The organism is Acinetobacter sp. 789_lipA, assembly GCF_058242845.1.
Genome location: NZ_JBZAYS010000001.1, coordinates 461,157 through 518,827, shown reverse-complemented (window position 1 = coordinate 518,827; position 57,671 = coordinate 461,157). Strand labels below are relative to the sequence as shown.

Below are 57,671 nucleotides of genomic sequence, written 5' to 3'. Positions count from 1 at the left end.
TAGACCCCAACACCGATAAGACGAAATTGTTGATCCGGTGTGATTTGCATTTCTTTGAGTAAGATATCTAAGGTCATTTGTAGTTCAGTTTGATGCTTTAATGGCGTTTTGAAGCTTTTACTGTGCTGTAGGGTTTGAAAGTTTTTCAGTTTCAGTTTGACGGTGACACCGCGGGCATACAGTTGCTTTTTCTCTAAGCTTTGCCAGACTTGTGCAATCAACTTGGGCCAAAATGGGAGACACTGTTCAATAGTTAAATCATCATCAAAAGTGGTTTCTTTTGAAATTTGCTGACGTTCTCGTTCCGCTTGTACAGGACGCTCATCAATCCCTTGTGCATATAGATAGAGCTGTTTGCCATACTTGCCAAAATGATGAATCAGGATATTTTCATCCACATGCTGTAAATCACCTAAAGTTTCAAGTTTGAGCGCATGTAATTTTTCTTGCATGACTTTACCTACTCCAGGAATTTTTTTAAGCGGCAAGTGCTGAATAAACTGCTGAACTTGTGAGGGTTTAATTACACAGATACCATTGGGTTTATTCCAGTCCGAAGCAACTTTGGCTAGAAACTTATTCGGTGCAACACCCGCAGAGGCGGTCAGTCTTGTACTCTGAAAAATATCAGCGCGGATGCGTTCAGCAACTTCTGTGGCGCTGGCCAGTTGTTGTAAATTTCCCGTCACATCTAAATAAGCTTCATCTAAGGAAAGCGGTTCAATGAGTGTGGTATAACGCTGAAAAATTGTATGAATTTGCGCTGAGACCGCACGATATTTAGAGAAACTAGGTTCAATCACCACCACTTGAGGACAGCGTTTTTTGGCTTGAGTCATCGACATTGCAGAGCGGAGCCCGTAGCGACGTGCAGGGTAGGATGCAGCTGCAATGACGGCACGAGGGTGGTGTGAAGAAATCACCACAGGTAAATGCTTTAAGTCGGGACGATCAAGTAACTCCACCGAGGCATAGAAGGCATCCATGTCGATGTGAATGATTTTTCGCATGCTGAATTTTAATATTGAAACCTAAGCCAGTATCGCACTATTCAGATCGATTGCGTAGTTCTACATGCGGCATAAGCGACATAGTTTGACTTGGTATTTTAGTATTTGAATTTCAATGCTGAGCTTGGAACTGCTTACTTGATTGGTAAGTTTTGTGGCAGTTGATAAAGTCCTTGGCGCTCTAAAAAGCTGATCCAATCTTGCTCTGAGCCTTGAAATACATTGAGATCTACCAAGGTTGGTATGCCTTTAATTTGACCTTGGCTGGTGTGTTGCCAAAAGGTCCATTTCGGATTGCCTTTGAGCTCAGGTTGGCCTTGATATTCACGAATCCAAAGGGGAGTTTGTTTAAATTCATCGACCAAAACAATATTATAAAATGCTTTAGAGGTATAAAAAATGGGTTGCAAGCCATAGTGTTGATACAGTTGGTCGTGCATGATCTGAATTTCTTTGAGCAGTTGTTCTCTGGTATAGGTATTGATACAGTTGCTGTCATATTCCAAATCAATCACAGGCGGCAAACTATCGGTTTTCTTCGGCACAGTTTCGATAAAGTTCTGCGCCTGAATCTGGCCATCACGGCATAAACGATAAAAATGATAAGCCCCGACCAAAAAGCCTTGTTCACGAGCTTTGAGCCAATTGTCCTGAAATTTACGGTCTTTGAAATCGCCGCCTTCGGTGGCTTTTAAATAGACGAATTTAAACTCTTGGGGAGAAATGGATTGCCATTGGATGTCGCCCTGATGATGAGATACATCAAAGCCTTTTACTGGATACTCTTGGGCAGATGCGACATTGTTCTGCAAGAAAAAATAGGTGATCCCCAGTCCGACACATAGCATCACTACACAGGCAAGTATGTAATAGGGATATGAGGTTTTTGACGGCGTGGAAACTTTTTTTCTTGCGGACATGCTTTTGCAGGTATTGGTTTTTAGCTCATCATCATAGCTCGAATTTGTGGAACTGACCATGATGATTATGGTCAGTGAATGGCAGCACTTTGTATCTGTTATGAATCCACGGTATCTTTGGGGATGTGCCAGAAGATGGCTGCGGTAATCAGGTTAATACAGCCCAAAACAATTAAGGTGTTATGGAATGCCATGACGATGTGATCTGTACCCAAATATGCCGTAAAGACATTAACCAAAGTACCTGCCAGAGCCACACCAATACTCATCGACACCATCATGATCATCGACAAGAAACTGTTGCCACTACTGGCATCTTGTTGCGGTAAATCTTTCAGCGTGAGGGTATTCATAGACACAAATTGCAATGAGTTCAGCATGCCAAAAACAAAGAAATGCAGCGCGCGCAGCCAAGTTGGGGTGTCTGCGGTATTGAGGGCAAAACTGGCGATACATGCACCGACCAACAAGGTGTTAACCAAAAGCACGTGGCGATAACCGAAGCGCTGAATCAAGTGACGAATGATGGGTTTGGAGGCCAGTGAGCCCAGCACTGTTGGAATCATCAAGAGGCCCGTCACAAAGGGTTCAAAACCGAAAGCTACTTGGAGCATGAGTGGCATTAAAAAGGGCATAGCATTGCCACCGAGGCGAGCAAAGAAGTTACCTAAAATACCCACGGCATAAATGCGGTTACGAAATAGTTTACTGCGAAATAGCGCATTTTGATGTGTATGTGCATGATAGGCATACCAAAGCGCAGTCACCAAGCTCAGTACAATCAGTCCCATACTCCACCATAAAGTCAGGTGCGGACTGGCAAAATTTTCAATCCCTAAAGATAGTCCTGCCATGGTGATCACCAACAGGATAAAACCCCAAAAGTCAAAACGCGGCACATTCTGCTCGGTGACATTCGGCATGGCTTTAAAGCTAATCAGGACCCCTAACAGCCCCATGGGGAGGTTAATCAGGAAAATCCAATGCCATGTACTGACTTCGACCAACCAGCCCCCGAGTGTTGGACCGATCAGTGGGCCAATCAGTCCCGCGAGACTCATCAAACTCATGGCCGATAAGAACTGCGTCCGCGGAATGACCTTGAGCATAGCTAAACGGCCAACAGGGAGCAATAATGCACCACCGATGCCTTGCAATACGCGATAGAACAATAACTCATTTAAGCTTTCAGAAAAGCCACAGCCCAGTGAGGCAAGAGTAAAAATGATAATGGCACTGAAATAGGTATTGCGCACCCCAAAACGGTCGGCGAGCCAGCCACTCAAGGGGATACAGGCAGCAACGGCAAGCACATAGGCCACCACCACGCTATGCATTTGCAGCGGGTCTTCATTCAAACTGGCTGCCATAGCCGGTAGGGCGGTATTCACAATGGTGGTATCTAAGCCTTGCATAAAAAAGCCAATCGAAACCAGAAGTACCAAAAGACGGTACTCAGGAGCGAGTGCTTGATGGGTCGGCGTTTGGTTCATAGATACAACAAAGTGAAATTTTTAAACAGTTTAGCTTAATTTAAGTTGGACTGTTGTTGCGAATGTGCATTTATCACATGCCATCAAATTGACATCTCTACGTCATGTGTTTGCAACGCATGCGTCATACATTGGTTAAATTTGAACCGATATTTAGATCATGATGAATAAAACATATAGTGCTGTCTTTTTAGCATGCATGGGGTTGGGCTTAGCGGGGTGTAATGACAGTGATGATGCGCAAACCATCACATCACCGCCTGTGGTAGAGGAAGCCACGCCGAATAGTATTGAACTGGTTCATCTTGCAAGTTATGAGTCGGGGATATTTGGACAGAGTGCAGCTGAAATCCCTGCCTATGATGCTGCGAGTAAGCGTCTGTTCGTGGTGAATGCACAAAAAGGCATGGTCGATGTTTTAGATTTTTCCCAACCAGCGCAGCCGACATATATCCAATCTTTGGATGCCAAAACTTATTTAGCCAACTCCGAAGTGAATAGTGTCGCGGTGCATAATGGCATCGTGGCGCTTGCGGTTCAGGCTGAGGATAAAACCCAAACGGGTATTGTGGCTTTCTTTAAAGCACAGGATCTCTCTTTTATCAGCCAAGTCAACGTGGGGGCTTTGCCAGATATGTTGACCTTCACGCCTGATGGTCGAAAAGTACTGGTAGCGAATGAAGCGGAACCGAATGAAGGGTATCAAGTCGATCCCGAAGGTTCGGTCAGTATTATTGATATTTCAGATATTCAAAAACCAACAGCAACCATTGCGGGCTTCCAAGCATGGAATGATCGTAAACAAGACTTATTAGATGTAGGCATTCGTATTTTTGGCCCAGACATCAGTCAATACCCAAATGTTGCTAACGTAGGTATTCAAACGACCACCGTTGCACAAGACCTAGAGCCTGAGTACATCGCAGTCAGTGCTGATGGTAAAAAAGCATGGGTTAGTTTGCAGGAAAACAATGCGATTGGGGTTTTAGACCTAGAAAAAAATCAATTTGTTGATCTTTTCCCGATGGGCTACAAGGACCATAGTTTGCCTGAAAATGCCTTGGATGGAAGTGACCGTGACTGTGCTATTGGTCAAGACTCTTTGGGACGTAGTATTACAGAATGTGCAAAAGATGCAGGCATGATTAATATTCGCTCTTGGCCGGGGCTATATGGCATGTATATGCCCGATGCCATTGCATCATACCAAGCCAACGGTAAAACCTATTTGGTCACGGCCAATGAGGGGGATGCCCGTGAATGGCTAAGGGATGAAGCCAAATACTTTGAAGGCGGGGACTTAAATGCTGGTTATGCTGAAGAGATACGCATCAAACATTTGTTTAAAAAAGCAGGTTTTGACGCTAAAGGTGATTATGCAGCGCATTTACGTCAGCTTGCACCAGGCGTAAAAGGGGCGAAATTAAACCCCGAGGTGTTTAAACCTTGTCAAACGGCTGACGCAACAGAAGTCTGCGCGGATAATTTAATTAAAGATTCACAAATTGGACGTTTGACCATTAGTTGGACGCAAGGTTATCAAAAAGATCCACTAACAGGTCTACCGAAGCTAGATGAAAATGGTCGTCTGACTTATGACAAATTATACGCCTATGGTGGCCGTTCGGTGAGTATTGTCGACCCTGAAACCAAGCAGATTGTGTGGGACTCGGGGAGTGAGTTTGAGCGAAAAATTGCGGAGTTGTTTCCACATCAATTTAATAGCAATCATGAAGCATTTAAATTTGATGACCGTAGTGATAATAAAGGCCCTGAACCTGAAGGCGTGACTTTGGGTAAAATTGGTGAAAAGACCTTTGCCTTTATTGGACTTGAGCGTGCCAGTGGCATCATGGTGTATGACATTAGCAACCCGAATCAGGCTAAATTTGTTCAGTATCTGAACCATCGCAATACCAATGAAACAGAAGTCACGAAGCAAGGTGACTTAGGCCCAGAAGGTTTGATCTTCATCGCGGCGAAGAATTCACCCAATGGTCACCCGCTGCTGGTGGTGGGAAATGAAGTTAGTGGTAGTACGGCAGTTTATGAAGTCAAACTCAATTAAAAAACTGAGTTTTGAATTTGAAAAAAGAGCACTACGGTGCTCTTTTTTATGGCGCTACAAAAAATATATGACAGGGATGTCATGAAAATGAAATAAAACCGTCATAATCTTTGGCAAACGTCCAAGGGCACTGTCTTGGAATAAATTATTCAAAAGGTTGGTTTTATGACAATCGAAATTTTGATGGTGATAGGCTTCTGTTTAGCCGCTTATTCTATCGTCGGAAATGATGTGCCACAGACATTAGGTACGTTTATTTCATCCAATGCACATCGTCCATGGTGGGTGCTTTGGCTCTTTATCAGTACCATTTTGGTGGTGGTGTTGATTTATGGTTGGTATGCATCCGGTGTGGGTGATGCATCATATGGCCGTTTAGAAACGATTCCTTTTCCTGAGGGTGGGGTCACGTGGCTCTATATTGTGCCACCGATTTTACTGTTATTTTTAACCAAATACGGAATTCCCGTCAGTACCACTTTCTTGGTTTTAACCATTTTCTCGCCTGCAAGTTTAGGCTCGATGATGGTGAAATCGATGATGGGCTATGCGGTGGCCTTTGTGGTTGCGATTATTGTCTATCGTTTTGTGATGCGACAAGTCGCAAAGTATTTTGCAAAAACCCGTAATCAAGAACCGTCGCATATTTGGATCGGACTACAGTGGGTCTCTACGGCTTTTCTGTGGAGTCAGTGGCTGATTCAAGATTTGGCCAATATTTTTGTCTATGTACCCCGTCAAGTGCCGTTTTCATTTCTACTGTTTGCCATCACGGTCTTTGTGGTGTTGTTGGCGGTGATTTTGTACCAACGCGGCGGTGCGATTCAGAAGATTGTCGATACCAAAACAGGTGTCACCGATATTCGTGCAGCGACTATTATTGACTTTATGTATGCCCTGATTTTGTTGGTCTTCAAAGAGTGGAGCAATATTCCAATGAGTACCACATGGGTATTCTTAGGTTTACTTGCAGGTCGTGAGTTTGCAATGTCGATGATTTTTGATGAAGTGAACAAACACCGCACTTCGCGTAACGTCAGTAAAGATGCGATGAAATTGATGTTTGGCTTAGCCATGTCGGTGATTTTGGCGACCACACTGCCGTGGTTCTATAATTTTGTCACCCATTATGGGCAATAACCGCACATGTTAAAAAAGCGAGCTCTAGGCCATTGCTGTCCCACAATTTTTCACAAGAGGAAGCTCAAATGAGCTTCCTCTTGTTTTATGGGTATTTTATCGGGTGAAAATAAAGCTTTTAAAGTTCTTCTTTCAAACAAATTCACTTGAATTATTCTGAGTAAACGTTGAACTGTCCAACCTGTTTTTCCTAAATGTTGAGCGAAACTCACCAATAAATAGGCGAACATCGCAATCCAGATTTGTGTCTGAATTGCGTTCCTGCTGCGGCCTAGAAACGCTTTTAATTTGAGATTCTGCTTAATCGCCTTAAAGAACAGCTCAACTTTCCAACGATCTTTATAAATCGCCGCAATGGTGGAGGCGGCTAAATGAAAGTTATTGCTGAGAAAGCTAAAGTGCTTGCCACTTTGCTGATCTCTATATTCAATTCTTCTTAACACTGGGGCTTTTCTTTTTAGGGCATGTGCGCTATTCAGCTGAATGGTTTCATCTTTTAGAATACCTTTGGATTCAAGCACTGGATGTTGCTGGATCACCTGATACACAGATTTAGGCCTAAAACGTGTGACAAATCCAATGTTTTGAGCAGTCAGATTTGCATACCACTGGTAATCGACATAGCCTTTATCAAAAACTACAATGCTGCCAGCAGGAAACTGGAATTTGCGGCCTTGTACCATGTCATTTTCTTTGCCATTTTCAACTGCAACAAACTCAGGAATATCATTGCTGTGATTCAATCCTATACTGAGTTTCATGCTGGCTTTTGAGTCGTGAACTTTGGCCCATTCACATAGGGAAAGCGACAGGTCAATATGACTGGCATCCAAGGAATACAAGGGATTCTTAAAGCGAAATTTATGAGCTACTTTTGAGTGTTCATAGTATTTAAGCAACTTGTAAAATAGCTGTTGATACAAGGCAGCAGGCTGCTGCTCATTGATTCGTGCCAGCGTGCTTCGGGGAATAGACTTTGCTCCGAGATGACTTAGCTTTTCCTGTTGGCACTCCAAATTGGATTGAATATCTCTCAGACTTTGCCTACAAGAGAATTGAGACATCAATATGGCAATAAACTGATCCCACCGGGAAGCGGCTCTAAATTTCTGTCCAACATGGTGTACTTTAGCAAGTTGTTCAAAATCCTGTCGCACAACAGGTTTAATTAGCTCATGAAATACGGTATTCTGATGTGACAAAACCTGAATCCTGGTCGTTAAAGTGTTTGTTTGCACTCATATTTTAACTGTTAGGACTCAGGTTTTTTTATTTAAAGCAAACTATGGGACAGCAGTGAGCTCTAGGCTCGCTTTTTTTATAGCATTAAGAACGGGATTTAAATGGCAAAGTGTGCTGGACTGCCGAGGTTGGCAATGGCTGAATAAATCTGTTCAGCATGGTTGCATACAATTACTTTTGCGCGGTGTTGTGGCGGTAGAAAACCTTCTTCTACTGCATGATCCAATTGTGTAATCAGTGCGTCATAAAAACCATTGACGTTATAAATCATCATCGGTTTTTGGTGTTGGTTCAGTTGTCCCCAGGTTGCCACTTCTAAAATTTCTTCAAAAGTGCCTAAACCACCGGGTAGTGCGACAAAGGCGCTTGCACGTTCGGCCATTAAGGCTTTGCGCTCATGCATGGTTTGTACAACATGTAATTCGGTCAGTTGGTGATGCGCAATTTCATAATCCAGCATAAATTCTGGAATGACGCCGACTGCTTCACCGCCGTGGCTAATCATGGCATCGGCCACTTGTCCCATGAGGCCAATGCTGGCCCCCCCATAAACCAGACCAAAACCCTGTTTAGCTAAACCTTGTGCCAGTGCAATCGCTTTTTCTTGATAAATCGGTTTATTGCCTGAACGAGAACCGCAGTAAAGTGCGATCAGAGGTTGAGTGGTTTGAACGTTTACTTCAGTGTTGAGAGAGGATATTTTTAATTCACTATTCATGGCGTATGTTTTTACCTTTTGCTTTATCTACTTTTTCTTTCTTAGTTTAAGCAAGAAATGTGACGGCAAGCTGTATTTAATCTAACAATCGGGTAATAATTTGTTAAATCTTTTAAAACAGTGCGCTTTTGAAAAAAAGATGAATTTCATGTAGATCTTGCCTATACTTATTTCCTGTTTTACAACACAAGAACGAACATGGGTAGTGGTAGTTGTCGCTCAAGACATCTTCAGTTTTCCGAAAAAAAATTACAGCCATTGGTGCTGAATCTTCCTTTTCATCCGCTTAAGTTGCGTTATGCACCGTATATTTCCCCTCGACAGGAGCAGATCACATGATATTTGAATGGATGTCTGATCCTTCTGCGTGGGTGGGGTTACTCACTTTAGTGGTGCTGGAAATTGTGCTGGGGATTGATAACTTGGTTTTTATTGCGATTTTGGCGGAGAAACTTCCACCAGAACAACGCAATACGGCTCGAGTTGTTGGTTTGATCCTTGCACTCTTAATGCGTTTGGTGCTGTTGGCCTCAATTGCTTGGGTGGTGACACTGACCGAGCCGCTGTTCCATATCTTCGATCATCCTTTCTCAGGACGGGATTTGATTCTTCTGTTTGGTGGGGTGTTCTTACTATTTAAAGGCACCATGGAACTGCATGAACGTATTGACGCCAAAGTGGTTCAGAAAGAAGAAAGTCCAGCCAATGCTGTGTTTTGGATGGTGATCGTTCAGATTGTAGTTTTGGATGCTGTGTTTTCCTTAGATTCGGTGATTACCGCAGTCGGTATGGTTAAACACCTGTCTGTGATGATGATTGCGGTGATTATCGCCGTGGGCATTATGCTGTGGGCATCGAAAGCCTTGATGGAATTTGTCAACAAACATCCGACCGTGGTGATTTTGTGTCTCGGCTTCTTGATGATGATCGGTTTCTCATTGATTGTAGAAGGTTTTGGTTTCCATATTCCAAAAGGCTATTTATATGCCGCGATTGGTTTCTCGGTAATTGTTGAATTCATCAACCAAACCATGCGCCGGAATCAAGAAAAAATGGTCACTACCACAGACCTTCGCTATAAAACTGCATCTGCGGTGCTGCGAATGTTGGGCGGTAAAAGTAGTGATCATGCCTCTGAGCCTGAAGATGTCCTGGCAACTCGCGCTTATGCGGATGAAGTGTTTGATCCTGAAAATGGGGTCTATCATAGTGTCTTGGTACAAGGGGTGCTGGGTTTGTCTGAACGTCCAGTGAAGTCCGTGATGACCCCACGTCCAGAGTTGGAGTGGATTGATTTAGAGGATGAAGAAGCCTCAATCAAGTCACAACTACTCAGTATTACGCATTCACGTTTAATTGTGGCACGGGGCGAGTTAGACAACATCGCAGGTGTGGTGCTGACCCATAAAGTTTTGAATGAATATATTGAAACGGGTGTACTCGATTTTGATAAACATTTACGTGAGCCTGTGATTGTGCATGAAAATGCACAAGTCCTGATGGTAATGGAACAACTGCGTCAAGCACCGTTACAAATGGCTTTGGTCTTGAATGAATACGGCTCGATTGAAGGGATTGCCACGCCGATTGATGTATTAGAGGCGATTGCAGGGGAGTTCCCTGATGAAGATGCTGAAGACAATGTGGCTGAAAGCTTAGAAGATGGCAGCTTGATGCTCGATGGCTCTACTGATATTCGTCATGTGTCGTTATTGTTGGATCGTGATTTGGTCGACGAGTCTGATCAGTACTCAACCTTGTCAGGCTATATCCTCTTTCATTTAGGTCGTTTACCTGAAAATGGCTCTAGCCTTGAAGCAGATGGCTGTATTTTTGAAGTGGTGACGATGGATGGGCACAAAATTGAAAAAGTGCATGTGATTCCAAAGTCGGATCTGCACAAGGAATCATCTTAAAACAAACCTTAATCTGGTTTGAACAGGTTAAAATAGCTCGCAATGTCGAGCTATTTTTTATGGAAAAATCATGAGTAATGTTGAGTGTCCGTGTGGGCAGGGTGAATATAAGCAGTGCTGTCAGCCTTTGCACTTGGGACAAAGCCGTGCACAGAGTGCTGCTCAACTTATGCGCTCACGTTATAGTGCTTTTGCCAAACAGCAAATTGATTACATTGTGCAAACCACAGCTTTGGGGCAGCAACAGGCTCTAGATGTTGCAGCAATTGCAGAGTGGAGTCGAAGCAACAAATGGTTGAAGTTAGACGTCGTACAGGCCAATGAAAAACTCGATAAAAACCATGCCATGGTCGAGTTCAAAGCCCATTATCATGATGGCACATCGCCACAGATACATCATGAAATTTCACATTTTGTGAAACATGCAGAAGCATGGTATTTTTTAGATCCAACCACTGAAATGCAAATCACAATGAAACAAGCGTGCGTCTGCGGTTCAGGGAAAAAATTTAAACAATGTTGTGCACAATTTTTATAATTTTAAGCAAATTTGGCTTAGAATAGCGCGCATCAATTAGCCTATATGGAATCCAGGCGATGTTACTCACTATTATTTATATTATAGCGATCACAGCAGAGGCAATGACAGGTGCACTGTCGGCGGGTCGGCGTAGTATGGATTGGTTTGGTGTGGTGATTATTGCCTGTGTCACAGCACTGGGCGGAGGTTCTGTCCGCGATGTGTTATTGGGACATTATCCGCTGACTTGGGTCAAGCATCCTGAATATCTGATGCTGACGTGTTTTGCCGCTTTTATGACGATTTTGATTGCTAAGTGGATGCGCCATTTACGCAACATTTTCTTGGTCCTCGATGCTCTGGGCCTGATCGGTTTTACCATCATCGGCTGTCAAATTGCCTTAGAAATGGGACATGGTTTTGTGGTATCTGCAGTTGCAGGGGTTCTGACAGGAGTCTCAGGCGGTATCTTGCGTGATATTTTGTGTAATGACGTCCCTTTGGTGTTCCGCCGTGAGCTGTATGCCAGTATTTCTTTTGTCGCGGTGATTTTCTATTGGGGCTGCATTCAGCTCGGTTTATCACTTGAGCTGACTGTGATTTCGACTTTGATCTTTGGTTTTAGCTTACGTCTAATCGCGATTTACTTTGGCTTAGAAATGCCGAAATTCATTTATCAAGATGATGATGAGCAATCGGCTTCCTCGAAAGATGCGAGCTAAAATAACGGCGATTTGACCGCCTTGTTTATATAAAAAAGCACATAATGATAAAGCCTGTTGAGAAAGCAGCCCGCTATCTTTTCCCGCTTTAGAGGCCGAGCTATGGATTTAGTTTCTCGCATACAACGCTTACCGATCGGTAAATTTCACTACACCCTGTTGTGGGTCATTGGTTTGGGCTGGATGTTCGATGCCATGGACACGGGGCTGATTTCTTTTATTTTGGCAAAAATGGCTGAAGACTGGCACATGAGCCCAACCGAAAAAGGTTGGGTGGTCTCCATTGGTTTTGTCGGAATGGCGATTGGTGCTGTGTGCTCAGGTGGTCTGGCCGATCGTATTGGGCGCAAAACAGTTTTTGCCGCGACCCTAGTGATTTACAGTTTAGCGACGGCAGCCTGTGCTTTTGCCCCGAACTTAACGTGGTTGTTGGCGTTTCGTTTTATTGTGGGTTTAGGCTTAGGTGGACAGTTGCCAGTAGCGGTGACCTTGGTCAGTGAATACATTCCTGCGCAGGTGCGTGGGCGTTTTATCGTGCTGCTAGAAAGTTTTTGGGGTCTAGGTTGGCTTTGCGCTGCATTGGTGGCGTATTTTGTGATTCCAAAATTTGACTGGCATATGGCTTTCTTAATCGGTGGGATTCCTGCACTGTACGCCATTGTGATTTGGTTCAAGGTGCCTGAGTCAATTCCTTATCTCATCAACCGTGGTCGCATTGTGGAAGCGCATGCTTTGGTGCAGCAGATTGAACGTCAATGCGGTGTGGAAGTCGTTGAACATATCATCGTTAAACCGGTGGCAGAGAAAAAGACCGTGTCTTTTACCCAGCTCTGGTCGGGGGCATTTGCGCGTAGAACCTTGATGTTATGGTTGATTTGGTTTGGTATTGTCTACTCGTATTATGGCATTTTTACATGGTTACCGAGTTTGCTAGTGAAGCAGGGGTATAGCATTGTTCAGTCTTTTGAATATGTCTTGGTGATGATTTTGGCACAGCTGCCAGGCTATGTGGCCGCAGCATGGCTGGTCGAAAAGCTGGGACGTAAAGCAACCTTGGCTGGTTTTATTGGCATGTGTGCAGTTTCCGCGTATTTCTTTGGTCAAGCTGATACTGTGAGCATGATCATGTTCTGGGGTTGTTTGATGTCATTCTTTAACCTCGGTGCATGGGGCGTGTTGTATACCTATACCCCAGAGCAATATCCAACCAATATCCGGGCTTTTGGTTCGGGCTGGGCATCGGCCATTGGTCGTATGGGCGGCATTGTCGCACCGATGGTGGTGACGCATATGATGGTACAGAGCAATGGATTTAGTGCGATTTTCATGATGTTTACCGCGGTATTGCTTGCGGTGGCAGCGGTAATTTTGATTTTGGGTGAAGAGACCAAAGGCAAAACATTGGAAGAAATTGGACTGTAATTTAGTCCATGCTGAAGATTGAGCGTCAGATGTGCTGAGACTCTCAGTCTTCAATACACTTCCAGATAAAATCTAGATGATAGATTTAAAATAACCGATAACCAGATCCAACTCAGCAATAAGAATTCAATCTGCTTGGCCAAAGTGTGGCTTCTCAACGTTGTATTTTGATAGCTGAAGATCTTATTAATGATGAGACCTTTTTAATACTCACTGCTTGATTGATACAATATACCCGATTCGTTGTGTCGGATTTTGGATGAGGATGGGCAAATTTTTTGTCGATCGTATCGATCAAGTTGAAAAGACTGAAGTTGCTTAACTATTTTCATTGATGAGCAGAGATGAACACAGGAACTGAACTTCAAAATAATTAGTTGCTCATTTTAAAAAAAATGGATAATTTTACGACACTAGGAACATCTAAAGACGCAATTTGTCGTAGTGGTGTACGCTTTCACTTGTATAGGCAGAGCCTGCGACATAGCATAAGAACTTAAACAAAAAACGATTAATTAGGATGACAGGTTGTTATGACGAACCTTGCGCATCAAGCGACAGAAAACCGTTCCGTAGCAGAATTTACTGAACAAGCATATCTCAATTACGCCATGTACGTGATCATGGATCGTGCCTTACCGCATATCAGCGATGGCTTAAAACCTGTACAACGCCGTATTGTGTATGCCATGAGTGAATTGGGGCTGAAACACAGCGGTAAACCCAAAAAATCTGCGCGTACCGTTGGCGATGTACTCGGTAAGTATCACCCGCATGGTGATTCGGCCTGCTATGAAGCGATGGTGCTGATGGCGCAGCCTTTTAGTTATCGTTATCCGTTTATTGAAGGTCAAGGTAACTGGGGTTCTCCCGATGATCCGAAATCATTCGCTGCGATGCGTTATACCGAAGCCAAATTATCTCAGTATAGTGAAGTACTTTTGTCTGAACTGGGACAGGGAACTTGTGACTGGCAGGATAACTTTGATGGTTCGATGAAAGAGCCTGTGACTTTACCTGCACGTATTCCGAATATTTTGTTAAATGGCACTACGGGCATTGCGGTTGGTATGGCTACGGACATTCCACCACACAACCTGCGTGAAGTCGTGAAAGGCACCATTGCCTTAATTCGTAATCCAAATCTAGGCGATGAAAAAGTTGCAGAATATATTCCTGCACCCGATTTGCCGACCAGAGCAGAAATTATTACGCCGTCTGAAGAGCTGTTAAAAATACAAAGCACAGGTCGGGGCAGTTACCGTATGCGTTCGGTGTATCGCATCGAAAAAAATGAAATTGTGATCACGGACTTGCCTTATCAAGTGTCAGGCTCCAAAGTTATTTCGCAAATTGCAGATCAAATGCAGGCGAAAAAACTGCCTTTGGTGAGCGATGTACGAGATGAATCGGATCATCAAAACCCAACCCGTTTGGTAATTGTACTGCGTTCAAATCGGATTGATGCTGAAGCAGTGATGAGTCACCTTTTTGCCACCACCGATCTTGAGTCGAGCTATCGGGTCAATATGAACATGATTGGTGCGGATGGCCGTCCACAAGTGAAATCGATTCGTCGTATTTTGCTGGAGTGGATTGAAATTCGAAAGGAAACCGTCACCCGTCGTCTGCAATATCACCTGAATAAAATTGAAAAACGCTTACATATTTTGGGCGGTTTGATTATTGCCTATTTAAATATTGATGAAGTGATTCGTATTATTCGTGAAGAAGAACAGCCCAAAGCGGAGTTGATGTCACGTTTTAATATTGATGACATTCAGGCCGAAGCCATTTTAGAACTCAAGTTACGTCATTTGGCTCGACTTGAAGAAATGGAAATGCGCCGTGAGCAAGAAGAGTTAGAAGCCAAAGCTGCACTGATTCGTGAACAGTTGGCTAATCCAGAGTCTTTAAAAGCTTTAATCATCAATGAACTCAAAGATGATGCGAAAAAATACGGCGATGACCGTCGTTCACCAATCGTGCATCGTGCAGAAGCGACGGCGATGAGTGAGCAAGATTTCATGCCTGCTGATCCTGTGACCGTGGTCTTGTCTGAAGCGGGGTGGATTCGCTCAGCCAAAGGTAATGAAGTTGATGCCGAAAACCTGAACTTCCGTGCAGGCGATCAATACCTCAGTCATGCACAAGGTAAATCGAATCAGCGCGTGTATGTGCTGGATGAGTCAGGACGTAGTTATGCACTAGCCATTAATAGCCTACCGTCCGCACGTGGTCTGGGAGAACCGTTGAGTTCAAAATTATCCCCAGCCAGTGGTGTTGGTTTTAAACAAGTCTTCATTGCTGATGATGAAACCGAAGTCATAGCGCTAAGTAGTAAAGGATATGGTTTTAAAACACAGGCAAAACAGTTAGATACCAATGCAAAAGCAGGTAAAGCCTTCCTGACTTTACCTGAAAATGCCACAGTTATGCCGTTAACCAGTGTTGATCAGGCCACCCATTTGGCGTTATTGACCTCAACGGGTCGTTTGTTGATTTTAGAGTTGTCAGAGTTGCCTGTTTTAAATAAAGGTAAAGGTAATAAATTGATACAACTTGAAGAGAAAGATCAAATTGTATTCATGACAAGATTAACGCTAGATGAAATACTGCAAGTCGTTGCAGGACAGCAGCAATTAAAATTGAAGGGTGATGACTTGCAAAAATACATAGGCAAAAGAGCATCAAAAGGGCAGTTATTACCACGTGGTTATCAAAAAGCAAATAAACTGTTAGTTCAGAGATAAAACTAGCATCCATTGATCAAAATACGTTATATATGGTATGTATGCGGGAAATGGATGCAGTATTAAGCAACAGAAGTTAAATAAAGAGCGCTTAATATTGAGAACAATAGTTGAAATTTAAGGATTACTGATAGGAGAATCGGGCGATATGGAAAAAATTTGGTTCGCAGAATACCAAAAAACGGGGATTCCAGAGACTGTAGAATTGCCACCAGAAAACACGTCATTAGTAGATGTTTTTGAACGAAATTTCCAAAAATTTGGCTCTCGTGATGCTTTTATCTTTATGGATAAAGTGCTCACTTTTAATGAGTTAGAAGAAGCAAGCCGTAAATTTGCAACGTATTTACAAAGTTTGGGTCTAGCAAAAGGCTCACGTGTCGCTGTAATGATGCCGAACGTTCTTCAGTATCCTATTGTTGCTTTGGGTGTATTCCGTGCAGGTTTAGTATTGGTTAACGTCAATCCACTGTATACCGCGCGTGAACTTGAACATCAGTTAAATGACTCGGGCTCAGAAGTTTTGGTGATCATCGAAAACTTTGCCTCTGTTTATCAAGCGATTAATGGTAAAACCCCAGTTAAACATGTTGTGATTGCTTCTGTAGGGGACATGTTGGGTGCATTAAAAGGCACACTGGTGAACTTTGTATTACGTTCTGTGCGTAAGCAAATTCCAGCATGGAATATTCCTGGCCATATTCGCTTTAATGCGGCAATGTCGAAAGTTAGTGCGAGTAACTATAAGCGCCCGAACTTAACATTAAGTGACACAGCCGTGCTTCAGTATACTGGCGGCACTACAGGGGTATCTAAAGGTGCAGAACTGACGCATCGCAACCTTGTGGCGAACATGTTGCAGTGTGACGGTATTTTCCAAAGTAAATTTGGTGCACAAGATGGTCAGCCTGATGACCGCATTTTCTGTGCACTACCGCTATATCATATTTTTGCGTTCATGGTTTGTGCGATGTACGGTATGTACAAAGGCCAAGCCAACGTTTTGATTCCAAACCCGCGTGATTTACCTGCGGTGATGAAAGAATTACGTAAATATCAACCGTCATTCTTCCCAGCAGTGAATACACTATTCAATGCTTTAGTGAACAATGAAGAGTTTAAGCAACTCGACCACAGCAAATTGAAAATGGCGATGGGTGGTGGTATGGCTGTCCTTCCTTCTACAGCAGAAGCGTGGAAGCGAATTACTGGAACCAACATCATTGAAGGTTATGGTCTATCTGAAACTTCACCTGTGGCAACGGCAAATCCGCCAGCGTCAGAAGAATTTAGCGGCACAATTGGTATTCCATTGCCATTAACTGAAGTTGCAATTTTGGATGATGATGGGAAGGAAGTTGCACTGGGTGAACAAGGTGAGATTTCAATCCGTGGTCCACAAGTGATGCGTGGCTATTGGAACCGTCCAGATGAAACGGCTAAAGTGATGACTGAAGATGGTTTCTTCCGTACGGGTGACATTGGTGTCATGGACCCTCGCGGCTATGTGAAAATTGTAGACCGTAAGAAAGACATGATTTTGGTGTCAGGCTTTAACGTTTACCCTTCAGAAATTGAAGAAGTGGTTTCAAAGCATCCGAAAGTATTGGAAGTAGCTGCCATTGGTGTACCTGATGAAAAATCAGGTGAAGTACCAAAACTCTTTGTGGTGAAGAAAGATCCATCTTTAACCACAGAAGAAGTATTGGCATTCGCGAAAGAGAACTTAACGGGTTACAAACGTCCGCGTTATGTTGAATTCTTGGATGAGTTACCGAAATCAAACGTAGGTAAAATCCTACGTAAAGATTTACGTAAAACAGCTTAAGTTCAAATAAAAAAAAGCGCCATCAGGCGCTTTTTTTTCATGTTCGCATTTAATTTTTCATTAACCAGCGGTCGATATAGGGACGGCCAATGCCCAAGATGCCAACAAAGGTCAGCATCGTACCGCACTGACGACTAAAGGCTGGGAAAGCAAAACTACCAAAGCTCAGGACATTATCGATCAGACAATAGACGGTCACTGCAAGCAACCAAGACCATAGGTTTTGACGTTTAATCCCGACCATCCAAAATGCAATGATCAGCATGACCAGTGTGCCAAGAGTCGAACCAATATTCATATTGGCACAAATGACCGCCAATAAAAAAGCCGTAACGGGAAGCACAATCTTTAAAACACGATCCACTTGGCGTTGATGTTGGCGCTGAATTTCGAGCACGTCGAACATTTCTTTTTGATCAGGGCTAGCCATGCTGGAGTCTCATCGGGAAATTATAAAAACACTCTCTGTACACGACAAAAATAGATAACTCATTGAAATAATGTCATAATAATTGTTTTCTAACGACGAATACTATGACACATCTCAATGAGTTATATCTTATCTTAAACAAATATCTAAAATGGAACAAGTCACATTTAAAGTGCTTTGCGCTCATCATGCTTGTGATTATTTTAAAGCAAACATGTAATCTTTCTTCTGCATCTAAAGCCTTGCCCATCAAGTGCTTACCACAATCATTTTATCGACGTATGCAGCGCTTCTTTGCAGGTCAGTATTTTGATTATCGTCAAATTTCTCAGTTGATTTTCAATATGTTTTCATTCGACCAAGTGCAACTGACTTTAGATAGAACCAATTGGAAATGGGGAAAACGAAATATTAATATCCTGATGCTCGCAATCGTTTATCGTGGAATAGCGATACCTATCCTTTGGACATTGCTTAATAAACGTGGAAATTCAGATACGAAAGAGCGTATTGCTTTGATTCAACGCTTTATAGCCATTTTTGGTAAAGACCGTATTGTGAATGTGTTCGCAGACAGAGAGTTTATCGGTGAGCAGTGGTTTACATGGTTAATTGAACAAGACATCAACTTCTGCATTCGTGTTAAAAAAACTTCATTGTCACCAATCATTTAGGAAAGAATCATAAAATTAGTGATTTATTTCGCCATCTTAAAGTTGGTCAAATTGAATGTCGTAAACGACGGATTTTGGTTGGTCGGGTGAAACTATATATAAGTGCACTACAGTTAGAAAATGGAGAGCTTTTACTCGTCGTTTCTCCTCAGTTTAATGCCAATGCTATTCAGGATTATGCATTACGCTGGGAAATTGAAACCTTATTCAGTTGTCTCAAAGGACGCGGGTTTAATCTTGAAAATACGCGCTTGACAGACCCTAGACGAGTGAAAAAATTGATTGCGGTGTTAGCTATAAGCTTCTGTTGGTGTTACTTAACGGGTGAATGGCAACATGATCAAAAAAAAGTGATAAAAATAAAGAAGCATGGACGACTCTCAATGAGTTTATTTCGCTATGGTTTAGACTATGTTCAAATGGCGATTCAGCGTTTAATTGGTTTTGGGAAAAAAGAAGAGTTTAAGGAAATTTTGGCAATTTTAAGAAGGCAGAACCCTGATAGGATAAGGGTTCTGTGAAATTTGTCGTGTACAGAGAAAAACACTATAATTTAACCAAATTTATCCTCGGAATGCCATGCTATGATAGCCTTCGAAATGATCTTGATGAGAAAAAACCAATGCAAAGCATTAGCGGGATTATTTATCTCATTTTAATTGCTTGTTTACTGCCTTACGTATTTACAATCATTGCTAAAAAAACAGCAGGATTTCGCGCCAAAGATAATCAACATCCGCGCGAATTTCTCGCCAAAACGACTGGTCTGGCAGCACGTGCCAATGCGGCACAGCAAAATAGCTTTGAGAGTTTACCGTTATTTATTGCCGCCATCTTAATGGCTGAATATATGGTGATTCCGCAAGTGGTCACCATGACCTTTGGTATTGCCTATCTTGTCTTTCGAGTGGTGTATGGTATTTGCTATTTGGCCAACTGGTCGACACTCCGTACGATCGTTTGGCTGTTGTCACTATTGTGTCCTATTTGTTTATTATTGTTGGTCATTCGACTGACGATGGGCTAAGTGCGAAACATACATATTTTCACCCAGTGGATGTATAATCGCAGAAATATTTTTTTCTCAAAAACCGTTATAATCGATGCGGTTTTTTAAAAGATTTAACTTGTTAAAGAGTGATGTTATGAGCTACAGCAATATCCCTGCGGGTAAAGATGCACCGAACGATATCTACGTGATCATCGAAATTCCTGCAAATGCAGCACCAATCAAATATGAAATTGATAAAGATTCGGATGCACTTTTTGTAGATCGTTTCATGGGTACAGCAATGTTCTACCCAGCGAACTATGGTTATGTACCAAACACCTTGTCTGAAGATGGTGACCCATTAGATGTACTTGTTGTAACGCCGCATCCAGTTGAACCAGGCTCAGTAATTCGTTGCCGTCCTGTGGGTAAATTGAACATGGAAGATGACGGTGGTATCGATGCGAAATTAATCGCAGTTCCACACGACAAGTTAACGCCAATTTATAAAGATATTAAAGAGTACACGGATCTTCCTCCGTTACTGATCCAACAAGTTGAACACTTCTTCGCGCACTATAAAGACTTAGAGCCAGGGAAGTGGGTTAAATTAACAGGTTGGGAAGGTTCTGAAGTTGCTAAGCAAGAAGTGCTTAAAGCAATTGAAGCAGCAAAATAAGCCTGTCTATGAAGCCTCGATTGAACTGTGTTTGATTGAAGGCTTCAATAAAAAACCTGCACAATGTGCAGGTTTTTTATTAGATTAGCTTTTCCGTAGAAATTAGAAGAATTTCACAGGAATGTCTAACCAAACACGCCATTCGTTGGTGTCACCAATGTATGCATTTGTTTGATATTCATCACTTGCACGGTAGTACGAATGACGTAAACGTAAGCTCGCATCTTTAGCAAAACCAGATTGAACTGTATATTTCACTTGGTTAAAGAATTCATGCTCTTGCGCATCATTCGTCATATCTTTGACTTTGATATCCCAACCGTATACAAATGCAGTTGTCCAGTTTAGACCTGGTAATATACCTAATTTACCAAAATCAAGACTGTACTGGATTTGGGCAGATTTTTCATCGTTACCAATAAAGTCAGAAAGGTATGAGTTTGGAAGGTATATACTTTGGAAGCCATCAGCATTTTGACCATAGTCATAACCAACATTACCACTGTTTTGTTGGTATGCAACCATGATGTTATGTGCGCCAGTATTATAAGCTGTAGAAAGAGCCCAAATATCATTCTTACGATCTGATAAGTTATCAGTGGTTTGTGAATAAGTATTTGCTGCTTCATCAAACTTAGTATGATAAGCACTTAAATCGTAAGTTAATGAACTGTCATTCGCTAAAGGCTGTTTAAAGTTCACATTTACATAATGACGTTCAAGAGCATTTTTGCTGTCTAAGCCATAATAAGATGCATTTAAATTGTCATCAAATTTGTACTTAGCTCCCCAAACAATTGCACGATCAAGACCATTGCCATTGACGTCAGCATCGGTTTTGATTTGATCAGACATTTGGTTCTTAGTAAATTTACCAGCAACAATTTCAAGATTCTTGATTTCGTGGCTAGTTAATAAAGTACCTGTAAAATATTCAGGAACCATACGTCCAGTATTACTTGCAAGAACAGGTAAATCGAGTACTTGAGTACCATAACGCACTTCAGTATTTGAAATACGCGCTTTGACGATACCGCCACCACGAGCCCAGTGGTCATAAGCATCAACATGGCCATTTGAATCTTTTGCACCATTGTTGTGCAATGGAATCATTTGGTTGCCAGCATGGTTATTTTCGCCTAATTTGAACGAACCATCACCAACTACGCCTAAACCAAACCCAACGATACCTTTGGTATAACCAGACTCAATTTTAACTATTGCGCTTTGAGCTGCTGAACTTGTATCAGCTACACCATTTTTCTTGTCACGACTTAAATAACCAGTACGAAATAACACTGATCCTTCAGCGTCCTCAACGAAACCTTTAGATTCGCTTTGCTCACTCGCAAAAGCTGTTGATATAAGTGCAGTTTGTACTAAAACTGCTAATGCTAATTTTTTTGTGTTTTGCATTGGGGAGCGAACCTTATACAAATTGGATGGAAAGAGAACAGCAATTGTATAAGTAATCGCTGAAAAATTGTCATTTTTATTTAACATATTCAACTAAAGTAATGCATTTTTTTGTAAGTGATATGTTTGAAATATTTTAATTTTGGTTAAAATATTCAGTTTACTAAAATAAATCTTTATAAAACATCGAATTATTTTTCTCTTCTTAATTCTGTTTTTTGCTATGTATCGCAGAATATAATATATAGACTGTTAGGTCATTTTAGCTTATGAATCAAAGTGTTCAGTCATTTCTAGTCGTCTGGAATCGGTTCAGAATAACCCATACCCAGATTGGCAAATGATGAATTACACAGCAGTTGCCTAGATAAAATGGACCCATTGTTAAAAAATAGCTTTAAAATTTATAGGTATGGAATCAGTAAATGATTCATGTCTAAAGAGATTTTGAGAGCTTAAATGCATAAAAATTCACATAAAATTGCACTATTTTTAATTTTTTCCACTGGCAGTATGTTGGTCAACGCAAGTGAGCCACAGCAACAAAGTTCAGAAGGTGGACTCAGTGGAAGCCTTGCTGTGCTCAGTCAGTATATTTATCGTGGGGGTATTGAAAATGATCAGCCTACCCTACAAGCAGGGCTTGAATATGAACATGCATCTGGTCTATATGCTGGTTATTGGGCTTCAACACTGAATTATGATGCAGCAGATGTCAGCAAAGATCACGGTGTTGAGCATGACTTTTATATGGGTTATGCAGGCACACTCAGTCCAGATTTAAGCTATCGCTCACATATTGTGACTTATTTATATAATGATGGCGGCTCGGTCTATAATGAAGATCGCACAGAACGCCGAAGTACGACTGGAGCGGAATTTGTAAATAGTTTGAGCTATAAAGACTTTGATGTAGGCGTCACAGTGGCTTTAGCCGATGTGAGCTATGCCAATGCGGGCGATACCTATTTAAGCCTTGCACATCACTATGCTCTTCCACAAAACTTTCAATTCAATAGTTCGATTGGTGCATCGATTTATCGTCAGCATGATGATGCCATACTCACTACAGAGAAGAACTTTACTGTTAATGAAGTTCGCTTAGGCTTGAGTAGACCCTTTGCAGAGACAGGGATCGAAATGTCTGCGGATTATATTTATGGTGTACATAATCGTATGGGCGAGGATTTAGAAGACCATTTGGTGCTGGGTTTAACTTACAACTTTTAAATGTTAAAGATATGAAGAGTGCATCCAGATCGGTTGGGGATGCACTTTTTTTATGCACTTAAAAACGTACGTTCCAGAAATGAGTCTCAAAATAGCGCATATTGTAAACAATTATGTTTGTTTGATGAGCTTGGCTTCAATTCACCGCGAAGAGGTTTAACGATCAAGCTGAGGATGAGCTCAATTTCTTATATTTTATATAATTTTAACAAAAACAATTATTTATAATAATTTTTTAAAAGGTGTATCTGATGTTGAATTGAATGTGGCATAGCTATTGCTACTACCTACATGAGTTTATCGAAATAACCAAAATACGTCGTAGCACGATGTGGGGGAATCCATAATGAAATTTGCATTTAAAGCTTTATCTCTTGCTGTACTAGGCGCAGCTTCAACGTTCACATTCGCTGAAGCACCTGCTTCGGAACATACGATTTCTGGAAATATCGGGGTATTATCTAGCTATAACTTACGTGGTATTACCAATGTTCCTGAAAATAGCGGTGCAACAATTCAAGGGGGCTTAGATTATAGTCATGCATCAGGTTTCTATGCAGGTTATTGGGGTTCTACACTAGATTATGCTTTGGGTGAAGAAGGTCGCGACTCTTTTGAGCATGATTTCTATGCAGGTTACAACGGCCAAATCACTGAAGATTTAGGTTATACCGTTGGTGGTACATATTATTACTATTATGAATCTGATGTGGATTCAGATGGTTTTGAAACACTTTTAGGTTTGAATTACAAAGATTTTAGCGTTACAGCACAAACGTTGACTCAAAATACTACGTGGGGTAATAAGGGCGATACTTACATCTTAGGTAGCTATAGCTATGGTTTACCACAAGACTTTACCCTGAACACTTCTCTGGGTTTATATGCTTATGGCGATGACGACGAATTCGTGACAACCACAGAAGATTTTGGTTTCCGTCATTTCACTGCAGGTCTGAGCCATCCACTGGGTGACACTGGTGCAAGTGTGAGCATGGATTACATTGTTGGCGGATATGATCGCGTTGATGAAAAACAAAAGAACAAAGTAGTATTTGGTTTGAAATACGAATTCTAAAATTTGCATCCTAAACAAAGGCGACCTGATGGTCGCCTTTGTTTTATTTAAGGAGCCATATTATTTCGATAAGACAATGCTTCAGAAATGTGCTGTGCATTAATCTGCTCGTGTTGGGCTAGATCGGCAATAGTACGTGCAACACGAAGTACGCGGTGATATGCGCGCGCCGATAAATTCATGCGCTGCTGTGCCATTTGCATGATATTTTGCGCCGTTGTGTCTAAAGCTGAATATTGTTCAAGCTGTGTTGGTGAGAGCGCCATATTGGGCTGTTGTTGACGTTGTATCTGTACATCATACGCAGCGATGACCCGTTCACGTACGGATGATGAACTTTCAGCAGCCTGTACTGTTTGTAATTCATGCGCCGCAAGGGGTGGAACATCAATATGCAAATCTATACGATCGAGTAAAGGTCCAGAAATTCGATTTTGATAACGTTTAATACTTTCGCTACTACATTGGCAGCGGCTATCTTGATTAAATGCATAACCACAGGGGCAGGGGTTCATCGCCGCAATCAGTTGAAAATTGGCTGGAAAGGTGATTTGCCTTGAAGCTCTAGAAATGACAATTTCTTTAGATTCCAATGGTTGTCTTAATACTTCCAAAACTTTTCGGTCAAACTCAGGTATTTCCCTAAATTGATAATTATGTAATCAAAAAGATCAAATAAGTTTTCATAAGAAATCTCTTCGAACTTCATAGAATTTCCAAAACTTTCAAGATAAATATTGTGAAGCTACTGCATAAAATATAATTTCTTGAAATTTCCTCCCAATTAACTTGATGTGTGCTGAAAAAACAGGAGGTTTTAACTTGGTAAACTAAACACACTCATCAGGAGTTTACCATGAGCAAGAAACACAAGACTTACACCACAGAATTTAAAGCTGAAGCCATCAAATTAATTGAAGCCAATCAAGGCAATGTCTCGGAAACAGCCAGACAACTTAGCATTTCAATGCAAACTCTTTCAAATTGGAATACCAAAGCAAAGGCTGGAACTTTAGCAGGTACAAAACAGTATTCACCTGATCTAAACGCTCTACTCGAAGAAAATAAAAAACTCAAACAACAGCTCAAAATAGCTGAAATGGAACGTGAATTTTTAAAAAAGGCAGCAGCGTACTTTGCCAAAGAAAGTCAGTAAGGTACGCCTATATGAAACAAAAAAGATATTCTTTTCCAATTACCTTAATGGCTCGATTACTTCATGTTTCAGTTTCATGTTTTTATGATTGGCTCAAGAGAGGCGTGAGCAAAAGAACGATTCAACGAAATCAACAGACGATATTGGTGAAAATAGCCCATGAGGAGACAAAGCAGAACTATGGTTATATTCGATTAACCAAATACTTACAAGCTCAGGGCATAAAAATGAGTATGTACGCTGTACGTCAGATAAAAGCGCTGAACTACCTGTATTGTAAGCGACACAAGCGTTTTAAAAGGACTACGAATAGTGACCATAATCGAGCGATCTATGAAAACCTGCTGGAGCAACAATTCTCAATGACTAGACCAAATCAAGCATGGTCAAGTGATATTACGTACATATGGACTGTTGAAGGATGGCTGTACTTAGCAGCGGTAAAAGACCTTTACACGAAGCAAGTGGTTGGCTATAGCTTAAATGAGCGCATGACAGCACAGCTTGTTTGTAATGCGCTAAATATGGCTATTCACAATCAAAAACCAACCAAAGAACTGATTGTGCATTCAGACAGAGGAAGTCAATATTGCAGCCATGAATATCGAAATATACTTGAGCAATATGGTTTTCAAGGTTCAATGAGCAAGCGCGGAGACTGTTACGATAATGCACCGATTGAAAGCTTTTGGGGAATACTGAAAAATGAGTTAGTGCATCATTACAACTATCAAACCAGAGAAGAAGCCAAAGCAGATATTATAAAATACCTTTGTACACGACAAAAAAAGATAACTCATTGAAATAATGGCATAATACTTGTTTTCTGACGACGAATATGATGACACATTTCAATGAGTTACATCTCATCTTAAACAAATATCTAAAGTGGAACAAGTCACATGCAAAATGTTTTACACTGATTATGCTTGCATTAATTGTAAAACAGACATGTAATCTTTCTTCTGCATCTAAAGCCTTACCCATCAAGTGCTTACCACAATCATTTTATCGACGTATACAACGCTTCTTTGCAGGTCAGTATTTCGATTATCGTCAAATTTCTCAGTTAATTTTCAATATATTTTCATTTGATAAAGTCCAATTAACTTTGGATAGAACTAATTGGAAATGGGGAAAACGAGATATCAATATCTTGATGTTAGCCATCGTCTATCGTGGAATAGCGATACCTATTGTTTGGACATTGCTCAATAAACGTGGAAATTCAGATACAAAAGAGCGTATTGCTTTGATTCAACGCTTTATCTCCATTTTTGGTAAAGATCGTATTGTGAATGTGTTTGCAGACAGAGAATTTATCGGTGAGAAATGGTTTACATGGTTAATTGAAAATGACATTAACTTCTGTATACGTGTTAAAAAAACTTTATTGTGACCAATCACTTAGCCAAGAATCATAAAATTAGTGATTTATTTCGTCATCTTCAAGTTGGTCAAACTGAATGTCGTAAACGACGTATTTGGGTTGGTCGAGTGAAACTGTATATTAGTGCGCTACGATTAGAAGATGGAGAACTTTTACTTGTTGTTTCTCCTATGTTTAATGCTTCTGCTATTCGTGATTATGCATTACGCTGGGAAATCGAAACGTTATTTAGTTGTCTCAAAGGACGTGGATTCAATCTTGAAAATACTCGTTTAACAGACCCTAGACGAGTCAAAAAATTGATAGCAGTGCTAGCTATCGGTTTCTGTTGGTGCTATTTAACAGGTGAATGGCAACATGATCGAAAAAAAGCGATAAAAATAAAGAAGCATGGACGACTTTCAGTAAGTTTATTTCGCTACGGTTTGGACTATGTTCAAATGGCTATTCTACGTTTGATTGGTTTTGGAAAAAAAGAAGAATTTAAGAAAGTGCTAGCAATTTTAAGAAAGAAAAAGCCTGATAGGACAAGGGTCCTATGAAATTTGTCGTGTACAGAGATAAAATACATTGAATTATTTTATAATCATCGAAGAATTCAAAAGGGTTTGGGTTTTAAGACACCAAATCAAATGGCCGAAGACTTTTATAAGTTGGCTGCCTAGAATCTCCCAAGGGAAAGTCTCCTGATAATTCAGCGTATATCAAATTCGTCTACGACCAATCTCTCTATTTAACTTTTTTAATTCAGAATCTAATTTTTCAGTTTTCTTTGCTTTAGATGGCATGAGGCATCCAAAACCCAATTTTTTTATCCCTAAATACCCCTTATCAACGATAAAAAAGGGCTTAAATTTTAATTTCCTCATACTTTTTTTAAATATTTTAAAATCATGCATGCTTCCATGACTTCCACATACACTCAGTATTTCACCTGTTGTATAGTGCATAGATAGCTGAAATTTAAAGGTATGTCGCTTTTTTTTACCGCTATACCATTTCTTCTGTTTTTTTTGGACGTTGAACTAATATTTCAGTTGCATCAATCACAACAACTTCCCAATCCACTTCATCTCGATTAGGAAGTTGTTTTGGCAAGTTAAATTTTCCAGAACGGATTAAGGTATCTTCAATAACACGTGTGATACGAATTGCACTCGTTTCAGATACACCGTAACTCATACCAAGATGGAAAAATGTTCGATATTCTCTCCAATATTCTATACATAAGAGCAAACGATCTTCCAACGGTAATTTATGCGGTCGTCCTTTACCAATATGACGAGGTAAATGCTTATTTAGCTCGGCCAACATGAGGTTAAATGTAGCCCAACTAACACCGGTAAGCCTACGAAACTTAACGTCTGATAATTTTTGAATATCTTTGAATTTCATCCAAGGATTATCTCTTGAATTAAATAATTTTGCTGATTAATTTAAGATCAAATAAATTGTACGTTTTTTGATTTATGACGGAAGTTTAATATATGAAGTTATCCATTTAGCTAACAAATTAAAGTAATATTATTCTGCTTTTTTGATTACTTAAATCTAAAAATAAAGTACAACAGAGATTAAATCGTAGGAAGCAGGCAAGATGAGCTAGCATTTTGCCTCCGCCAGACCGAAGTCAAAGTTAGATCATGAACTATACTCATCTTATCCAAGAAGAAAGATATAAGATTCAAAACTTTTGTAAGTCTTTAATAAATCGTAGAACTTCTAACCTCTGCTCATTACTTAAAGTATGACTAACTTGTATTATTTCTGCCAATAAATCGTTTTCTACATAAAAATATGCTGTTGGTAAATCTAAAATTTCTGCAATCTTGGAAGCCATTAAAAAATCAGGAACATGTTTTCCACGTTCATACTGATTCATACGTGCACTAGCAGAAGATTCATCAATTCCAGCCAAGATCCCTAAGCGCTCTTGTGAAAGTTTTTTTGCTTTGCGCGCTATACGAAGACGTAAGGCAAAAACATTTAAATTATGTGTTGGCATTAAACATAAGCACCCACCTTAAAACTAAGATTTTCTTAGTTTCAACTTGAGTTATTACTAAGGATTCCTTAGTATTGTGAAATCAAGAAGTCTACCTTGCATTGCTCGATGGTAACTTTTGAACAAGCTTGCCAGATCTGCATTGATCTCAAGCGCCTATTTTTGATCCTCTACCAATTGTTACAGTTATGATTCTATATACAGTTCAACACTAAGGTCATCAACTCTCTTTTGCTTTAATTGTGCTTATCCATGTCAAAATATACTCTACCTTTTTATAGTGATTTTTTTCACATTTTACTGAATCATGAAATCATCGAATGGCGAGCGAATGACTTTATAAAGGCTATTTTTAATGATAGACAATTTGTTAAACCCTCTGAAAAGCAAAGTATTTATAGAGGATTAAATATACTAGTAAAATGCAATTTTCTTTTAACAGTGAGAGACGAGGATAACCGTAATATTTTTAGATACAGCGAAACCTCTTATTTAAAATCCTATCGAAATGTTGAGAAAGTAAAAAAGGTCAAAGATGCATTAATTGAGGAAAAAAAGAGTTTGGAAAATGTACTCGAACGACGTAAAACCGAGAAAGTTTTCATTGAAAATATCATTACTAAAAACCCAGATCTACAAAGTTTTTTTGACAAATATGAAAATGTTATATCTAAAGAGTTAAAGGAATTAGAAGACAAGAATAGTTTTATAGTGAATATTTTCAATGATATTGAAAATGATCAACTTGAATCATTTTAAAGAGGGAGAACTACAAGTTATAAATTGTGTGATTCACTGCTGCATAAACCCAACCAGAATTGGTTTGAATATATGTTAAGTCAGCAACCCACAAGAGATTAGGCTGATCTGGAGGGTGTAAATAATAGTTATGCCTTTATTGTAATGTCACTTCATGTTTTATTTTTATTGAAATGATGATTTTATGATCAATTTTTTATCTAACTTAATATATCTTCCATTAATTTGATATTAGAATTTATTTTTTTCTCAATCTCATGTTTATGGGTAATGAAATATTTTTCTAGCGTCGCATCATTAGATAATAAAGTATTTAAGAATTCGATATTATTCTCTTTTTCCTCCAGTTCTATCAATAAATCACTTTTTTTTGACATAAAAATATCTTGAAGCTTTTGTTTTTTATACTGATTTCTTAAATTATTCAGTCTAGGTGTTTCTTTATAACGAAAGCATTTTTTTGAAGATGTAGTGGGACTGACTTCCAAATATTCAAAATTTAAAAGGATTTTTAGGCCTGAGTACATACGTCTTTTAGCAGTTTTTGGCATGTTTGGTCTAGATGTCAGCATTTTCTCCCAGAAATCTTTAGCTTGCCAATTATTGACTTCGTGATTTATGAATAAGTCTAAAAAATCATCATACAGTGGTAAATGAGTATTTCTTGCCATAACTGATCAATTTTCACTTGTTAAAAAGAGGATTATAATCCGTGGATGTTTAATCCGTAAATGATGATAGTTCTGTTTTTTGAGCATTTAAATCAAATGACAGAATTAGCAAGTTTACTAGGTCAAAAAATACGTAAGGCTAGAAAAGAAAAAGGCCTTTCTCAAGAAAAGTTAGCCCTTATGTGTGGTTTAGATCGTAGTTATATGGGGCGGATAGAGAGAGGTGAGGTTAACATTACTGTGCTCAAGCTTTATGAAATATCAAAAGCCTTAGATATTCAAATCATTAATTTTTTTGAATAGAAATATATTTAGCTTAGTTTTAATAAAAATTATGTTTAGAAACAATATTTTGCATTGAAAATGGCAGTATTTGTTTAGGGGGTTTTTAGTTTAGTAGACATGCTACTGCAAAAAAAATAATTGACATTGAATAAAAAGCACCCCATTATCCTGATGTAACAGGAGTTGCATAGTCTACCTACTGTATTAAATTTGTGATGACAGGTGGCCGCCTGTCATCAAATTCAAAACCAATAACGCGACTAAACATTAGGAGTTAAGAACAAATGAAAGTATATCAGATCAATTATGACCTGCGTAAACAACGTAACTATGAAGAGCTTTATAAAAAAATTAAAGCTTATGGAACTTGGCGAAGACCTTTAAAATCTTGCTGGCTAATTGTTTCAAAAAAAACGGCAGCACAGATTCGGGATGACTTGAGTCAAGTCATGGACAATGATGATGGTCTGTTAGTAACTAGGCTGAATCCAGAAGCGGCTTGGCGAAAATTAGATGACGATAAAGATAAGGTTACAACGGACTGGCTAAAGAAATATATTGGTAATGCATCTTAATGGGATTGAGCCAAGGATGACTCACTTTCTTTCAGAGTAAATATTTATGTCAAAGTTAAATAGATTCGTAAAACTGAGTGACCTCGCAGAGATTCGCACAGGTTTTACATTCCGTGAAAAGGTTGAAGAAGTTGATTCTGGTAATGCGCACGTATTACAGATCAAAGATATTCGTCACATTGCAACGGATACCTGTGGTTATACGCTTTTTGCTGATGATTTACCGCAAATTGATTGGCAAGGTAAAGATAATGCCATCGTATCGCCTGACTCTGTCTTGTTGCCCTGTCGTGGAGAGTATCTCAAAGCACATTATTTTTTAGGCCATCAAGATCAATCAAAAGCATTACCACTCATTGTGAGTAGTCAATTTTTGATTTTGATGCCAAATAAAAATGTACTACCTGAATACTTATGCTGGTACTTGAATCAACCTCATGTGCAATACGAGCTACGCAAAGAAAGTCAGGGTTCTAAGATGCCAATGCTGAGCGTATCAACAGTTAGCCAGTTCGAAGTTGAGGTCCCTAGCTTGGATATTCAGCAACGCATAATCGAATTAAACCGTATTTGGGAGCAAGAGCAGATCTTGACCCAACAATTACTTAAAAATCGTGAACAAATGATGATGGGCATGTTTAAACAACTGCTCCAAGGAAACAAATAATGGTTACTCAAATTAATCAAGATACCGTCAATAAAGCATTGTGGTCGGCATGTGATGTATTCCGTGGCACAGTGAGTGCAGATACCTACAAAGACTATATTTTAACCATGTTGTTCTTAAAGTACATCTCTGATGTATGGCAAGATCACTACGACAATTATAAAAATGAGTATGGTGATGAACCTGAACTGATTGAAGAAATGATGAAAAACGAGCGTTTCGTACTGCCTCGTGAATCTAATTTCTATACTTTGCATGAGCGTCGCTTTGAACCCGGCAATGGTGAACGTATTGATATGGCTTTACATGCACTTGAAGAAGCAAATGGTACAAAGCTCAAAGATGTAGGTAAAAGTGTTTTCCAAGATATCTCTTTTAATACCGATAAATTGGGTGAAGAAAAGCAAAAAAATACCATTCTAAAAGATCTTTTAGAAGTGTTTGCTGTGCCTGAGTTGGATCTCAAACCAAGCCGTGTAGGTTTACTTGATGTGATTGGCAACGGTTATGAGTTTTTGATTAAAAATTTCGCCGCGAGTGGTGGTCAAAAAGCAGGTGAATTCTATACACCACCTGAAGTATCGGACTTAATTGCAGAGTTACTTGACCCACAAAAAGGCGACAGCATTTGTGACCCTGCCTGTGGTTCTGGCTCACTATTAATGAAATGTGGTCGTAAAGTTGTAGCGAATCACGATAGCAAAGAATATGCACTTTATGGGCAAGAAGCGATTGGTTCAACTTGGTCATTGGCGAAGATGAACATGTTCTTGCATGGTGAAGATAATCATAAAATTGAGTGGGGAGATACCATTCGTAATCCAAAATTATTGGATAAAAATGGCGACTTGATGCTGTTTGATATCGTGACCGCAAACCCACCATTCTCATTAGACAAGTGGGGTTATGAGCAAGCTGAAAATGATAAGTTTGATCGTTTCCGTCGTGGTTTACCACCAAAGACCAAAGGTGATTATGCGTTTATCTCACACATGATTGAAACGCTAAAACCTGTTACGGGTCGTATGGGTGTTGTGGTTCCACATGGTGTGTTATTCCGTGGTTCGTCTGAAGGGAAGATTCGTGAGAAGTTGATAAACGAAAACTTGTTAGATGCGGTGATTGGTTTACCTGAAAAGCTCTTCTACGGTACGGGTATTCCTGCTGCGATTTTAATTTTCAAAAAGCAAAAGTCTGATGATTCGGTTTTGTTTATTGATGCAAGCCGTGAGTTTAAGTCAGGTAAAAATCAAAACAATTTAACTGAAGACAATATTGCCAAGATTATTGCAACCTATCGTGCTCGTGAAAGTGTAGATAAGTATGCGTATTTAGCGACTTTGCAGGAAGTGAAAGACAACGATTACAACCTAAATATTCCTCGTTATGTGGATACGTTCGAAGAGGAAGCTGAGATTGATTTGGTTGCTGTACGTGCTGAGCGTGAGCAGTTAAAGACTCAACTTGCTGAGCTTGAAGTGAAAATGGCGAAGTATCTAGAGGAGTTGGGTTATGGTGCCTAATGGTTGGGTAGTAAAAAATCTAGACTCTATATATCGAGTCATTGATTCTCTGCACCAAACGCCATCTTTTTCGAAGGATGGAGAATACCGTATGGTTCGGGTTACAGATATTAAAGGTAAAAATTTAGATTTATCTAATGCGGTTCGTGTCTCAAAAGAAGTTTTTTTAGAGTATACAAAAAAGTATAAACCTAAACGAAATGATATTCTTTTTAGTCGTGTGGGCAGTTATGGGATTAGTTCATTCATTCATACTGATCAAGAGTTTTGCTTAGGTCAAAATACAGTAATTGCTGAATCAAATGATCAAGCTAATCCAATATATATCTTTAATGTCTTAAAAAGTGAAGGGATTAGACGACAAGTTGAAAAAACAGTAGATGGGTCGTCACATAAGACCGTTAGCTTAAAAGTCATTAAAGACCTTAAAATTCCATTAGCACCGCGTAAAGAACAGAATAAAATCGCCCAAATCCTTTCAACTTGGGATCAAGCGATTTCGGTTACTGAAAAACTGCTTGAAAATAGCCAAGAGCAGAAAAAAGCGTTGATGCAACAGTTGCTAACGGGTAAAAAGCGTTTGCTTGATGAGAATGGGGTTAAATTTTCTAATGAATGGGCTACTAAAAATTTAGAATCCTTGGTTTATCGACCACTATGTTATGGGGTATTGAAACCTGGTGAAGATGTTCTTGATGGTCATCCTTTGATTCGAATACAAGACATTGATGATCGAGGATTTATAGATATTCGAAAGGTTATTCGGATTACAGATGAACTGCACTATGAGTTTCGTCGTACTATTTTAAATACTAATGATTTAATTATATCAATCGTTGGAACTTTAGGAAAAGTATTTGTTATTCCTAAAGAATTGAATGGTGCAAACATAACACGTGCTTTTGCAGTAATTGGAGCAGACTGTAAGCTAATCGATACGAGGTTTATTTATCAATACTTAAATTCATCGATGATTCAAGAATGGTTACTAAATACAGCTACCGGCAATGCTCAAAAGGTTCTAAATATTGCTGCATTAAAAGAGTTGCAGATTCCTTTACCAATAATTGAAGAGCAACGAAGAATTGCAGAAGTTCTGTTTGTTGCTGATCAAGAAATTGAGACCATACAGAAAAAACTTGATTGCTTAAAGCAAGAGAAAAAAGCACTCATGCAACAACTTTTGACAGGTAAAAAACGTGTCAAGGTGGCTGCCTAATGATGCAAATGATGCCTAGCTATTACCGCATTATGGCGGGTGCGAAGTCTGTATTTGCTCAAGAGTTTCTAGAGGGCGGCTTTATTGCCGCCAACTGGAACATTGACCAAGACTTAACCCCTGATCTGCCTGACGATTGGCGTGAGTTTAATCATCGTTTTATTCCTGTCTATCTTGAAGCCTTACCTGAAAAAAGTAAGATTTCAGCAGGCTTGGCGTGTGGCATGCTACATACCATCTGCAAAGGGATTAAGCGAGGAGATATCATCTTAACACCTCGTGGAGATGGCAATTACTTGGTGGGTGAGGTCATTTCAGACTATTACTATGTGCCTTCAGGTGAATTAACCCATAGAAGAAAAGTCGAATGGTTTGAACAAACTTTGCCAAGAGAATTGATGTCTCAAGAGTTAAAGAACTCGTCGGGATCAGTTGGTACTGTGAGTAATATCACTAAATATGCCGAAGAGCTTAAAGTCTTAATACAAGGCAAAGAACCAGTTGAAGGTTTAGAACCAGATGAAATTGTAGAAGACCCAGCGGCTTTTGCTTTGGAAAAACATCTTGAGCATTTTCTAGTTGAAAATTGGTCTAAGACCGAGTTGGGTATGACTTATGATATCTATACCGAAGATGGTCAGTTAGTTGGTCAGCAATATCCTTCAGATACAGGTCCAATCGATATTTTAGCGATCAGTAAGGATAAAAAGACTTTGCTTGTAGTTGAGCTTAAACGTGGTCGTGCAAGTGATCGTGTTGTCGGGCAAATTCAACGCTATATGGGCTATGTCAAAGATGAGTTGGCTGAGGCTGATCAGCAGGTTAAAGGTGTAATCATTGCTTTAGAAGATGACTTAAGAATTCGTCGTGCTTTGAGTGTGGCTCAGAATATTGAATTTTATCGTTATCAGTTGAGTTTTAAGCTGAATAAAAGCTAATGCTAGAGTAAAAATTGACGCTGATTAATCTTATTTGGCGTCACTAAATATTAAATGGATCATTAGAAACAAGGATGTTTTTAATACTTTAGGACTTACGCATTGACGGATTCAAAAAAGTATTAAAATACTTTATAAAGTATCTGTGATCAGACGAATTAAACATGCTTCTACAGCAACTTGTACATTACCCATTTATATGGGCTTTCTCATGACAGAACCGAACTCTATTAGCTGCACACAACTTGCCGAGACTTATAACATCTCGCATGATAGTGTAAATCGCTTTCTAGAACGTGAAGACTACACACCTCACGACCTATATCAAGAAGCAATTCAACATATTGATAATAATAAACTTATAGTCAGTATTGATGATACTGTTTTAGATAAACCCTATAGTCAACATATGGACTTGGTTAGCTATTTTTGGTCAGGCAAACACCACCGATCCGTCAAGGGTATTAATCTCATTACCTTGTATGCGACAGATCAGAATGGTCAAAATATTCCAATTAATTTCCGAATTTATGACAAATCTGAAAGTAAAACCAAGAATGATTACTTTATGGATATGTTAAGTGAAGTACTCAGTTGGGGTGCAAAGATTCAATTTATTACAGGTGATAGTTGGTATTCATCGACTGGAAATCTAAAAACCATAAGAAAATATGGTATTCGATTTATGTTTGGTATCGACTGTAACCGTAAGGTTTCCCCAGAAAAAGGACAATGGTTTCAACTGCGTTTATTGCCAAATTTCCATCAGGGTCAAGTGGTCTGGCTCAAAGATTTTGGCTTTGTACAATTATTTAAGACTCAGTTAAAAGAACAGCAGAGGTTTTATATTGTGCATCAAGATGAAGATGATTTATTGTCCTTTGAGGGTTTTCATGAATTACATTCAAGTCATTGGAAAATAGAGCAATATCACCGGGTGATTAAACAGGTTTGTCATATTGAAAAGTTTCAAGTAAGACGATCTAAACTGATTTTGAATCATATTTTTTCAGCCTTGATGGCCTACGTCGAGATACAAAAGAACCAGTTTGAGCGGATCTTTGAAAATGTATATCGTTGGCAGAAGAAATTATTTAGACCAGTTATCAAAAACTTCATTGATGACTTTATTCTCGATAAAAATCATCTGCTACCACAGAGAATCTATAAATAATAGTGCGTAAGTCCTATACTTTATCAACAATTAAAATTTGAGGGCTGTAATGTCAATTTCCCAAATGTTTCAAGACTTTTTAAGCAATATCAAGGTTGCGAATGAAGAACAAATCACGTTGCGTTATCAAGAGATAACAGGTGCATTAAACAAAAAATTTCGTGATACCGAATCAAAAACATCAAATCAATTACAAGTTGGTTCGTATGGTAGATGGACTGCGATTAAAGGTATTTCAGATTTAGACATGTTGTATATCATGCCACCTTCAAAATGGGATGATTATAAAAATGGCGGTCAATCAAAGTTATTAAAGGATACAAAAGATGCAATTCTTGCACGTTATCCTCGAACTACCGTATTTGTAGATCGATTAGTTGTATGTGTCCAATACACAAATTTTCATGTCGAGGTACAGCCTGTTTTTGAGCAAGAGGATGGTTCGTATAAGTATCCAGATACAAAGAATGGTGGCAGTTGGAAAATTACTAAGCCTCAAGCCGAAATTGATGAAATGAAAAGCATGAATGAGGCAAAAAATAAAAACTTGCGTCGTTTATGTAAGATGGCTAGAGCTTGGAAAAATAAGCATGGAGTGGGCATAGGAGGCCTATTAATAGACACACTCGCCTACAATTTTATGAAATCGACTACGAATTATGATGACAAGAGTTATAGTTCATATGATTGTTTAAGTAGAGATTTTTTTAAGTATTTATCCGAACAACCCGATCAAGATCACTATCAAGCTTTAGGTAGTAATCAGGATGTCAAAGTTAAAAGTAAATTTCAAAGAAAAGCTAAAAAAGCATATGAGAATTCGCTTAAAGCTATTGAAAATGCAGGAAAGAGTTCGGCTAATGATTATTGGCGAAAAGTATATGGAAACTCTTTCCCTAAAGCAGCAACTACTATCGTTAAATCAATGACATTAGGTGAGTTACGCTATAGACATACTGAAGAGTTTATTGAGAATAAATACCCAATAGATATACGTTATCCGTTAAAAATAGAATGTGAAATTACTAAACATGGTGCATTCATAGATTTCTTAAGACATTTTAAAAGAAATCGTAAAAAATTAAATAGCGGAAGAAGTCTTAGATTCTATATCGATAAAAATGGGACGCCCTCCAGTTTGCCAGAGCAAAAATATTCTGTTTTATGGAAAGTTTTGAATCGTGGAGAGGCTGCAAAAAGTCGAGATTGTATTAGAGGGCAAATTGTTGCGGATCTAGGGCAGAATCAAAAAACTGAAACCGCTGATTTTAATGGTGAACATATAGTGGAATGTTACATCGTTCAAAACGGTGTAGTTGTAGCTCGTGATCGCATTTATGTACCAATTGAGGAATAAATATGAAACGAGATGATTTACTTAAATGTATTGCGGAAACTGGTTATAACGTAGGTTTTGGGGCAAAGAAGAATCTAGCGACTTATGATTTAGTGGAGAAATTACCTGGCTGGATAAGCTTTGTTTCAATCGCTTTTGGTATTTACTCTTTGGTCTTTGATGCACTTTCAACTAAGTTCCTATCGGCAACATTTACATTGGTTGGCGTAATTGGACTGTATGTCATAATGTATGATGCTAAAAAAAATGAATATAAGACAGCAGGAGATGAGTTGACAAAAATTTATAATCAGTTGAGAACATTATATTATTCAGTCCAAGGTAAAAGTAATAGTGATGATTTAACATTTTTAATTGAAGAGTATCGCCAACTAGAGAATCGGTATTGTTCAGTTGGTTTAGGTAAACAAATGTTGTTCAGTGATTGGTGTGCACACTATAAATTCTTTTGGCAACATCAAATTGAATGGGTTGATGAGCAAAAAAAATTTAATTTTTTTCGGGATAAAGTACCTCTGAGCTGTTATGTATTCTTGATTGTAGTAATCGTTATGGCTATTTGCTTTATTTATAAAGCAAATCTTAGTGCATGTTTCGCAGTTTTATTTTAAAAAATTTGGTTAGGTATGAACGGTCTCTCAATTAAGTTTCAAGAAGAATACAGTGCTAAGATCCCCGCATTAACATTGTTAATGAATTTGGGGTGGTCATTCTTATCCCCATCACAGGCTCTCACTGCCCGTGATGGAAAACAAGACCAAGTGGTATTACGCCAAATTTTACGTAAAGAGCTCTCTAAGCGTACTTTTCCATTCGCAGGCAAAGAATATCCACTATCGCCAAAATCAGTTGATAACTTAATTGCTGAAATATGTAGCCCTGCTTTGAATGAAGGGCTACTGACCGCCAACGAAAAAATGTATGACCATTTGTTCTACGGCATTCCTGTAACTGAATTTGTAAACGGGAAAAAAGTTAGCCCTACGATTCCATTGATTGATTGGCATAACATTCATAACAACGACTTTTCATATACTGAAGAATTTGCTGTCACACGCTCAGGTGGTGTAGATACACGAAGACCCGATATCATTTGCTTTGTAAATGGTATTCCTTTAGGGGTAATTGAAGCAAAACGCCCTGATAGTCAGGCTAAGAAAGGTCCAACGATTAATGAAGGCATTTCTCAGACGCTTCGTAATCAGCGACCTGATGAAATTCCACATCTGTTTGCATATAGCCAACTACTACTTTCTATAAATGGACATGAAGGGCGTTACGGCACATGTAATACCCCTGCTAAGTTTTGGGCAGCGTGGCGAGAAGAAGATATTTCTGATGCAGAGATGTATGCGCTTAAAAATAAGAAATTAACTGTTTCACAAAAACAGAGCCTATTTTCTTATCGTCCAGTCGATGACTTAAATTGGTATGAAAACCTAATTGCAGGTGGAGACTTAGCTGTTACAGGTCAAGATCAACTGCTGATTAGTCTGTTAAAGCCTGAACGACTACTCGAAATGGTTCGCCTCTATACGCTTTTCGATAAGAAAGCAGGAAAAATTGTTGCTCGATATCAGCAAATTTTTGGTATTAAACGACTCATTGAGCGTATTAGTACTAAGAATAGCAAGGGTGGTCGTGAAGGTGGTGTGATTTGGCATACAACGGGCTCAGGTAAATCTTTTACCATGGTCTTTCTTAGTAAAGCTTTGATCTTGCATGAGGCTTTAAAACAATGCCGTATCTTGGTTGTTACTGACCGTGTTGATTTAGAAGATCAACTCAGTAAAACCTTTGTTTCTGGTGGCGAACTGTCAGGGAAAAGAGACAAGCAAAACGCCATGGCGACTTCAGGTAAACGCTTGGCTGAACAAATTGGCAAAGGCACAGAGCGAATCATGTTTTCTTTGATTCAGAAATTTAACTCAGCAACCAAACTTCCTGAATGTGTCAATACAAGTTCAGACTTCATTGTCTTGATTGATGAAGGGCATCGAAGCCAAGGTGGTGAAAACCATGTGCGTATGAAACTCGCACTTCCAAATGCGGCATTCGTGGCATTTACAGGTACACCATTGCTTAAAGATGAAAAGACCGTTAACAAGTTTGGTCCTATTGTTCATGCGTATACGATGCAAAGAGCGGTAGAAGATAAAACCGTAACGCCTTTGCTCTATGAAGAACGAATTCCTGATTTAGATGTCAATGAACGAGCGATTGATACGTGGTTTGAACGGATAACAGAAGGTTTAAATGATCAGCAAAAAGCAGATTTAAAACGTAAATTTGCGAGAAAAGGTGAAATTTATACTGCGGATGATCGTATTCGCCTGATTGCGTTAGATATTGCCAATCACTTTGTGAAAAATATTGATGATGGTTTAAAAGGACAGCTTGCTTGCGATAGCAAGGCTTCAGCGATTAAGTATAAAAAGTACTTGGATGAAGCAGGCTTGTTTGAGTCTGCTGTGGTGATGAGCCCACCTGATAGTCGTGAAGGAAATACTGATGTTGATGAATCGACTACCCCTGAAGTGACCCAATGGTGGAAAGACAATGTCGGCACTCAGGATGAGCAAACTTATACCAAACAAGTGATTGAGCGTTTTGAAAAAGATGATTCGCTTAAATTGCTGATAGTGGTGGATAAGCTCTTAACAGGTTTTGATGAACCTAAAAATGCTGTTCTTTATATTGATAAAAATTTAAAACAGCACAATCTGATCCAAGCAATTGCGCGTGTAAACCGACTTCATCCAATGAAAAAGTTTGGTTTATTGATCGATTATCGAGGTATTTTAAAAGAATTGGATGCCACAATTCTTGATTATCAAGATCTCGCTGCCCGTACCCAAGGTGGCTATGATATTAATGATCTTACAGGCTTGTATACACAAATGAGCTCTGAATACAAACGTTTACCTCGTTTGTATAAAGCGCTATGGGCGATTTTTGATGGTGTAAAAAATAAAAATGATCCAGAGCAGTTGCGCCAAGTTTTAGTCCCACGCATTGAAGAACGTGAGGGTGAGTTGGTTGATATTCACTTGAAAGTACGTGATGATTTTTATGAAGCACTTACAGAATTTGCCAGTTGTTTAAAAGTTGCGTTGCAGTCAGCAACATTCTTTGAAGATAAAAGCTTTTCTGATGCAGATCGTCAGCACTACAAAGAAACAGTCAAACTATTTACAAGCTTGCGTCAGATTGTGAAACGAGATGCTGGAGAGACTATTGACTATGATCAGTATGCTGAGCAAGTCAAAAAACTTCTTGATAAACATGTTGTGGGTATTGAGGTAAAAGACCCTGATGGAGTCTATGAAGTCGGCAAGATGGGCAAAGTGGCGCAACCTGAAGATTGGAGTGAAGAGAAAACACGTAATGAAACGGATATCATCAAAACTCGTGTAACGAAGATGATTGAACAGCAATTGCGTGATGATCCCTATGCTCAGGAGGCTTTTTCTAAACTGTTACGTCAAGTCATTGAAGAAGCAGAGAAAGAATTTGATCATCCATTGAAGCAACACATGCTGTTTAAAGAGTTTGAAGAGCAAGTTGAGGCTCGTCGTTTAGATGAAATTCCTGATGTGTTCAGTGGTAATAAGCATGCTCAAGCTTATTATGGTGTATTCAAGAAACTATTACCTGAAGCATTCTCGATAACAGATCAACAGAATCAAGATAAGTGGATTGAACTCGCTTTCGAGGTTGATCGTTCTGTCATGAGCTCTGTAGCTGAAAACTCAATTAATCCACAAAATATTGAAGCAGATATCCGTAAAAAACTATTACCGCAGATGTTCCGTGAATGTAAATCCATTGGTAGTGGTATGGATCAAGCCAAAAAAATTGTGGAAATGATCGTACAAATTACTCGGGTCGGTTTAAATGGGCTCTAGGATGAATATGCTAGATGAGAAAAAGTTAAGCATCATTTATGGTGATGAAGTTATTGATTTTGATGTGCTTGAAAGTCCTAGCCGTACTGAAAAGATACTGATTAAAGTCTATGCTGATTGTCGGGTAGTTGTATCGGCACCGTTAAATGCAGATGATAAAATAATCATTGAGGCTGTAAAGCAGCGTAGTCGTTGGATCTATAAACAATTACGAGAGTTCCGTGAGCAAAGTAGATTTATCACACCTCGCCAATATAAAAGTGGTGAAAGCCACTTTTATTTGGGTAAACAGTATCAATTAAAAGTGATTCATGATGATACCAAGCCAAAAGGTGTAAAACTTTTAAGAGGAAGATTGGAAGTAAACACCTTGGATATGAGTCTTGAAAGTATTAAATCTTATTTAAATGAATGGTATAGAACCCGAGCAAAAGTCATATTCGAAGCACGTTTGCAACATATTCTAGAACAAGCTTTATGGGTTGAAAATTACCCTGATATTCGTTTGATGACCATGCGAACACAGTGGGGAAATTGCTCCCCATCAGGTGTACTTACGCTCAATCCACATCTAGTTAAAGCGCCTACAATTTGCATTGATTATGTGATTCTGCATGAACTTTGTCATTTGGTTGAACATAATCATAGTGAGCGTTTCTACCAACTATTGAATCAAGTTATGCCTGATTGGGAGGTGGTGAAAGAGAGATTAGATAACATGGCTGTGAAGTTTTTTGAATAGACTTTTGCGTTGAACGACACATCAGTTGTCATTTTCATAAACGATTAATCAATACTTTAGTAAGCTTAACGACATTTGATGACACCTTTCAACGACATGACAGATGTCATTTTTCGCTGAAAACGACACAACCAGTGTCAATTTCTGAAAATGAGTTTTCAAGGTGTTGTTCTATTGCAGCCTATAACCACTATCTTAATTTTACCTTCCTTAGCTGGTTGACTATTTTAGTACCAACATATCTTGTAGTTGGTGTGGGGTGGTTGGTTTGAGTTTACCTGATGTGGGTCTAGGATTTTAGACCACGCCTATAAGTGATAACCTACTCCAAAAACAAGCATGGGAAATGCTTGTTTTTGGAGTCAACGATGACACGAAGAAAACGTCGTAATCATTCAGCAGAGTTTAAAGTTAAAGTTGCTCTCGCAGCAATTAAAGGCGACCACACACTCGCTGAACTTTCTACTCAATTCGATTTAGATCAAAACCAAATAATTGATTGGCAAAATCAACTGCTTGAGCAATCAGTCAATATTTTTTCACGACCAACAGCACAACAAGAACCAGAGATTGACCTCAAAGCTCTACATGCCAAGATAGGACATCAAGCATTGCAAATTGATTTTTTAGAAGGTGCGCTCAGAAAAATAGGGCAGCTGAGCGCCAAAAAATGATCGATAAGACCCATCAACTTTCGGTACGACAACAATCGCAATTGATTCAAATCAATCGCAGTACGTTGTATTACAAGCCCAAAGAGATTTCATCAACTGATTGGAGTTTGATGCGTCTGATCGATGAAATTCATCTCGAATACCCATTTATGGGCAGTCGAATGATACGAGATATGCTACAGCGTCAAGGACATCAAATAGGTCGGCGTAAAGTCCGACGTTTAATGCGCTTGATGGGAATACATGCCTTGTATCCAAAACCCAATACCAGTAAGCCTAATCTTGCACACCGTATTTTCCCATATCTTTTGAAAAACATGGTCATAGATCACTCTAATCAAGTCTGGTGTACAAATATCACGTACATTCCTATGGCTAAAGGCTTTGTCTATCTGTGTGCTGCAATTATAGATTGGCATAGTCGTAAAGTACTGGCTCATCGAGTATCGATCAGTATGGAAACAGACTTTTGCATAGATGCGTTGCAAGAAGCAATTGTGAAATATGGTTGTCCTGAGGTGTTTAATACAGACCAAGGCAGTCAATTCAAAAGCGAGGCATTTTTGAATGAGTTAAAATTGCGAAAAATCCGTATCAGTATGGATGGGAAAGGACGGTGGATAGATAATGTGATGATTGAGCGTTTATGGTGCAGCGTGAAGCATGAGGAAGTCTATTTGAAAGCATACGATACGATTAAACAAGCGAAACAATCAATTGCTGAATATTTGGATTTTTATAACATGATACGTCCTCATTCAAGTTTGAATAAGGCAACACCAAATGAATTTTATGATCAATATTTACTAAAAGTAATGGCAGCATAATTTAAATATTTAGAGCGGATTTATCACTTATAAAAGTGAATTGAGTGGTCTAAGTAACGGAACTATATTACTTTCTGTCAAATAGGTTGCATGAATTATGAATACCGGTAAAGAAGCCGCATACAAAGCCGAACATAATTAGAAGCATTAAAATGTGGACTGCCACCAGTTGACTTTAACTAATGTAGCGATTTCATTTCATCAAATTATACACTTAAATATTTTTTAAGGTATTGTGTTAGATAAGAAAAATGGTTTTTTTAGATAGTTAAATTACTAAGGAGTATTTGAGGATGGTATTTATTGCTAGCTTAGTGATGGGGATGTTCATAATAGCTTTTTTTAGTATAATTTTTTATCTGATCAAACCAGCTACCTTCATGTTTACTCTCAAGAGACAATCAGTTGGTCGACTGCAGATTATTGGTTATTGGATTCTTTATCTATTTGCACTGCTTGTATTAATAGGCATGTTCCAATCAGAAGGTGATTCAAGTTCCAGCCTATTAGGTTTTTTTTTAGGAATGACAATTCAAATCTTATTATGTATTTATAGTTCTAAAGAAAAAAATAATATAAAAGTTCTCTGTACACGACAAATTTCATAGGACCCTTGTCCTATCAGGCTTTTTCTTTCTTAAAATTGCTAGCACTTTCTTAAATTCTTCTTTTTTTCCAAAACCAATCAAACGTAGAATAGCCATTTGAACATAGTCCAAACCGTAGCGAAATAAACTTACTGAAAGTCGTCCATGCTTCTTTATTTTTATCGCTTTTTTTCGATCATGTTGCCATTCACCTGTTAAATAGCACCAACAGAAACCGATAGCTAGCACTGCTATCAATTTCTTGACTCGTCTAGGGTCTGTTAAACGAGTATTTTCAAGATTGAATCCACGTCCTTTGAGACAACTAAATAACGTTTCGATTTCCCAGCGTAATGCATAATCACGAATAGCAGAAGCATTAAACATAGGAGAAACAACAAGTAAAAGTTCTCCATCTTCTAATCGTAGCGCACTAATATACAGTTTCACTCGACCAACCCAAATACGTCGTTTACGACATTCAGTTTGACCAACTTGAAGATGACGAAATAAATCACTAATTTTATGATTCTTGGCTAAGTGATTGGTCACAATAAAGTTTTTTTAACACGTATACAGAAGTTAATGTCATTTTCAATTAACCATGTAAACCATTTCTCACCGATAAATTCTCTGTCTGCAAACACATTCACAATACGATCTTTACCAAAAATGGAGATAAAGCGTTGAATCAAAGCAATACGCTCTTTTGTATCTGAATTTCCACGTTTATTGAGCAATGTCCAAACAATAGGTATCGCTATTCCACGATAGACGATGGCTAACATCAAGATATTGATATCTCGTTTTCCCCATTTCCAATTAGTTCTATCCAAAGTTAATTGGACTTTATCAAATGAAAATATATTGAAAATTAACTGAGAAATTTGACGATAATCGAAATACTGACCTGCAAAGAAGCGTTGTATACGTCGATAAAATGATTGTGGTAAGCACTTGATGGGTAAGGCTTTAGATGCAGAAGAAAGATTACATGTCTGTTTTACAATTAATGCAAGCATAATCAGTGTAAAACATTTTGCATGTGACTTGTTCCACTTTAGATATTTGTTTAAGATGAGATGTAACTCATTGAAATGTGTCATCATATTCGTCGTCAGAAAACAAGTATTATGCCATTATTTCAATGAGTTATCTTTTTTTGTCGTGTACAAAGATAAAAGTTATAAGAAAGGTTGTACCGCCAAACTTACCAGTAATCTATCCATCTAGCCTTTCAGAACTATGTTCAATAAATAGAAGTGAAGAACAATTCACAAAGCTTACTTCTCCAAACGATATTCCTATTGAAACAGAGTCTACATCAGTACTTCTAGCTCAGACAGCTAATCAATCCGAATGGAAAATTGTGTCTTCTACATCTGAAGTTGTTGATTATGAACATATCTTTATTACTCAACAAAAACAGTTGGAGTCTTCTGTCCAAGGGGGCTCTAAACAAGAGGAAGTGTTAAAAAAAAGAGAAACATTTGAAGAAAGACAAAGATTAATCTCTGCACTGAAGACGGTTTTATTATTAAAACAACGGAAAGTATTTGAAGAAAGACAAAGATTAATCTCTACATTGAAAATAGATTTGTTATTGTTAAAACAGCAGAAATTATTTGAAGAAAAACAAAGTTTAATCTCTACATTGAAGTTAGCTTTATTATGTTTAACACAGCAGAGAGCATTTGAAGCAACGCAAAGATTGCAATTAATACAGACTAATACCCCAGTTCAAGATTTACTTAAGGAACACAAAACTTCTTTGGAGGTTGAATCATATCAAAAGAACTTCGAATCAGAACAAAATATCTCACAGTCAGACTCAAGTCAGATTGGAGATGAAGAAAATTTTGTGACATTCCAATTAGAACCTAAAAATGATTTCAATGAAACAATCATCTCACTTATTCCCAAAGTATCTCATTCGATTCTTTCTTCCCATGAGCCTGAGCAATCTTCAAAGAATTTAGAGTCAAATGCTAGCGTAAGCCAGCCAGAATTAAATCAGATTGGAGATGAAGAAAATTTTGTGACATTCCAATTAGAATCTGAAAATCATATAAATGAAAAAATCATACCATCTGCACCAGAGATATATCAGCAAATAGATCCAGTATGGGTTTCTTCAGACAAGAATGTCGAAATAAATGGATTCACTATACATGGTGGAATGTTTTATCTAGGAACTAAAAGGCAATACATTTCTTTCAACACTGAACCTTCTTTTATTGATGTATCATTATCAATTTCAAGTCGTAAAGTAGATATAGCCGAACGTTTAATAGGATATTGGCCTAGTTATACTCATATCTCTCCTAAAGCAAGGCGTGCATATTTGGATTGGTTGGCAGGTGGACGATCTAATCCAATAGCTGATATTGGTTATGTTTTTCTATTTTTTTATGGGTTAGAACGACGTGCTCTAGTAGATGCACAAACAGATTTACAAGCTAAACAAGAAATACCCGATATTATTAAGGAAGTAACCAGGTTATTATCCATCTATGGAAGTAATGGTTCATTTAAAGGTTATGCTTTAAGATTTATAGATTATGTGTCTTTTGATACGGTTGTTGCACAAAGCTATTTGAAACAACCTTCTGAAATATTGAATACTCCATATGAACTTCCATTAAGTTATCGTATAGCATTAGGACAACTGGTAGTTGATAAATATCCATTACCGGTAGATTGGGCACTTGCTTGGGTTTTAATAGACCGTAATATTAGTAAACGAACACCAGTAACACGTTGTGCTGATTATTTTGCAGCTTTATTCAAACAAAACTATCAGGCTACTTATGGTAATGGTTTTGTACTTTCTCCCAATCGCACTAAGCTTAAGCTTACCTATTTCCCCGCATCATCTGCTATTTCAAGAAACTTATCAAAAAATATCGATGATCTTCCTGATGTATCTGCAGTATCAAAGCATATTAAAAAGTTACAGGCATTAGTTGATCAGACTACAGAACAGTTAGAACCTTATAGTCGTTATCTTGGGCGAAATCCAGATTCTGTGAGTACATCTGATGTTATTTTGTTTTTACCAATAAATCTTTGGCCTGAAAAGTTAATAGCTGTGATTGAAGAGTTTAAGGAAAAAACCTCGCAGAATCCATTAGCTATTGAGTTGAAAACCTTTTTGATGAAGTTGGGCTGTAATGTGCTGTTATCTCGTAATCAATTTGTTGAACTGGTACGTAACCTAGAAAATATAGGATTAGGGATTGAGCCCGATATATTTATTGGGTCAAAAGCACTAAAGCCCGATGAGTTGATAGTATTGTTTAAAATAAGAAATACCAATGTTAATTTTAGGACTGAACCAGCTTATCATGTGGCGAATGTAACTTTGGACTTGGCAAGTGCTGTGGCTTTAGCCGATGGAAAGATTTCTGAAATAGAGCTTGAATTACTAAAGCGTATAATAGAATCTTGGGTGCATTTAAGTCCTGAGCAACACGAGCGTTTAAAAGCATTTTTACAACTTAAGATTAAACAACCTAGTTCTTTGATGAGTTTAAAGAAAAAATTAGAATTATTATCAGGTGAAAATAGAAGATCTATAGCTCAAATTCTGGTTCAATTGGCTCAAGTGGATGGGGTGGTTGAACCTGCTGAAGTGAAACTTTTGGAGCGAATCTATGTGGTTCTACAATTAGAGAAACAACAAGTTTATAAAGATTTGCATGTTTCATCTACGAACATACAACTTCAGCCAACGAGAAATGTTTTTACTACATCTGATAATGCAACCAAATTCAAATTGGATGTTGAACGTATTGCTAGTCTACAAAAAGAAACTGCACTTGTTTCTAATTTGTTGGCAAATGTTTTTGTAGATGAAGCAATACAAGCAGAGACAGAGATAGCAATTGAGTCAGAAGTTGATGAACAACAGAATAATCATAGTTTATTAGGATTAGATATTGATCATTCAGCATTCCTACATCGATTGATCACCCGTCCTCAGTGGAGTCGAGATGAATTATTAAATTTAGCAGCTGATTTTGATTTGATGTTAGATGGAGCCCTTGAAAATATTAATGAGTCAGCACTTGATAATCTGGGTGAACAGATTATTGAGGGGGATGATCTTTTAGAAGTTAACCAGAGTTTATTAGAGAAAATAGAAATATGAGTACGATAAAAGCAAAAGATAGAGATGCTGTTATCCAATCACTACGTGCAGGAGTTGTACCTCGGATAGGGCAACATCTTATTCAAGTTGGTCGTGTGAAGGAAATTGAAGCTCTTATTCAAAACATTGATCGTATTGCTGAGGGTGGAGCGACATTTAAGGTTGTTATTGGTGAATATGGTGCAGGGAAAACCTTTTTTCTAAATCTTATTCGAGCAATAGGCATGGAAAAAAAGTTAGTCACTATGCATGCAGATTTAAATCCAGACAGAAGGCTTTATGCTTCAGGAGGTCAAGCACGCTCTTTATATGCTGAACTAACTAAGAATATGTCCACACGAACAAAACCTGATGGTGGAGCATTGCAAGGGATTGTTGAGAAGTTTATTGCTCAGGCTAAATCAGAAGCTAAGTCTTCCGGAAGGACTAATGAAGAAGTTATTCATGCACATCTTGTTGAATTAACAGAAATGGTTAATGGTTATGATTTTGCAGAAGTAATTGCAGCATATTGCAAAGGTTTTGACGAGGGAAATGAACAACTCAAAGCTGATGCAATACGTTGGTTGCGTGGAGAGTTTTCCACTAAAACTGATGCTAGAGCAGCATTAGGCGTACGAACAATTGTTGATGATGCATCAATATATGATCAAATTAAATTACTTTCCCGTTTTGTTCGCTTAGCTGGATACAGTGGTTTACTAGTTTGTCTTGATGAGTTGGTTAATTTGTACAAGCTTTCAAATACACAGGCACGTAATGCGAATTATGAGCAGATCTTACGAATCCTCAATGATTCATTACAAGGTACTGTAGAGGGGTTAGGCTTTATTTTAGGTGGAACCCCAGAATTCCTATTAGATACACGTCGTGGGCTTTACAGTTATGCTGCTTTGCAATCTCGTCTTGCAGAAAACTCCTTTGTACGTTCAGGCTTAGTTGATTATTCTGGACCAGTTTTAAGGTTATCCAGTCTTACTCCTGAAGATTTATATGTGCTGATGCAAAAGATTCGTCATGTATATGCATTGGGTGATCAACAAAAATATGGTTTACCAGACGAAGCTATTCCTGCATTTATGGCTCATTGTGCCACTCGTCTAGGAGATGCTTATTTCCGCACTCCTCGGACAACCATTACTGCCTTTATTAACTTGTTGTCTGTTCTTGAGCAAAACCCCGGAATTGATTGGAAAGAGCTTATAGGTGAGTTACAAATTGAGGTAGACCATGGCGGAGTTTTTGAACATGCTGTAGAGGGTGATGATGAATTTGCCAGCTTCCAACTATGAACAATCTGGATTTGAATTACTTGATAGACGTATCCAACAATGGATTTGGTCAGAAGGTTGGTCAAGTCTAAGAGATGCTCAAAACCAAGCAATTCCAGCATTGATTAGTGCTAATCAGGATGTGATTATTGCTGCTGCTACAGCCTCTGGTAAAACAGAGGCTGCTTTCTTTCCAATTTTAACGCACTTGTTGAATGAAGATAATAATAAAGGAGTGGTACTGTATATCAGTCCATTGAAAGCTCTTATTAATGATCAATGGGATCGCCTTTCAGACCTTTGTGAAACATTGGATATACCAGTTATTGGCTGGCATGGAGACATCGCGCAATCCAAGAAGCAAAAATTTTTGAAAAAACCCCATGGAATATTATTGATCACTCCTGAATCTCTAGAGGCCTTATTTGTTAATCGTGGAACTTCTGTTGCAGGTCTTTTTACTAATCTAAAATATATAGTAGTAGATGAATTGCATGCCTTCATAGGTGTGGAAAGGGGAAAGCAACTTCAAGCATTAATGCACAGAGCTGAATTAGCTTCACAGAAAGTTGTGTCACGAGTAGGGTTGTCAGCAACTCTCGGTGACATGAGTTTGGCGGCTGAATTTCTTAGGAATAAGAACCCTGAAAGAGTCAAAATTATTGTATCAAGAAATCAGGGTCAGACACTCAAAGTTCTTGTCAAAGGTTATATCAATACCGTGTCTGTAAATGAAAAAGATGATTCTAAATCCTCAATAGATGCATCATTTCAAATAGGTTCTACACAAGCTATCGCTAAACATCTTTATGCCTCATTAAGAAATACAAGTAATTTGATTTTCCCAAACTCACGTCAAGAAGTAGAAAAATACTCTGATTATCTTCGTCATTTGTGTGAATTAGATAAAACTCCGAATGTTTTTTGGCCTCATCACGGCAATTTATCAAAGGAAATAAGAGAGGAAACCGAAAAAGCTTTAAAAGACAAGTCACGTCCAGCAACAGCGATTTGCACTACCACTCTTGAGTTGGGTATTGATATTGGTGCAGTCCAAAGCATTGCTCAAATTGGCTCTCCACCTTCAGTTGCGAGTCTTCGTCAGCGGCTAGGTCGCTCGGGTAGAAGAAAAGGTGAAGCTGCTATATTAAGAAATTATTGTATTGAGCCTGAAATTACAGATAAGTCTGGTTTTTCTGATTGTATTCATGAAGGGTTATTACAAACTATAGCGATGATTGTTCTTTTGATAGAAAATTGGTTTGAGCCTCCTCAAGCTAAAGGGCTTCACGCTTCAACACTAGTTCAGCAAATACTGTCAGTCATCGCTGAAAAGGGTGGTGCGAGTGCTAATGATTTATGGAGTATTTTGGTTGAAACTGGACCCTTCTCAAATATAGAAAAGCATGATTTTATAATATTGCTTCGATATTTAGGTCAAAAAAAGCTGATCACTCAAGAAAGCTCTGGACTATTGTTGCATGGTGAATTAGGAGAAAAGTTAGTAAATCACTATGAGTTTTACAGTGCTTTTATTTCCAATGAAGAATATCGAATAGAGTCCAACGGAAAGTCCCTTGGTTCGATTTCACTTAAAAATCCGTTGACTCCTAATATGGGGTTAATTTTTGCAGGACGTAGGTGGCGTGTACTAGAAATTAATTCAGAAGCCAAAATAATAATGGTGATGCCGGACAAAGGGGGAGCTATTCCTTATTTTGAAAACACTGGTACAGCTATGGTACATAGTAGAATTCGACAAAGGATGAAAGAAATACTCTTACATAGTCAAGAGATTCCATTTTTGGATGCCACAGCACAAAAAATGCTGGCAGAAGCTAGGGAATATTTTCGAGTATCTAATTTAGAGAATACCTTTATAAGGGAAATGGGTGGAAGTACTCTTCTGTTTACATGGCAAGGGGATAGGGTGAATAATACGCTAGTATTGATGCTAGGATCATTAGGGCTAGATGCTTCAAATGAAGGTGTACATATCTGCATTTCAAATTCAAAAAAATCTATACTACATGCTACTGTCAAGAAATTACTTTCTAACGGGATTATAACGCCTGCTCAATTATTGAAAGAGGTTAAAAACCTTGAAAGCGAAAAGTGGGATTGGGCACTTCCGAAGACTGTTCTTGATAAATCTTATGCCTCGGTTGCTTTGGAAATTGAGTTGGCTATGGATTTTCTAGTAAAAGTTTTAGAGGAAACTAATATTAATAAAGTATGCAATTAAATTTCTATAGCTATCTATATTTAGAATTTGGGTAGTTATTTAGCTAAGGGTTCTCTTGGTCAAATTTTATAATGATTTATTTATAAGTTAGCAACTCCTTTTATATTGTATAGAGATGGCTCCGTAAATTTGAACAACACCTATAAGGGCTTTGTTGCATAAATATGTAAGCATCTGATTTAAATAAATTTAATTTTGGATCAAAAAATAATCAAAACTTTTAAAATCATATAGTTATGAAATCTTTGTGCAACAAAGCCCATCAAATTTATTAACAAGATCTTGAATCTGCTTTTTTCTTTCTGCTAAGTTGATCACTTTAGAGGTGGATCAGGAAATTTGAACAACACTTATAAGTGATATTTTGCTCCCCAAATGATGTTATAAACATCAATATATGGAGTATTTTATGGCACGTAGACCAAGAAGAAATCATTCAAATGATTTTAAAGCTAAGGTAGCACTTGCTGCGATTAAAGCAGAAAAAACACTTGCTGAATTGAGTGCTGAATTTGATGTTCATCAAAACCAAATTATCGACTGGAAAAATCAACTGATTTCAGCTTCCTCGCAAGCTTTCGATCAATCAAAAGCTCCAACAGAACCACCCATCGATCTAAAAAAACTACATGCAAAAATCGGTGAGCAGGCATTAGAAATTGATTTTTTAGAAGGTGTGTTGAAGAAACTGGGCCGCTTCAACCACAAAAGTTAATCGATGACTCACTTCAGATTTCAGTATCTAAGCAAGCTCAGCTGCTGAAAGTCTCCCGTGGTTGTTATTACTATCGCCCAAAACCTGTGAGTGCATCAGATCTGAAGCTAATGCGGTGTATGGATGAGTTACATATGCAATACCCTTTTGCAGGTAGCCGGATGATGCGTGATTTGTTGAATCGTCAAGGACATCATATAGGACGACGTCATACACGTACTTTAATGAAGAAAATGGGCATTAATGCGTTATATTGCAAACCAAATTTAAGCCAGGCTAATCAAGCTCACCGCAAATATCCATATCTGCTCAAAGGATTGGCTATTCAGCGCAGTAATCAAGTGTGGTCTACGGATATAACGTATATCCCTATGGCAAAAGGCTTTGTTTATTTATGTGCTGTGATTGATTGGCATAGCCGCAAGGTACTTGCGCATAGAGTATCGATTAGTATGGAGGTTACATTTTGCATAGAAACATTAAATGAAGCTATTGAAAAATATGGTCGACCTGAAATATTTAATACAGACCAAGGCAGTCAGTTTACCAGTGATGCATTTATTGATGTATTGAAATCAAATGGCATTCAAATCAGTATGGATGGTAAAGGTCGATGGGTTGATAATGTGATGGTTGAACGATTATGGCGGAGCGTTAAATATGAAGAGGTGTATCTCAAAGCCTACAGCAATGTTTTGGATGCGAAGAAGCAATTAAACGCATATTTTGAATTTTATAATTTGAAACGACCTCATTCGAGTCTGGACAAAATGACTCCAGATGAGTTTTACTATGACCAGCTACCACAACAAAATAAGGTAGCTTAACTAGAGCAGAGTATCACTTATAAATAAGCTTTTAGTTGTTCAAACATGTGGGACCACCTCTATATTTTGAAAAAAGGAATGACAATGAAAATTAAATTTTTAACAGTCTCATTGATGTTTATTTTGCCATTTTCTGTTTTGGCAGCAAATGGGCAAGTCGAAAAAGCGGTCATTGAATCAAATAATGCGTATAAAACGAAATATAATTTAGACGATATGACTGAGTTTAATCATGCGCAAAAAGGTTTTATTGCTAAGCCAACCGGTCAAATTAAAAGTGAGAAAGGCAATGTGATCTGGGATTTTGATGCATTTAATTTTTTAAATGATCCAGCACCAAATACTGTTAATCCTGCGCTATGGCGACAAGCAAAGCTAAACAACAATGTTGGTCTATTTAAAGTGACAGATCGAGTTTGGCAAATTCGTGGTTTTGATTTGGCAAATATGACCATTATTCAGGGTGATACTGGCTGGATTATTGTGGATACATTAACCTCCAAAGAAACGGCAGAAGCAGCACTTAAATTTGCTAGGCAGCATTTAGGTGAGCAAAAAATTTCAGCCATTATCTTTACCCATAGCCATATCGATCATTTTGGTGGGGCGTTAGGGGTTCTTTCTAGTGACGAAATTAACGCAAGAAAAACTCCAATTATTGCGCCACAAGGTTTTATGGAAGAAGCGACCAGTGAAAATGTAATGGCAGGTTCAGCCATGATACGTCGTGCGACTTATATGTATGGAACTTTTTTACCTAAGAATGCCGAAGGATTGGTGGATACTGGTTTAGGTAAGGCTGTTGCTGTGGGAAAAATGGGAATCCTTGAGCCTACACAACTGATCACCCAAGCAGAACAGAAAATGAGCATTGATGGTTTGGATTTTGTGTTCTATAACGTGCCGGGTTCAGAAGCACCTGCTGAATTAACATTCTCTATTCCATCACTGAAACTTTATAATGGCGCAGAAATTCTTTCGCATACCATGCATAATCTTTATACCCTTCGAGGTGCTAAAGTACGTGATGCCTTAAAATGGGTGGGCTATTTAGACCAAGCAATGCAGCATGCCAAAGCATCCGATGTATTGATTGCACAACATCATTGGCCGGTCTGGGGCAATGACAATATTCAAGATTTTATTAAAACCCAGCGAGATGTTTATAAATTCACTCATGATCAGACGGTAAGATATATGAACTCTGGTTTTAATGGTGCTGAAATTGCCGAGAAAATTCAGCTTCCAGCGGCACTTGATCAAAAGCTATATGCGCATGGCTATTATGGAACCTTAAAGCATAATGTAAAAGCGGTATACCAATACTATATGGGATGGTTCGATGCTCATCCTTCCAATTTAGATCCTTTACCGCCTAAAGCTGTTGCAAAAAAATATATTGAGTTAGCAGGTGGAGAGAACAATGCATTGAAAAATGCGCAGGATGCCTATGCTCAAGCTGACTATAGATGGGCTGCCGAGATTTTAAAACATATTGTGTTGAATAACCCTCAAAACCAACAAGCGAAAGACTTATTGGCAAATACTTATCGTCAATTGGGCTATGCTGCTGAGGCTTCGACTTGGCGTAATTTCTTTTTGGTGGGCGCTCAAGAGTTACAGAATAATGTACCACTACAAAATACCTCTGATCCGAGTGATTTATTGATTCACACGCCAACTGAAAGATTTCTTGAAGCCATGGCGACAAATTTAGATGTGGAAAATTTAAAAAATGAAAACCAGTGTATCAATCTGGTTTTGTCGGATACCCAAGAGAATTTTTCATTATGGGTTGAAAACTCAGTCATGCAGTTTAAACGTCATGATGACAGTAATGGTTTGGCATCGGATTGCCCAACATTAACCGTAACCAAGCCCTTATATCTAAAAATGATTACAGGTCAAATAGAAGGGGTAAAAGTCCTGCTTTCTAAAGACAGTAAAGTCAAAGGCAATCCATTGAAAATTGGAAAATTCTTTACAATGTTTAAACGTCCAGATTCAATTTTCCCAATTGTGACTCGACCAAATGGTTAGGGGGGAAATAACGAAACTTAAATGTGTAGGCTTAGATCAATAGCACAGAATAAAATGGGAGAACTTATAGACTCAGTTCTCCCATTTTTTATATCAGTATTAAAAAATATTTAGACATTTTAAGTAGGTCTATTTTCATTAGAGAATTTAAAAGAACAAGTCTCTTTATCAGCTAAAATATTATTTGGTATGACTGAACTAGGATTATATCCACATTGATGTATTCGGGAACTCGTATTAGCTTGAATTGTGAATTAGATAAGGCTCATCTATAATTAAATTCTTGCGTGTAGAAAATAGAGAAGTATGTCATCACAATCTCAAGTCGCTTCTACTCAGGTGACAAAAAGGCAAACCAAGCCAGCAGAAGTCCGAATTGATGAGCTGATGAATGCTGCACAAACGCTTTTTTTAGCAAAAGGCGTTGAAGCCACCACGATTAGTGAAATTATTGCCAGTGTGGGCGTTGCTAAAGGGACCTTTTATCATTACTTTGAATCGAAACAGCATATTGTTGAAGCCTTAAAAAAACGTTATATCGATTTTTTTATCGCGGCCTTAGACACAGCTGTTGCAACATGTGATGCTGAAGATTGGGTCAGTCAATTTAAGGTTTGGATCTCTGCCAATATACAAACCTATCTCGAAAGCTATGCTATACATGATATTGTTTTTGGTGCACATCACCATGAACGAAAAAATAATGAAAAAAATATGATATTGGAACAACTGCTGCAAATCTTAAATGGAGGGCAGCAGGCGGATATTTGGCATTTAGAACAGCCAAGATTAACCGCTTTGTTGATTTATTCAGGTGTACATGGGGTTGCAGATGAAGCAATTGCCAATCAACTACAAGATAGAGATGGATCCGTAAATTTGAACAACTCCTATAAGTGATATTCTGCTCCTCAAATGATGTTATAAACATCAATATATGGAGTATTTTATGGCACGTAGACCAAGAAGAAATCATTCAAATGATTTTAAAGCTAAGGTAGCACTTGCTGCGATTAAAGCAGAAAAAACACTTGCTGAATTGAGTGCTGAATTTGATGTTCATCAAAACCAAATTATCGACTGGAAAAATCAACTGATTTCAGCTTCCTCGCAAGCTTTCGATCAATCAAAAGCTCCAACAGAACCACCCATCGATCTAAAAAAACTACATGCAAAAATCGGTGAGCAGGCATTAGAAATTGATTTTTTAGAAGGTGTGTTGAAGAAACTGGGCCGCTTCAACCACAAAAGTTAATCGATGACTCACTTCAGATTTCAGTATCTAAGCAAGCTAAGCTGCTGAAAGTCTCCCGTGGTTGTTGTTACTATCGCCCAAAACCTGTGAGTGAATCAGATCTGAAGCTGATGCGCTGTATGGATGAGTTACATATGCAATACCCTTTTGCAGGTAGCCGTATGATGCGTGATTTATTGAATCGTCAAGGACATCATATAGGACGACGTCATACACGTACTTTAATGAAGAAAATGGGCATTAATGCGTTATATTGCAAACCAAATTTAAGCCAGGCTAATCAAGCTCACCGCAAATATCCATATCTGCTCAAAGGATTGGCTATTCAGCGCAGTAATCAAGTGTGGTCTACGGATATAACGTATATCCCTATGGCAAAAGGCTTTGTTTATTTATGTGCTGTGATTGATTGGCATAGCCGCAAGGTACTTGCGCATAGAGTATCGATTAGTATGGAG

Annotated in this window: 44 protein-coding genes and 4 pseudogenes (2 of these 48 cut by a window edge); 35 read left to right on the top strand and 13 right to left on the bottom strand. The window is 38.6% G+C overall.

All coding sequences use genetic code 11. From position 1 onward, the window contains the following. From dinB to mdtD, 3 genes are all read right to left on the bottom strand, one after another. Positions 1-1,010, bottom strand: partial view of a DNA polymerase IV gene (gene dinB, locus AC4CUZ_RS02415; protein ID WP_436905378.1) — the 5' portion only. Its footprint begins 52 nt before the window's first position; only the first 1,010 of its 1,062 coding nucleotides appear in the window; its start codon is at positions 1,008-1,010; its stop codon lies beyond the left edge, outside the window. Between the two features lie 134 nt (positions 1,011-1,144). Continuing rightward, complete coding sequence (locus AC4CUZ_RS02410; RefSeq protein ID WP_436905377.1) at positions 1,145-1,930, bottom strand: glycoside hydrolase family 25 protein; 786 nt, start codon at positions 1,928-1,930, stop codon at positions 1,145-1,147. Positions 1,931-2,028: 98 nt separating this feature from the next. After that, positions 2,029-3,423 carry a multidrug transporter subunit MdtD gene (gene mdtD, locus AC4CUZ_RS02405; RefSeq protein ID WP_436905376.1) on the bottom strand — a complete coding sequence of 465 codons (1,395 nt, stop codon included), beginning with the start codon at positions 3,421-3,423 and terminating at the stop codon, positions 2,029-2,031. Between the two features lie 163 nt (positions 3,424-3,586). Here mdtD and AC4CUZ_RS02400 point away from each other — a divergent pair, with 163 nt between their 5' ends. Beyond that, positions 3,587-5,491 carry a choice-of-anchor I family protein gene (locus AC4CUZ_RS02400; protein WP_490748040.1) on the top strand — a complete coding sequence of 635 codons (1,905 nt, stop codon included), beginning with the start codon at positions 3,587-3,589 and terminating at the stop codon, positions 5,489-5,491. A gap of 165 nt (positions 5,492-5,656) precedes the next feature. Beyond that, positions 5,657-6,631, top strand: a complete 975-nt coding sequence (locus tag AC4CUZ_RS02395; RefSeq protein ID WP_004692891.1) for a hypothetical protein — start codon at positions 5,657-5,659, stop codon at positions 6,629-6,631. Between the two features lie 50 nt (positions 6,632-6,681). On the opposite strand, the gene AC4CUZ_RS02390 is transcribed toward AC4CUZ_RS02395, so the two are convergent. Next, the gene (locus AC4CUZ_RS02390; protein ID WP_490747179.1) at positions 6,682-7,833 is read right to left on the bottom strand and encodes an IS4-like element ISAbe18 family transposase; all 1,152 of its coding nucleotides are present in this window, start codon (positions 7,831-7,833) and stop codon (positions 6,682-6,684) included. A gap of 137 nt (positions 7,834-7,970) precedes the next feature. Then, positions 7,971-8,591 carry an LOG family protein gene (locus AC4CUZ_RS02385; protein WP_004692887.1) on the bottom strand — a complete coding sequence of 207 codons (621 nt, stop codon included), beginning with the start codon at positions 8,589-8,591 and terminating at the stop codon, positions 7,971-7,973. A gap of 335 nt (positions 8,592-8,926) precedes the next feature. Here AC4CUZ_RS02385 and AC4CUZ_RS02380 point away from each other — a divergent pair, with 335 nt between their 5' ends. From AC4CUZ_RS02380 to AC4CUZ_RS02355, 6 genes are all read left to right on the top strand, one after another. Further along, a complete protein-coding gene (locus AC4CUZ_RS02380; protein WP_004978531.1) occupies positions 8,927-10,507 on the top strand; it encodes a TerC family protein in 1,581 nt (526 codons plus the stop codon). Between the two features lie 70 nt (positions 10,508-10,577). Further along, positions 10,578-11,045 carry a YchJ family protein gene (locus tag AC4CUZ_RS02375; RefSeq protein ID WP_148826916.1) on the top strand — a complete coding sequence of 156 codons (468 nt, stop codon included), beginning with the start codon at positions 10,578-10,580 and terminating at the stop codon, positions 11,043-11,045. Between the two features lie 59 nt (positions 11,046-11,104). Further along, on the top strand, positions 11,105-11,749 hold the full coding sequence (locus AC4CUZ_RS02370; protein WP_004692884.1) for a trimeric intracellular cation channel family protein: 645 nt from the start codon (positions 11,105-11,107) through the stop codon (positions 11,747-11,749). Positions 11,750-11,851: 102 nt separating this feature from the next. Further along, complete coding sequence (gene niaP / locus AC4CUZ_RS02365; protein WP_078389578.1) at positions 11,852-13,171, top strand: niacin transporter NiaP; 1,320 nt, start codon at positions 11,852-11,854, stop codon at positions 13,169-13,171. A gap of 533 nt (positions 13,172-13,704) precedes the next feature. Then, positions 13,705-15,924: a DNA topoisomerase IV subunit A gene (gene parC, locus AC4CUZ_RS02360; protein ID WP_490747178.1), complete on the top strand. Its 2,220-nt coding sequence runs from the start codon at positions 13,705-13,707 to the stop codon at positions 15,922-15,924. Between the two features lie 148 nt (positions 15,925-16,072). Continuing rightward, on the top strand, positions 16,073-17,752 hold the full coding sequence (locus AC4CUZ_RS02355; protein WP_114836637.1) for an AMP-binding protein: 1,680 nt from the start codon (positions 16,073-16,075) through the stop codon (positions 17,750-17,752). A 49-nt stretch (positions 17,753-17,801) separates the two neighbouring features. Here AC4CUZ_RS02355 and AC4CUZ_RS02350 read toward each other — a convergent pair whose 3' ends face one another. Beyond that, positions 17,802-18,182, bottom strand: a complete 381-nt coding sequence (locus AC4CUZ_RS02350) for a hypothetical protein (protein WP_005401008.1) — start codon at positions 18,180-18,182, stop codon at positions 17,802-17,804. Between the two features lie 104 nt (positions 18,183-18,286). Here AC4CUZ_RS02350 and AC4CUZ_RS02345 point away from each other — a divergent pair. The 3 genes from AC4CUZ_RS02345 (at position 18,287) to ppa (ending at position 20,526) form a co-directional block, all read left to right on the top strand. Continuing rightward, positions 18,287-19,377 (top strand): IS4-like element ISAba1 family transposase gene (locus AC4CUZ_RS02345; protein WP_088631513.1). Its coding sequence is split into 2 segments (ribosomal slippage): positions 18,287-18,827 and positions 18,827-19,377, totalling 1,092 coding nucleotides; the frame shifts between segments, so codons are not numbered across the junction. A 101-nt stretch (positions 19,378-19,478) separates the two neighbouring features. Beyond that, the gene (locus tag AC4CUZ_RS02340; protein WP_087014506.1) at positions 19,479-19,883 is read left to right on the top strand and encodes an MAPEG family protein; all 405 of its coding nucleotides are present in this window, start codon (positions 19,479-19,481) and stop codon (positions 19,881-19,883) included. A 118-nt stretch (positions 19,884-20,001) separates the two neighbouring features. Then, a complete protein-coding gene (gene ppa / locus AC4CUZ_RS02335; protein ID WP_114836634.1) occupies positions 20,002-20,526 on the top strand; it encodes an inorganic diphosphatase in 525 nt (174 codons plus the stop codon). 102 nt (positions 20,527-20,628) lie between these two features. Here the strand turns inward: ppa and AC4CUZ_RS02330 are convergent, their stop codons facing one another. Next, positions 20,629-21,942 carry an OprD family outer membrane porin gene (locus tag AC4CUZ_RS02330; protein ID WP_005401006.1) on the bottom strand — a complete coding sequence of 438 codons (1,314 nt, stop codon included), beginning with the start codon at positions 21,940-21,942 and terminating at the stop codon, positions 20,629-20,631. 459 nt (positions 21,943-22,401) lie between these two features. Between AC4CUZ_RS02330 and AC4CUZ_RS02325 the strand changes: the two genes are divergently transcribed. Then, positions 22,402-23,172 (top strand): TorF family putative porin, encoded by a 771-nt coding sequence (locus AC4CUZ_RS02325; RefSeq protein ID WP_490747177.1) that lies wholly within the window; start codon positions 22,402-22,404, stop codon positions 23,170-23,172. 346 nt (positions 23,173-23,518) lie between these two features. Beyond that, a complete protein-coding gene (locus AC4CUZ_RS02320; protein WP_178928445.1) occupies positions 23,519-24,250 on the top strand; it encodes a TorF family putative porin in 732 nt (243 codons plus the stop codon). A 47-nt stretch (positions 24,251-24,297) separates the two neighbouring features. On the opposite strand, the pseudogene AC4CUZ_RS02315 reads toward AC4CUZ_RS02320, so the two are convergent. Beyond that, a pseudogene (locus tag AC4CUZ_RS02315) lies at positions 24,298-24,891 on the bottom strand (ATP-binding protein); the annotation flags it as partial. Positions 24,892-25,106: 215 nt separating this feature from the next. Between AC4CUZ_RS02315 and AC4CUZ_RS02310 the strand changes: the two are divergent. Beyond that, positions 25,107-26,179 (top strand): annotated as a pseudogene (locus AC4CUZ_RS02310) (IS3-like element ISAba22 family transposase); the annotation flags it as partial. A 68-nt stretch (positions 26,180-26,247) separates the two neighbouring features. Further along, positions 26,248-27,338 (top strand): IS4-like element ISAba33 family transposase gene (locus AC4CUZ_RS02305; RefSeq protein ID WP_160124087.1). Its coding sequence is split into 2 segments (ribosomal slippage): positions 26,248-26,788 and positions 26,788-27,338, totalling 1,092 coding nucleotides; the frame shifts between segments, so codons are not numbered across the junction. A gap of 162 nt (positions 27,339-27,500) precedes the next feature. Here AC4CUZ_RS02305 and AC4CUZ_RS02300 read toward each other — a convergent pair. The 3 genes and pseudogenes from AC4CUZ_RS02300 to AC4CUZ_RS02290 form a co-directional block, all read right to left on the bottom strand. After that, positions 27,501-27,749: pseudogene (locus tag AC4CUZ_RS02300) on the bottom strand (transposase family protein); the annotation flags it as partial. 37 nt (positions 27,750-27,786) lie between these two features. Continuing rightward, a complete protein-coding gene (locus tag AC4CUZ_RS02295; protein WP_008942454.1) occupies positions 27,787-28,191 on the bottom strand; it encodes a transposase family protein in 405 nt (134 codons plus the stop codon). A 289-nt stretch (positions 28,192-28,480) separates the two neighbouring features. Continuing rightward, complete coding sequence (locus AC4CUZ_RS02290; protein ID WP_176538074.1) at positions 28,481-28,801, bottom strand: helix-turn-helix domain-containing protein; 321 nt, start codon at positions 28,799-28,801, stop codon at positions 28,481-28,483. 252 nt (positions 28,802-29,053) lie between these two features. Between AC4CUZ_RS02290 and AC4CUZ_RS02285 the strand changes: the two genes are divergently transcribed. Then, entirely contained in the window at positions 29,054-29,560 is a 507-nt protein-coding gene (locus tag AC4CUZ_RS02285) for a hypothetical protein (protein WP_178905429.1), read from the top strand. Between the two features lie 200 nt (positions 29,561-29,760). On the opposite strand, the gene AC4CUZ_RS02280 is transcribed toward AC4CUZ_RS02285, so the two are convergent. Further along, the gene (locus tag AC4CUZ_RS02280) at positions 29,761-30,231 is read right to left on the bottom strand and encodes a hypothetical protein (protein ID WP_267547522.1); all 471 of its coding nucleotides are present in this window, start codon (positions 30,229-30,231) and stop codon (positions 29,761-29,763) included. A 96-nt stretch (positions 30,232-30,327) separates the two neighbouring features. On the opposite strand from AC4CUZ_RS02280, the gene AC4CUZ_RS02275 reads away from it, so the two are divergent. From AC4CUZ_RS02275 to AC4CUZ_RS02220, 12 genes are all read left to right on the top strand, one after another. Beyond that, on the top strand, positions 30,328-30,534 hold the full coding sequence (locus AC4CUZ_RS02275) for a helix-turn-helix domain-containing protein (protein WP_168542752.1): 207 nt from the start codon (positions 30,328-30,330) through the stop codon (positions 30,532-30,534). Positions 30,535-30,800: 266 nt separating this feature from the next. Then, a complete protein-coding gene (locus AC4CUZ_RS02270; RefSeq protein WP_267547506.1) occupies positions 30,801-31,091 on the top strand; it encodes a hypothetical protein in 291 nt (96 codons plus the stop codon). Positions 31,092-31,137: 46 nt separating this feature from the next. Next, positions 31,138-31,758, top strand: a complete 621-nt coding sequence (locus tag AC4CUZ_RS02265) for a restriction endonuclease subunit S (protein ID WP_267547505.1) — start codon at positions 31,138-31,140, stop codon at positions 31,756-31,758. After that, positions 31,758-33,281, top strand: a complete 1,524-nt coding sequence (locus tag AC4CUZ_RS02260; protein ID WP_267547503.1) for a type I restriction-modification system subunit M — start codon at positions 31,758-31,760, stop codon at positions 33,279-33,281. The genes AC4CUZ_RS02265 and AC4CUZ_RS02260 overlap by 1 nt, the downstream gene beginning before the upstream one ends. Further along, positions 33,271-34,500, top strand: coding sequence for a restriction endonuclease subunit S (locus tag AC4CUZ_RS02255; RefSeq protein WP_267547501.1), 1,230 nt, complete (start codon positions 33,271-33,273; stop codon positions 34,498-34,500). Before AC4CUZ_RS02260 ends, AC4CUZ_RS02255 begins: the two co-directional genes overlap by 11 nt. Then, positions 34,500-35,438 carry an endonuclease NucS domain-containing protein gene (locus AC4CUZ_RS02250; RefSeq protein WP_178904610.1) on the top strand — a complete coding sequence of 313 codons (939 nt, stop codon included), beginning with the start codon at positions 34,500-34,502 and terminating at the stop codon, positions 35,436-35,438. Before AC4CUZ_RS02255 ends, AC4CUZ_RS02250 begins: the two co-directional genes overlap by 1 nt. Before the next feature lie 145 nt (positions 35,439-35,583). Next, the gene (locus tag AC4CUZ_RS02245; protein WP_007116247.1) at positions 35,584-36,612 is read left to right on the top strand and encodes an IS701 family transposase; all 1,029 of its coding nucleotides are present in this window, start codon (positions 35,584-35,586) and stop codon (positions 36,610-36,612) included. Positions 36,613-36,661: 49 nt separating this feature from the next. Further along, a complete protein-coding gene (locus tag AC4CUZ_RS02240; RefSeq protein ID WP_145755884.1) occupies positions 36,662-37,969 on the top strand; it encodes an SMODS domain-containing nucleotidyltransferase in 1,308 nt (435 codons plus the stop codon). 2 nt (positions 37,970-37,971) lie between these two features. Then, a complete protein-coding gene (locus AC4CUZ_RS02235; RefSeq protein WP_178904611.1) occupies positions 37,972-38,580 on the top strand; it encodes an SLATT domain-containing protein in 609 nt (202 codons plus the stop codon). A gap of 15 nt (positions 38,581-38,595) precedes the next feature. Continuing rightward, the gene (locus tag AC4CUZ_RS02230) at positions 38,596-41,877 is read left to right on the top strand and encodes a type I restriction endonuclease subunit R (RefSeq protein ID WP_178904612.1); all 3,282 of its coding nucleotides are present in this window, start codon (positions 38,596-38,598) and stop codon (positions 41,875-41,877) included. Position 41,878: 1 nt separating this feature from the next. Beyond that, a complete protein-coding gene (locus AC4CUZ_RS02225; RefSeq protein WP_178904613.1) occupies positions 41,879-42,619 on the top strand; it encodes a M48 family metallopeptidase in 741 nt (246 codons plus the stop codon). A gap of 368 nt (positions 42,620-42,987) precedes the next feature. Next, positions 42,988-44,120, top strand: a protein-coding gene (locus tag AC4CUZ_RS02220; protein WP_490747176.1) for an IS3 family transposase whose coding sequence is annotated in 2 segments (ribosomal slippage) — positions 42,988-43,240 and positions 43,240-44,120 — 1,134 coding nt in all. Because the reading frame shifts where the segments join, the coding sequence is not laid out codon by codon here. Between the two features lie 602 nt (positions 44,121-44,722). On the opposite strand, the gene AC4CUZ_RS02215 is transcribed toward AC4CUZ_RS02220, so the two are convergent. After that, positions 44,723-45,813 (bottom strand): IS4-like element ISAba33 family transposase gene (locus AC4CUZ_RS02215; RefSeq protein WP_160124087.1). Its coding sequence is split into 2 segments (ribosomal slippage): positions 44,723-45,273 and positions 45,273-45,813, totalling 1,092 coding nucleotides; the frame shifts between segments, so codons are not numbered across the junction. Positions 45,814-45,854: 41 nt separating this feature from the next. Between AC4CUZ_RS02215 and AC4CUZ_RS02210 the strand changes: the two genes are divergently transcribed. The 7 genes and pseudogenes from AC4CUZ_RS02210 to AC4CUZ_RS02180 form a co-directional block, all read left to right on the top strand. Further along, positions 45,855-48,860, top strand: coding sequence for a tellurite resistance TerB family protein (locus AC4CUZ_RS02210; RefSeq protein WP_490747175.1), 3,006 nt, complete (start codon positions 45,855-45,857; stop codon positions 48,858-48,860). Next, positions 48,857-50,152, top strand: a complete 1,296-nt coding sequence (locus AC4CUZ_RS02205; RefSeq protein WP_221260596.1) for an ATP-binding protein — start codon at positions 48,857-48,859, stop codon at positions 50,150-50,152. Before AC4CUZ_RS02210 ends, AC4CUZ_RS02205 begins: the two co-directional genes overlap by 4 nt. Next, the gene (locus AC4CUZ_RS02200; RefSeq protein WP_267581543.1) at positions 50,124-52,376 is read left to right on the top strand and encodes a DEAD/DEAH box helicase; all 2,253 of its coding nucleotides are present in this window, start codon (positions 50,124-50,126) and stop codon (positions 52,374-52,376) included. The genes AC4CUZ_RS02205 and AC4CUZ_RS02200 overlap by 29 nt, the downstream gene beginning before the upstream one ends. Before the next feature lie 409 nt (positions 52,377-52,785). Further along, a protein-coding gene (locus tag AC4CUZ_RS02195; RefSeq protein ID WP_223235881.1) for an IS3 family transposase occupies positions 52,786-53,918 on the top strand; the annotation gives its coding sequence in 2 pieces (ribosomal slippage) (positions 52,786-53,038 and positions 53,038-53,918; 1,134 coding nt in all). An 84-nt stretch (positions 53,919-54,002) separates the two neighbouring features. Continuing rightward, positions 54,003-55,958, top strand: a complete 1,956-nt coding sequence (locus AC4CUZ_RS02190) for an alkyl/aryl-sulfatase (protein ID WP_004986921.1) — start codon at positions 54,003-54,005, stop codon at positions 55,956-55,958. A 306-nt stretch (positions 55,959-56,264) separates the two neighbouring features. Then, complete coding sequence (locus AC4CUZ_RS02185; protein WP_490747174.1) at positions 56,265-56,858, top strand: TetR/AcrR family transcriptional regulator; 594 nt, start codon at positions 56,265-56,267, stop codon at positions 56,856-56,858. A 37-nt stretch (positions 56,859-56,895) separates the two neighbouring features. After that, a pseudogene (locus tag AC4CUZ_RS02180) lies at positions 56,896-57,671 on the top strand (IS3 family transposase) (it continues 368 nt past the right edge of the window).

Bases quoted from the DNA above. Each gene is read 5' to 3' on its own strand.
- AC4CUZ_RS02200 (WP_267581543.1), top strand. From the start codon at position 50,124: ATGATGAATTTGCCAGCTTCCAACTATGAACAATCTGGATTTGAATTA.
- AC4CUZ_RS02340 (WP_087014506.1), top strand. From the start codon at position 19,479: ATGCAAAGCATTAGCGGGATTATTTATCTCATTTTAATTGCTTGTTTA.
- AC4CUZ_RS02350 (WP_005401008.1), bottom strand. From the start codon at position 18,182: ATGGCTAGCCCTGATCAAAAAGAAATGTTCGACGTGCTCGAAATTCAG.
- AC4CUZ_RS02270 (WP_267547506.1), top strand. From the start codon at position 30,801: ATGAAAGTATATCAGATCAATTATGACCTGCGTAAACAACGTAACTAT.
- AC4CUZ_RS02260 (WP_267547503.1), top strand. From the start codon at position 31,758: ATGGTTACTCAAATTAATCAAGATACCGTCAATAAAGCATTGTGGTCG.
- AC4CUZ_RS02275 (WP_168542752.1), top strand. From the start codon at position 30,328: ATGACAGAATTAGCAAGTTTACTAGGTCAAAAAATACGTAAGGCTAGA.
- AC4CUZ_RS02250 (WP_178904610.1), top strand. From the start codon at position 34,500: ATGATGCAAATGATGCCTAGCTATTACCGCATTATGGCGGGTGCGAAG.
- AC4CUZ_RS02370 (WP_004692884.1), top strand. From the start codon at position 11,105: ATGTTACTCACTATTATTTATATTATAGCGATCACAGCAGAGGCAATG.
- parC (WP_490747178.1), top strand. From the start codon at position 13,705: ATGACGAACCTTGCGCATCAAGCGACAGAAAACCGTTCCGTAGCAGAA.
- AC4CUZ_RS02320 (WP_178928445.1), top strand. From the start codon at position 23,519: ATGAAATTTGCATTTAAAGCTTTATCTCTTGCTGTACTAGGCGCAGCT.
- AC4CUZ_RS02355 (WP_114836637.1), top strand. From the start codon at position 16,073: ATGGAAAAAATTTGGTTCGCAGAATACCAAAAAACGGGGATTCCAGAG.
- AC4CUZ_RS02280 (WP_267547522.1), bottom strand. From the start codon at position 30,231: ATGGCAAGAAATACTCATTTACCACTGTATGATGATTTTTTAGACTTA.
- niaP (WP_078389578.1), top strand. From the start codon at position 11,852: ATGGATTTAGTTTCTCGCATACAACGCTTACCGATCGGTAAATTTCAC.
- AC4CUZ_RS02410 (WP_436905377.1), bottom strand. From the start codon at position 1,930: ATGTCCGCAAGAAAAAAAGTTTCCACGCCGTCAAAAACCTCATATCCC.
- AC4CUZ_RS02190 (WP_004986921.1), top strand. From the start codon at position 54,003: ATGAAAATTAAATTTTTAACAGTCTCATTGATGTTTATTTTGCCATTT.
- AC4CUZ_RS02205 (WP_221260596.1), top strand. From the start codon at position 48,857: ATGAGTACGATAAAAGCAAAAGATAGAGATGCTGTTATCCAATCACTA.
- AC4CUZ_RS02235 (WP_178904611.1), top strand. From the start codon at position 37,972: ATGAAACGAGATGATTTACTTAAATGTATTGCGGAAACTGGTTATAAC.
- AC4CUZ_RS02240 (WP_145755884.1), top strand. From the start codon at position 36,662: ATGTCAATTTCCCAAATGTTTCAAGACTTTTTAAGCAATATCAAGGTT.
- AC4CUZ_RS02325 (WP_490747177.1), top strand. From the start codon at position 22,402: ATGCATAAAAATTCACATAAAATTGCACTATTTTTAATTTTTTCCACT.
- AC4CUZ_RS02285 (WP_178905429.1), top strand. From the start codon at position 29,054: ATGTCAAAATATACTCTACCTTTTTATAGTGATTTTTTTCACATTTTA.
- AC4CUZ_RS02385 (WP_004692887.1), bottom strand. From the start codon at position 8,591: ATGAATAGTGAATTAAAAATATCCTCTCTCAACACTGAAGTAAACGTT.
- AC4CUZ_RS02210 (WP_490747175.1), top strand. From the start codon at position 45,855: ATGAGTTATCTTTTTTTGTCGTGTACAAAGATAAAAGTTATAAGAAAG.
- AC4CUZ_RS02230 (WP_178904612.1), top strand. From the start codon at position 38,596: ATGAACGGTCTCTCAATTAAGTTTCAAGAAGAATACAGTGCTAAGATC.
- AC4CUZ_RS02185 (WP_490747174.1), top strand. From the start codon at position 56,265: ATGTCATCACAATCTCAAGTCGCTTCTACTCAGGTGACAAAAAGGCAA.
- AC4CUZ_RS02330 (WP_005401006.1), bottom strand. From the start codon at position 21,942: ATGCAAAACACAAAAAAATTAGCATTAGCAGTTTTAGTACAAACTGCA.
- AC4CUZ_RS02255 (WP_267547501.1), top strand. From the start codon at position 33,271: ATGGTGCCTAATGGTTGGGTAGTAAAAAATCTAGACTCTATATATCGA.
- AC4CUZ_RS02225 (WP_178904613.1), top strand. From the start codon at position 41,879: ATGAATATGCTAGATGAGAAAAAGTTAAGCATCATTTATGGTGATGAA.
- AC4CUZ_RS02265 (WP_267547505.1), top strand. From the start codon at position 31,138: ATGTCAAAGTTAAATAGATTCGTAAAACTGAGTGACCTCGCAGAGATT.
- AC4CUZ_RS02400 (WP_490748040.1), top strand. From the start codon at position 3,587: ATGAATAAAACATATAGTGCTGTCTTTTTAGCATGCATGGGGTTGGGC.
- AC4CUZ_RS02295 (WP_008942454.1), bottom strand. From the start codon at position 28,191: ATGAAATTCAAAGATATTCAAAAATTATCAGACGTTAAGTTTCGTAGG.
- AC4CUZ_RS02395 (WP_004692891.1), top strand. From the start codon at position 5,657: ATGACAATCGAAATTTTGATGGTGATAGGCTTCTGTTTAGCCGCTTAT.
- ppa (WP_114836634.1), top strand. From the start codon at position 20,002: ATGAGCTACAGCAATATCCCTGCGGGTAAAGATGCACCGAACGATATC.
- AC4CUZ_RS02375 (WP_148826916.1), top strand. From the start codon at position 10,578: ATGAGTAATGTTGAGTGTCCGTGTGGGCAGGGTGAATATAAGCAGTGC.
- AC4CUZ_RS02380 (WP_004978531.1), top strand. From the start codon at position 8,927: ATGATATTTGAATGGATGTCTGATCCTTCTGCGTGGGTGGGGTTACTC.
- AC4CUZ_RS02290 (WP_176538074.1), bottom strand. From the start codon at position 28,801: ATGCCAACACATAATTTAAATGTTTTTGCCTTACGTCTTCGTATAGCG.
- mdtD (WP_436905376.1), bottom strand. From the start codon at position 3,423: ATGAACCAAACGCCGACCCATCAAGCACTCGCTCCTGAGTACCGTCTT.